This window comes from Paenibacillus tabacirhizosphaerae, assembly GCF_040812395.1.
Lineage (GTDB): Bacteria > Bacillota > Bacilli > Paenibacillales > NBRC-103111 > Paenibacillus_E.
This window is the reverse complement of record NZ_JBFNXH010000027.1, coordinates 1-44,723: the sequence shown is the minus strand read 5'-3', so window position 1 is coordinate 44,723 and position 44,723 is coordinate 1. Positions and strand designations below refer to the sequence as shown.

The window sequence follows — 44,723 nt, the reverse complement described above, 5'->3', positions numbered from 1 at the left end:
GGAAATAAACTTCCCTTGGCTAAGTTTCAGATATTTATTCGGGTGAAGAGAAACATTCACTCCTCCCGCAATCGCCAGTTCGCATCCGCCCCGCTGGATATTTTGGCAAGCCAGATGAATGGCTGTTAATGAGGAGGAGCACATCGTTTCCACAGCCATGCTCGGTCCATGGAAATTAAAGAAGTAGGATACCCTGTTAGCAATTGATGCTAAGGTTCCTCCCGCCGTTACCGGTCTTCCCACAGTCTGTTCCTGGACTCCGAAAAGCTGATAGTCTTCATACATGACCCCGACATAAACCCCGACGTTTCCTTCCAGACCCAACTCGCGGTACGAACCTAATGTTTCGCGAGTATATCCCGCATCCTCCATAGCTTCATACACACACTCCAAAAATAAGCGTTCCTGAGGATCCATCAGTTCCGCTTCGCGTGGAGAAATATGGAAGAAAAGCGGATCGAATTGATCCACCCCCTCCAAAAATCCACCCCACTTGGAATACATTTTTCCGGGTTTCGTTTTATCTTCGTCAAAGTATAGGCTGGAGTCCCAGCGCTCTTTAGGAATTTCAACGATGCTATCTCGTCCGTCCCGCAAATTGTTCCAAAATTCCTGCAAATTTCTCGCCCCGGGGTACCTTCCTGAAATCCCAATGACAGCAATGTCGGATACTTCGTTCCCTTTCTCTGCGGGAACTCCCTTAAGTGAGGCAAACCTTTGGCGTCTATGGCTTTTAGGCGCAATCGTCACACGATCAACCCCAATGTCTTGATCCTGGGCAATCGTTGCTGCTTTTTCTGCAATCCCCCATATTTTCTGCAGCTGCTCCCGGTGTGCCTCAAGAAAATACCCGGCCAATTCCTGAATAGTTTGGTATTCAAAAAATAATGTTTTAGATAATGAACCGAATTCTTTTTCTAATTGATTCGTTAATTGCATAACCATGATCGAATCGATTCCGTATGTTTCTAACTCGGCGTCCGCTTCAATTCGATTCACGGGCAGCTTGATGACAGAAGATAGTGTCCTCTTTACATAATTTACGACTTTTTCAAGAAGCGCTTCCTCTCCGGCTGCTGCTGCGCTTGTATCTTCTCCTGAGGAAGAAGTTATGTGCAAATTGTCAATTCGATATCTATTGTTGAGTATTTTGCCGTATGTTTCGATCAAGTAATTAGTAATACGATGAAGCGTTGAATGGTCAAATAATTGGGAAGCAGAAACCTCAAACGCGTATTTTTCATTGAGTTTATTAGCTAGCTCAGCCACATGGAACGGTTCAAATCCATATTCAGTCAACACTACGGTTGCATCGATATTCGCAGGATTTACCTTAAGTAATTCAGCTGCGATTTGGACCAAATCCTGTTGCACTAGATCATGCAAGCTGTTACCAGCAGTTTCCAACTTTGTCGATCGTACGGAAACAGGATTGATTTCCAACAACATCTGCCTCATTTTAGCGATTTGGCCTTCCATCACCATAATCTGGCCTTCACCGGACGCTATACCCCGATATAAAGCTCGGATGCCGCTTTCGGTCTGCATAGCCGTCATACCGGTATTCTGGATCATCATCGCTTCGCGTTCTTTATCAACACTCATTCCGCCGTCCTGCCACAACGGCCAATTGACCGATAGTGTTTTCCCATGGCGTTGGTTGTTTTCAACTAATCGGTTACGGTAATTGGCATAAGCATCCATAAAGGCGTTCGCGGTTGCGTAATCGACCTGTCCAACATTACCAATCGTTCCGGCGATTGCCGAGAACAGAATAAAAAAGTCCAGGTTCACATCTTTACTGGCTTGATCCAGATTCAACAACCCTGTTACCTTGGGCGCTAACACTTCCATGAATTCATCTTTTGTCTTTTTAATGATGAAATTGTCCCTGATGACTCCAGCGCCATGGATAATACCACTAAGACCCCCGAAGCATTCCCGGATGTTTTGAAATAATTCAATAACCGCTTCGCGGTCGGACACATCGACCTGTCTGTATGCTATTCGAGTATCCGTGCTGCTGAATTCTTTTAATTTAGCTAGTTTTTCCTCGCTGAGTGGAGATCTGCCTGTTAAAATCAAAATTGCGTTCTTGATTCGCTTCGTGATTTCTTTAGCAAAAATGAGTCCTAACCCGCCTAGCCCCCCCGTGATGAGATAAATCCCCCCATCTTTCCAAGGAATCTTATCTTCTTCCTGCATCGTTTCACATTCATTCCAACCATGAATCAGACGTTGATCAGCGTGATATCGAATCCAATGTTCAGAAGGAGTTTGGCTATTCTCCAATAATTTCGTTACAATTCCTTCAGCGTTTTCTTCGGATTCTACCTCAATGAGCTGCCCGATTAAACTTGGATTCTCCAATTGAGCGGTTCGTAGAAGTCCCGCAAGTCCCGAAAAAATTTGCCGTTCTTCGCAATTGGAGGTTACGATCTGGATGAAGATGCTGCCTTTTGGTTTTTCTTTAAAGAGACGATAGATCTCCTCAAATAACTGGGTGGCATACGCAGTAAATCTCATGTCCAGATCTTGGTACGGGGACTGCATAATCTGGAAGCGGATTCCAGGCATTACGCTCTGCATACGAGTCTCGATTCTTTCCTGGACATCTTTACTTAGCTCACAAAGAACTACATGATGATGGACATAATTATGAATTTTCGGTCTTTCTGCTGAAGAAGAGATAGCTTGCTTTTTCCAGGTTGGGGTAAGCAATAAAGTCCCGAACGTATCCATGGAGTCTGCTGCTCCCAATTCACCCTCGAGAACTCTGCTTGTCAGCGCTTTTATTCGTACTCTAACTCTTCCCGCTTCATCACAGATATCAACATCAAGCTTCTCAAGCCTATCCACGAATGAACTGTTTTTACTACGCCGGATGAACGCCCACATATTGGATGTGCATGCATCAAAAATCTCAATTTCTTGCAATGCAAATGGGAGAGTCAGTTTAATGGAATTATTGTTCCCCATTTCTTCTCTAGTTAACTTTAAACCTACTGATGCTTGTAAGGCTGAATCCATGATACTTGGGTGCAAAACATATTGTTCTTCAGTATGAGATAAAGACGTTGGCAAAGAGAGCTTCGCTAGTACTTGTCCTGTTCCGACATATACCTTCTCGATCCCCTTATGTCCTATTCCATACTCAATTCCCATTCTTTGATAAGCATCATAACATTGATCCTGCGTAAGAATAGTTTGGCTGCATTCGGATTGCAATGCCTTAAGATCCAAAATGAATGCTTCTGCCGCAGGCTTCAATATCGCAATACCCTGGTTATGCACGATCGGTTCGTTATCCGCCCCTTTGGCATCGCTATAAACCTCATAGGCAATCTCTCCATGATCGTTAGGGTTTAGTCCAATATGCAGCGGGTAGGATTCACTCTCTACAACTACGGGGCGGGCCCAAATGATGTTTTTAAGACATACGGTGGTTTTGTTTGATTCCTCCATCGCCTGCTCTATAGCTGCTCTGGCCAACTCCAGGTAAGCTACTCCTGGCAAAACTCGCTGCCCTTTTACGACATGGTCGCTCAAAAAAAACTCCCTGCCGGTAAATGTCGATGTAAATCGCTGTTCAAAAAAGCTGGAAGTATTTTGGTGTAATAACGGATGTATGGTCGCATTAGCAGGTAAGGCTGTTGTAGAATTCGTTTGTAAAATATTTTCCGGCAGCCAGTAACGTTCTCTGGCGAATGGATAAGTAGGCATGCTGATCCTACTGGGTTTGTCATGGGTACGATACAGTGGATTCCAGTCAAAATTTGAACCTTTTACCCACGATTCCAATATTGTCAAATAATCCGATGTTTGAACGGAATGATGCAGTATTGTTTTTGCATCTTCATCTGCGGCCAATGACCCTGCCTCATCTTTGCTCTTTTTAACCTGGTTGAAGCTTACATTTCCCGATGCATGGTCTGCAATAAAACTATCCAATGCCTGTAATAAATCCTCCCTCGAATTCGCTAAGACCGCTAGCCGAAAATCCATAGCCAACCGCCCAACTTGTAAGGTGTAAGCCACGTCGACTAAGTTTACAGTTGCATTCGATTCAACAAAATCCTTAATGGATTGGGCATAGCTTTTTAATTGCTCTTTGCTTCCGGCAGAGAGTACAAACAGAAGCGGTTGATCCGGCTTTTCTCTGCTCGGAGCTGTAAAAGATTTGTTCTCCTGCAGATATTCCTCAATAACAATATGGGCATTGGTTCCACTGAATCCAAAAGAACTAACACTGGCACATCGGGGCATTCCCCCTGGTACTTCCCATGGTTTTAGTTCTGTATTTATGTAAAATGGGCTATTTTCGAGAGTAATATGTTCATTTAACGTATGAAAATGGATCGTTGGCGGCAGCATACGGTGCCGCATTGCCAATAAAACCTTAATTACACCAGCAATTCCGGCCGCTTTAATCAGATGCCCAATATTACTTTTAACCGATCCTAAAGCACAATAATTCTTCTTATCTGTAAACGATTGGAACGATTCAGTTAGAGCCTCTACTTCAATGGGATCTCCCAGCTTGGTTCCCGTGCCATGTGCTTCTACCATAGAAATTGTTTCCGGATTAATACCAAAACGCTCGTAAACCTCTTTTTCTAAAAGAATCTGTGAATTCACGCTAGGAGCGGTAATTCCATTCGTTTTTCCGTCTTGATTGACGCCCCATCCCCGAATCACTCCATGAATCGGGTCACCGTCGCGAACCGCATCCTCTAGCCGTTTCAATAAAATAACTCCGACACCTTCACCTGGAACATAACCGTTCGCACGCGTATCAAAGCTAAAACAACGTCCATCTTGGGATAGCATTCCCGATTTACTGTTGGTGATGAAACCCGCCGGACTTAAAAATAAATGGACTCCGCCTGCCAAGGCCAGATCACAAGTTTTCAAAATCAAATTATTGCAAGCTTCCGCAATAGCTACCAATGAGGAGGAACAAGCGGTGTCGACCGCTAAACTAGGGCCTTTCAAATTAAGGAAGTACGCAATCCGTGCCGATAGAATAGCCATTGAACTTCCCATATAACCTTGAGCTGATAGTTCTTCTTCGGGAGTATGCTGTCTGTAGTCACCGGGGCCGCAGCCTACAAAAACGCCACAGCGGCTCTCAGATAAACTGGCAGGATTCAAGCCCGCATCTTCAATACAATGCCAAGCATTCTCCAAAAACAAACGCTGCTGGGGATCCATCAACTCTGCTTCGCTGGGTGAAGTCCTAAAAAATAGAGGATCAAATACATCTACATCCTCTAATGCGCCTAGCCATTTGCAATTGGTCTTTCCAGGAGTTTTCAAATCAGGATCATAATAATCATCGATCGACCATCGAGTTGAAGGAATTTCCGAAATACAGTCCTTACCCTGACTCACATTTTCCCAAAACTCAGCTACCGTTTTTGCCTTTGGAAATTGTCCTGACATACCAATGATGGCTATCGCTGGGCTTTCATGATCCGATGGTTTGTTCCGTATATAGTCACAAGCATTCATCATTAGTAATTCAGCCATTTTATCAACGTGGCGATTTCTCCAATGTTCATACGGTGTCCCTTTAACCCACTGGTTAAAAGCTCCCAACGCCGGACCGCATGGTATGAGGAAATTATCTTTCTCAGATTCAGCGCCAACCCGGGTAACCTGACTACAATGAGCAAAATACCATTTAAAGATTAAAACCATTTTATATCGCGGATTCTCTTCGGCTTCTTTTATTTGATCAGATTTTCTTCCTCTTTTATATTCGCAAACCTCAGTCCATACTTCGGAGAAGGTCTTTTTAAAATATAGGGTTTCAATCTGTTTCTTGATTGACGGCGGAATATCCTCAAGTGAGTGATAATTCATATATAATTTGTATAAATGATTTGCTCGTGCATGAAACTGCGTGTTTTTTTTAACAACTTGTGCTTTCGCGCCAATTTCAAACATATCTCCTGCAATCGTAATCGCAGTATCATGGATTGAAATTGTATGTAACAGATCTTTCACAACATCGTGAGCGCCGCTTTCTACCGTACATTGATTGATTGAACCTGTAAAAATGAAATCAGCGCCTAATGTAAATGCAGCAGCAACCGCCTCAGGCGTTCCGATGCCGCCACCGCAACCGATTAAGATCTCTTCTTGGTATTGATATTGGCGCTGCAGGTTTTCTTTTGTAGAAATAATGGACGGGATTAATGAGAAGGAAACCCCTTGGTCAGTATGTCCTCCGGAATCCGCTTCTACAGCCAGATCATCTGCCATAGGGATATATTGCGACAACCTGGCTTCTTCCCCGCTAATCAAACCTGAAGTTAATAAATCTTGAATCATATGGATCGGAGGCGGTGACAAAAATAGACGGGCCACTTCTAGCCGAGAACATTTGCCAATGATCCGTCGCGGAATCACAATGTTGTCCCCATGTTGAACGAGACCTTTAACTCGATAATAGACTAATGGCAAAGATAATTGAGCATAAGCCGATGCCTCTACGACAGGAATTTGATACTTTAGAAATAATTCAACGCGCTCTCTTTCCTCCTCGATCTGATCCAAGTTGGAAATTAAACACATGCCGAATGGCTTGTCCTGTCCAAGCTGAGTTTGCAAACTTACAATATGTGCCTCTAACTCCCTTACACCTAACCCAGCGCTCCCAAAAAAACTTAATAGATTCGCTTTGCCCATTGCAACGACTAATGCTTCCGAGGCTATTCCCCGGCCCATCGAGCCTGCAAAATAGTTCCATTTGCAACCATATCGTTTCTGAAAAATGGGATTGCCCAGAAACTCGGGCTTTACGCCGACTGATTGGAATTTATTAAAAAAAACGCCTTTTGGGGCGTTAATTGGATTGGTTATGCTTTTTAACGGATCCTCGTTCTCACCATTCATTCTCGCTTGCAGGTCCAAGCTGTCCATCCATTGATTGAAGGAATCTTGGTCAGGTGTTGTTGGCAGCGATCTCAATAACTCCTTCTCGGCATCTTCAGGATTCATCGTCCCTACTTGCAATGCTTTGAATATTTCCTCTGGACTCATGTTTACCACCTCTAACTTCTTTCAGCATGATTAAAAAACTGAATGGCTTGTTCCGCGCCAAGTTTCCCCTGATGAACCTGTTGGATCAGCAATTGCAAAGAAATAGGTGAAGATTTTTGTGCAGGTGTTTCCGTCAGTTTCCGTTTCTGTTCGTTCAATTCTTTTTCTAAGAATCCCCTCAATCCTCGAATGGTGGGGTAATCATAGATTTTCGTGGTTCTGATGGAAAGTCCGAACTGGTTGTTAATTTCCTGAATCCACTCAACGCCGGTAACCGAATCCAATCCCAAATCCACAAACATGGTATCTGGATCGAAAGCATTGGAATTAATGCCTAACATATTCGCCAAGCTGATGATTAAGGTTTCCTCTAATAGTTTCCCTGATACTGGTTCCTGATGATGAGTCGCAAAATCCGTCTCCAACGAACTTCCTTGTTGAGGCAACAGCCCCTCCATCTTCACGGGTTGCTTTGATGTTTCAGAAGATTGAATCCATCCATCCTGCATGGGCTTCAAAGTAATCCCTTTGGGCTTTTCGATATGTGAATGCGAGTCATCAGAAGCAATTACAGATGAGTGAGTGAAGACTTGTGGCAGTACGGATTTTTGTGTACTCAGTTCTTTTTCAAAGAGTTTGACTAATTCCCTAATTGTTGGGTAATCATAGATTTTCGTGGTTTTGACAGAAAGTCCGAATCTGTCATTGATCTCTCGAATCCACTCAACACCAGTAATCGAATCCAATCCCATATCCACAAACTTTGTATCTATATCCAGGAATTTGGATGGAACACCCAGAGTATTCGCTAGGCTGGTTATTAAAGTATCCAATAAAGATTGTTCCTGTACAGATTGGGGATGAACTGTACTTGGTTGCAATTCCGCCTGACTTTCCAGTAATTGTAATGTCCGATCAGCTGTTGGTGAAACGTTAAACGCTTGCGGTTGAATAAAAGATGGAGCTTGAGAAGCATGTTTATCCGTAATCGATTGTGACGAAATCCTGTTTTGAATAGCGGAAGGAATTGGGGAGTCCTTCTGTTCGGGGATCCAAAAACTTCTTCCGCTAAACGGATATGCAGGCAGAGGAATCTTATTATTTTTCTCATTGATAAATAAATGAATCCAATTCGGGAAATATCCTTGAATATAAAGATATAGCAGCACTGATAATTTTTCTTTAAAAGCTTCAGGAGATAAGTCGCTAGATTCCCCTAAATCTTCTAATAAATCTTCGCCATATTCTTTTAATTCTTTTAACACCGGCTCCCGTTTGAGAGAAGGATGGGGATCATTGCTAAAGTAATCAGCGGTTGTCCCCTCTTGGGTAATTTCCAAAAGCTTTTGTTTTAATTCAGCAGCATCCCTGGCAATAAAAGCGCATCGGAACGGGAAGTTACTGCGACCAACAAGCAATGTGTAGGCAATATCTTCAACTAGATAGTTTTCAGCTTCCTTATCCAACCATTTGCTCAGATCCAATAGCTTTTGATGCAGGGCAGTTTTGGTCTTGGCAGAGAAGACGAACGGATAATACGGCTTCTTGTTCATATTGTCCCTGCTCTCTTGAACAGGCGGCTCTTCAATAATAAGGTGGCAGTTCGTTCCGCTAAACCCAAACGAGCTGACCCCCGCCCTTAAAGGAGTCCCCTCCTTGTGCTTCCATTCCAGCAATTCAGTATTTAAGAAAAAAGGGCTGTTTTCAAAATCGACATGTTCATTAACCTTTGTAAAATGAATGGTTGGCGGAATTTTCCGGTATTTCATCGCCATTAAAATTTTAAAAACACCGGCAATGCCGGCTGCCATAATCGAATGTCCAAAATTCGGTTTATGGGACCCAATGGCACAAAATTGATCTTTATCCGTAAACGACTGAAATGCTTCGGTTAATGCTTTGATTTCAATGGGATCCCCTAATTTTGTTCCCGTACCATGGGCTTCCATGTAACTAATTGTTTCAGGACTAATCATCGCTTTTTCATATGCCTCAACAATCAAGGCTTTTTGGGAAAGTGAGCTAGGAGCTGTAATGCTTTGCGTTCTGCCATCCTGATTAATGGCGGAACCCTTGATGACTCCATAAATATGATCTCTATCTTGAAGTGCGGCATCCAACCGTTTTAATATAAGCACCCCGACCCCTTCGCCAACGACAATACCATTCGCAGCGTTATCAAAGGTTTTACATTTGCCGTCAGGGGATAACATTTCCGTTTTAGATGCCATAATCATAAATTCCGGTGAGTTGATGACGAAGACCCCGCCGCCTAAAGCAACTTCAGACTCGCCTCTACGAATACTTTCACATGCGTAATGGATGGCTACGAGGGATGATGAGCACGCTGTATCAATCGCTAGACTCGGCCCTTTAAAATCCAAAAAGTAAGAAATCCTAGAAGCCAAAATGGACATATCAGTTCCCAAAAATGTAAGCGCATTAATATCGTTTGCTAGTAACGTTTTATCTTTATAATCGGAGCTCCGCCCTCCTACAAAAACTCCTACCTTTCTTCCCGCCATCTGTTCAATGGAATAACCGCTATCTTCAATAGCTTTAAATGACTCTTCCAAGAACAGCCTTTGTTGAGGGTCCATTCTTTCTGCTTCACGGGGCGTAATATTAAAAAATTCAGTGTCAAATTTATCGATATCTTTAATCAATCCGCCCCATTTACTAATCGATTTATTTTTCCGGGCAGCATTATGATCATAATAATCGGCTTCTTCCCAACCTCTACGGTCAATTTCCGTTACACAGCAATCTCCGTTTTGCAAGTGCTCCCAAAATTGTTCAACGGTTTCAGAACCGGCAAACCTGCCCGAAATACCTATTATGGCTATATCTGAATCCCGCTTGATCTCATCAGAAAAGTGAACCTCGCTATCTGCCTTTGGCGGGTCTTCCGCTTTTTTTCTCTCCGTCCTCATTTTTTGCTTTTTATTGGCCGGCTGGATTTTTTGGCGCGAAGGAACATCCTGACCATGCACTTTTCCGTACTTAGTGTGAATATATTGGGCTAATTCCTTGACCCCGCGATAATCAAAAACAATTTCAACTCCTAAATCGATCCCCAACTTTAGGTTAATTGCTTCTATTAAGTCTACCGATAATACCGAATTCATGCCTAATTCTAAAAAGCTTTTCTCAAAATCCAGAGAATCCCTTGTAATCTCAAACAAATCGGTGATAATGGCTATCAAACATAGTTCGATATCTTCCTGAGAATCCAACTGCATTCGCTACTGCTCCTCTCTACAATGGTTTTTCCCCAACAGCCATGTACAGTTGACGGACAAGGGCATGATCATTACTTTTAATCATGTTTCTCCACTCGATCGATATTTCGCCTAACGTCTTACTAGATAGGAATCCATCTTGAACTAATTTCGTTGGAATGCCGATCCCTTCTGATTTAAAGAAAATCTCTTCCCCCAAAATTTCACTATGAGCACAAATAATTTCCAAATCGATCTTCGAAAATCCCCCTTTTTTCAAAAGCATCGGTAATTCCCTGCCAATTCGTGGGTTCCCTCCCTCGGAGTATCGTGATTTGCAATAAGCATCATAGAGTTCTCTTAACTGTAAAATTTGAGGATATGTAATAATATGCATTTCAAAATCATTATCAACGAATACAGCCTTCCCGCCAGGCTTCAAAATTCGAAGAATTTCACGAACCGCATCGATCGGATCCGGTAAATGCTCTACCACTAATCTGATTATTGCAAAATCAAAGGTATTTTCAGGAAATCCAGTCTCCGTAATCGACCCTTGAGTTATTTCAAATCGCGTATAGTTTTTCTGTGCCAAATAACTCTTGGAATAGTTCACCAATAAAGGATCAATCTCCATCATTGTGATATGCACACTGCCGAAATTTTCTAAAATTTTTTCAGACACAAATCCGGGGCCTGAACCGATTTCCACCACTGACATGCCGTCATTCAAGCCAAACTCTTTATAATGCTTTAGCTCCTTATCCCAAAATAAATCAACCTGTGCTTTTAAACGTTCAAGTTCTTTTTCAACATTACTCGCAATGGTGCTGATTTGATAGGAACCTTGTTGACTCATTGACTTTTCCTCCTTGATTTAAGTCGCCAACTTATGCAAAAAAGGAACGATCTGATCGGCAACGGCGCGCCAATTTGGATCTAACATCATATCGTGACAAATATCGTTAAAGATAATCGGTTCCGTTTGATAGCTCTTCCCAATTTTGATCACCGTCTTTTCCGGAAAAAACCAATCCTGCTTTGACCCTAAAACTAACAGGGGGACGTTGATAGATACTGATTTAGGAACAATCCGTCTCATTAATTCATGCTGAGCTTTGGTTGATTCCGGTTTTAATAACCCTAAATATTCTTCACGTTTTTGGGCCGGTAAGTCTGGAGATAAGAAAGCTCGAGACGGCATATGAGGACTTCTCCCCTGATCGAATAACCGGATTTGATAAAGTTCTTTGAACCGGGTAAACAACAAGCGCCGAATATCTCTGGACATGCCATTTGGGGGTATCGAAGCCATTAGAACTGCCGCTTCAATCTGATCTGGATGCGAGCACAATATTTTTTGAACGATCGCTCCTCCTAATGAATGCCCGATAATAACCGGCTTCTTCTTTATAAGCTGCACAACCTCAAGTACATCATCCATATAATCATTTAATGAAAATGAATGAATATGTTCATTCCCTTCACTTTCCCCATGTCCCCGAAGACTTACCGCATAAGAAGGAAACCCCTTGGATGAAAAATACGGAAGGAAGTGCTCCTTCCAGCACCATGCACCATGACTTCCGCCATGGATGAAAAGAAGCGGAGTTTCACTCGAGTTTATATCAGGCAAATACGTTAAAGTTTCCAGTTTCATCCTTTATACCTCACATTGGAATAAAATTAATAAACACCAGCAAGAGCTTTCATTCTGTTATTCAGTAATTTGGCCGCTTCCGTCATTAACTTTTCACCGATTTCATCAACATGCCGGTTTCGCCAATTTTCCATTACCGTACCTTTAACCCATTGGTTAAACGCCCCAAGTGCCGGACCGCATTGTATTTGAAAGTCAACTCTGTGCTCCTCATTGCCGCTAAGCGCCCACTGCGTGCTATGACCAAAATACCATTTAAAAATCATAGCCATTTTGTATTTGGGATTGCGTTCTGCCTTCTCAATCTCTTGTGGAGGATGAAATGATTTGCAATCTTCATACACCTGATCAAAACTTCGCTTAAAATACTTATCTTGAATATGATCTTTCGTTTTCCTGTCAATTTCATCGATGGAATTATAGTGAAAATACAAATCATATAATTTATTAGCCCTGGCGGGAAAAAATACGCCTTTTTTTAGGACTTGCACCTTGGAGCCTAACTCGAACATATCTCCAGCCGGCGCATATTCCGTATCTTGAATATTGATTTGCTGTAACAAATCTTTTGCTGCGTTACTTGTACTCGCTTCCGCCGTACATTGATTAATGGAACCGGTCAAAATGAAATCAGCCCCTAAAATAAAAGCGGCTGCAACAGCATCAGGAGTTCCAATACCTCCAGCTGCACCAACATTGATGTTTCTTGGATATTTATATTTTTGCATCATTTCATCCCGAATTTTCATCATAGCGGGTATCATCGCATAGGCAACCCCGCCATCCGTATGTCCACCGGAGTCCGCTTCAACGCAAATATCATCAGCAACAGGAATTTTCTTGAGTAACTCAGCTTCTTCCGCTGTTATCTTTTTATCAGCTAAGAGTTTATAAACAATTCTTTCCGGAGCCGGACTCAGGAACATTTCCGCTACTTCGGGGCGAGATACTTTTGCAATAATTTTGTTGAGTGAAGTTACATTTCCCGATTGATCCCGTGTTAACCCTTTGGCACGATATTTCACTATAGCCGGAGTAATACTAATAAAAGCAGAAGCTTCAACATGTTTGATGCTATATCTCAAATAGAGATCGACGGTCTTTTCTTCAATTTCGGGCGAATTCAAATTCATGATTAAATTCATCCCGTAGGCTTGCCCTTGGGTAAGCTCCTTTTGGATATATTGAATGGCCTCTTCAATTTGAGACAGCTTCAGACCGCCGCTTCCAAAGAAGCCCAGCATCCCTGCTTTTCCTACTTTTACTACCATTTCTTTTGAAGCAATCCCCCGATACATGCCTCCGGTTACATAGGCGTATCGCAAATCATAATCTTTTTTAAACGCACTGCTCCCTAAAGATAACGGTGAAATATCTTCATCGAAACCGTTTCCCCGGTGAGCTTGGGCAGAAACCGACAACAACTCATTAACAGCCTGACTTTCAACTTGTTCTGGTTCAATTACTAATGGCTCGGCTTCTCTTCGAATTCGTTGTATTAATCCAGTTAATACGTTCCCCGTTCCAATCTCCTCAAACTCTATCTCGCCTAAGCCCATCAAATATCGGATACTCTCGGTCCATTTGACAGTATGGGTAATCTGGTCAACCAGATTCTGTTTAATCTCAGATTGCTTATAGGGTCTGGCAAGAACATTGGATATGACCGGTATTTGTATATTGGAAAATGTAAGCGAATTCAAAAATACTTCAAATTCTTTTCTTGCCTCTTCCATATACCGGGAATGGAAAGCTCCGCTTGTTTTTAGTTGAGTAAACATGATCACTTCAGGTATGGATTCAAAAATTGGTTTTGAAAAATCAATATCCGATTTCGGCCCTGAAATAACAATTTGAAAAGGTGAATTCAAATTTGCAATATCTATATTTTGTAAATTATTCCTCCTTATTATGTCTCTTACCTGATCTTCACTTATTCCAATCACCGCTGCCATACCACCACCGGCGGCGCGACTCATGAGTTCCCCCCTTTTTTTGACCAATTTCAATCCTGTTTCAAAATCAAAAGCCCCTGCTGCAAATAAGGCATTATATTCTCCTAAACTATGACCGGCGACAAAATCTGGTTTTCTTACCGTTTCTCTGATTTTTTTCAGGTAACTTAACGCATTGACTATGTATAAAGCCGGCTGGGTATATTGGGTTAAATTCAAGTTCAAATGGGGGTCTTCCATACAAAGTTCTTTCATAGAGAAGCCTAAAATCTGGTCTGCTTGTAACGTCAATTCCTTGAACTCATCAAATAGTGTTCCGCCCATTCCTTTTCTTTGTGAGCCTTGACCGGGGAAAATAAAAGCAACCATTTTCTTATTAGTCTCCTTTGCTAACTAAGCTTAACTACGACTGGACGAAGCAAATAAAAAAGCCTGCCTCCTAAGAGCGCAGAACTTCCCCCTTTCATGTAACTAAACAAGTTACACTACACGTAATGTTACAATATGTATCATTAATCAGAAGCAAACGTGCCGAAACAGCGATTTGCTTTAATTAAAGATTGTGATGGACGGAAATTAAACACAATACTTTCTTGAGTCTATTATACTGAGAGAAAAAAAATAAAGTCAATTCTATTAAAGTCATGGTTCTTTTATACTATATATGGATATTGCATTCAACACACATTAATTCCGTTATATGGAAATATTTCTTGATTTTTCTTTATTCATCAGATAAGATTTATTTAATATTTTGCTTCTCCTCTATGAAATTTTCTCGAATTGATAACATTGTCGAGGTGATGTCTTTGGCTTGGTATGTTATTTTTGTTAAAAGCGGAAAGGAATTTATTGTAAAGAATTATATCAATAAGTATTTTGATTCTAGTAAGGTACAATGCATTATCCCAAGAAGAAAAGTGCCCGAAAAAACAATGGGTGAGACTCACAATGTAATTAAAATCCTTTATCCAGGATACGTTTTTATCCAAGCGTCCATTACGTTTTCAATGTATTATCAATTGTGCAAAGCTCCCTTTACATACAAGTTTTTAAATTACTTAAATTCTCGAGACAAGCAGTTTTCTGATCTCAGCCACGTGCAACAAATAAAGAGGGACACCACCGACTTACCCATCTTGCGGTTCGACGAACATACAGATGAGGATCTTTATTTTCAACAAGTTTCGGACGAAGAGATGTCAACCATTTTAAATTTATTAAACCAAGAAGGTGTAATTGATTATTCGAAAATTTACATGGAAGGTACTAAAATTCACGTTGTTTCTGGTCCACTAACAGGCAAAGAAGGAATTATCAAAAAGATTGATAAGCATAAAAAACGTGCGAAAATATTACTTAATCTGATCAATAGTACAGTTCTGGTCGATGTGGGTATTGAATTAATCAATTCTTTATAACCTTTCAGTTAAATTGTGCGTTATTACTCTTTCATAGATTAACCCTGAAATAATCTTAGGAGCACAGGTGAATTGGAAGCGTTCTCACCGGACGAATCTAGGTCACACGGCACTCTCCTGATGTCAGGGCAACCTTCGCTCGATCACTTTTACAACGACAGGAACGGATACCCCTCAGATAGTATACTTTCTCCTATGGTAAAAAAGAGGCTTTCGCCTCTTTTTTACCGCTTCGCCTTATAAAACCCATGATAAAGCTTCATGAAAGCCCGCTTCTCACGTGAAACATACGACCGCCAGATCCCAAGCTCCTTCGCAATCTCCCGCTGCGTCCGCTCTTCCCCGCCGAGCTCCAATGGAGATCAACTCCTCCAGATCTTCCCCTATCTCTCTATCCATTTGATTCCATTATTTAATTCTAATACTCATTGAAGCGCACTGATGCCGGAAAGTGCCAATTTGTGAAACATCTGATCCATTTCTGCTGCAGAATAAGGCATATTCTTTTCCATCCACCAGGTTAAAATGGACCAAAATGTATTTACAACAAATTCGATCGCGACATCTTGTGGGATTTTTGAAGATGTGGAGCTTGGCAGAAGTGCTGCGATTTCTTCATGCGCTATTTCAGTAAGCATACGTTTCATGTGATATAGGACAAGAACCCCGCTTTGTTTACCAGCTACTGCTCTATATATAAGTTTATGACTTTGTACGTGCTGCAGCATGGCTAAGCTGAAAGCAAATCGATATCCACTTGATTCTGAAGATGTAGAAAGCAAGACTCTTTGCTGCTTAAGGAATTCTCTCAGTTGGTCGAGACTGCCCAATAATAGCTGTTCTTTATCCATGAAATGGGAATAAAAGGTGGATCGACCTATGTTTGCACGATCAATAATGTCTTGTATCGTTATAGCGTCGTACCCCTTTTCCACCATAAGATCCATCAATGCGTCAAACAGCATGCTTCGCGTACGCTGCACTCGCCTGTCTTCCTTCTTGGCTGTCATTGTTGCCCCCTTTTCTGAACATTTTGAAGTGTTTTGTTTCATTTCGAACAATCTAAAGAACATTGGTTATTGTTACCATTTATTTATGAACATTATAATCGAAATGAAACAACGTGTTCAATAACTAAAAATAGATAGTAGGAGGTTGCACATATGAGCCAACAAAAAATCATGCGAGAAAATTTTAACGAGAAATCATCGCAAAGTGGCCCAATCATTTCAGTAAATCGGGTCTCAAAAAGGTATGATACGCCCTCTGGTTCCTTTATTGCCTTAAGAGAAGTTAGCCTGGAGGTTCGGAAAGGTGAATTTGTCGCTGTTGTCGGCAAGTCAGGCAGTGGGAAATCGACTTTAATCAATTTGATTACCGGAATCGATACGCCCTCTTCCGGAGAAGTAAATGTGGCCTCTAAGGCTGTACACGCTCTGAATCAGGAGCAACTAGCAATTTGGCGAGGAGCAAATGTCGGTGTCATTTTCCAATTCTTTCAATTGCTCCCGACTCTGACAGTCGCGGAAAATATAATGCTGCCAATGGATTTTTGCAAAACATATCCGGCACGTGAACGGCGTGAAAGAGCTATTTCCTTATTGGGAAAAGTTGGCATTTCTGAACAAGCGGATAAACTTCCTGCAGATTTGTCAGGAGGCCAACAACAACGTGCAGCAATCGCTCGGGCTCTTGCTAACGATCCTCCTATACTTGTAGCCGACGAGCCTACTGGCAATCTTGATTCCCAAACATCAGATGACGTCATGCAATTATTCGCAGATCTAGCGATGGAAGGAAAGACGGTTGTCATGGTGACGCATGAGCGCGATTTAAGCCGATATTTTACGAGAACGGTCATTTTAGCTGATGGGGCTGTCGTCACCGAAATGCCAATGAAAACGGAGGTGAGTATTTCATGATTAGCCCGCGTTGGATGAAATTGCTGCGCGATCTTCGGACGGCGAAGGGCCGCATGACGATGATGGTACTCGCAATTGCTGTCGGAATATTAGGCGTTGGAGCCATATTGAGCGCATATACCATCCTCACACGTGAGATTAGCCGGAATTATCTAGATACAAATCCAGCTTCCGCTTTGTTGGAATTGGACACGGTTAGTGATTCATTGGTTAATGCCGTTCGACTTCGTCCTGAAATCGCAGATGCGGAAGCAAGTTCTACGCTTGTAGCGAGAATCGAGGTCAAACCAAACGAGTGGATGCCGCTTCTGCTTTTCGTCGTGAAAGATTTTAATGCGATACACATGAATAAGTTCCGGCCTGAATCTGGCGCCTGGCCACCGCCGGATGGTTCCATTTTATTGGAACGGGAAGCACTGCCGCTTGTGAATGCCAAAGTAGGTGAAACACTGAGCGTTCAAACACCTAATGGTCCAAAAAGTAAAGTGACCCTATCTGGACTTGTCCACGATCCGGGCTTAGCCCCTGCTGGGCAGGAACAGACCGTGTATGGATATATTACCCCTTCAACGTTAGTCTTGTTAGGTGAAAGCGGGACATTGAACATCCTAAAAATCATTGTGAAGGATCAACCGCACAATGTGAGAGCGATCGAACAAACAGTTAGCGAATTATCCGGTTGGTTGAAACAGCAAGGACATACAGTTAAAGAGGTGCGCATACCACCCCCAGGCAAACATCCGCATCAGAATCAAATGAATTCAATTCTGGTCATGATGCTGATCTTTAGCTTACTAACACTCATGCTAAGTGCCATTCTGACTGCAACAATGATCGGTGGTTTATTGGCGCAGCAGGTTCGTCAAATCGGCGTGATGAAAGCGATTGGTGCACGATCGTTCCAAATAGCCGGCCTATATCTTGCTTTGATTGCACTAATTGGTATCGTGGCAGTTATGATCGGCTTACCGCCAAGTATCGCAGCGGGACGCTTTTTTGCAAGATTGGTGGCTCAACTGCTGAATTTCACTTTATATAGTGAGACTATTCCTGTCTGGGTTTACATCGTACAGTTTTTCATTGGGATTCTCGTGCCATTCTTCGTTGCCCTCATTCCGATCTTAAAATCCTCACGGACCACTGTTCGTGAAGCTATCAATGATTTTGGCATAAGCAAGAAAAATTTCGGCTCTCGTCGGTTAGATGCGTGGCTTGGGAAAATACGAGGGTTGGACCGCACCCTGATATTGGCTTTACGCAACACGTTCCGGCGCCGAGGTCGCTTGCTGCTCACGCTTAGCTTACTAGCTGCCGCCGGCGGAATGTTCATGACAAGCTTAAATATAAAAACAGCTTGGGAACAAAATCTTGCCGATGCAGCGTCTGACCGGCATTACGATCTCGAAATTCGTCTGAATCGTCCGGAAGCAGAAGACAAAGTCTTGCCAATCGTAGGGAGTGTTCCTGGCGTTCAACAAGTAGAGACATGGAATATAGTGCCTGCCGCAGCAAATCGTTCAGATGGTTTGGAAATCGTAAGAACTTATCCTGATGGGGGACATGGCAGCTTTACCATTCGTTCAGTTCCTGCGGAAAGCAAAATGGTCCAGTTAACACAGCAAAGTGGACGGTGGCTTCAGCCGGGCGATATCGATGCTGTGGTACTTAATCATACGGCGCATGCGTTGTTTCCAAATATTAAGGTTGGCGATCCCATCAATTTGACCGTAAATGGAAGTCCTGTCATTTTGCATGTCGTTGGCATAGCGCGGGAAATCATAACGCCGGCATCAGCCTACGTATCTCCGGATGCATTTGCCAAAATAATGGGTAAATCGGGACAAACAAATGCCCTGCGCATCATTATGGAAAATCACGACCCGAACACAATCAGTTCTATAACTAAAGAAATTGAACGAGCATTAGAGAAGGAACACGTACGCATGAAAGTCGACATCTCTGAAACGAGGCTGGACTCAGCGCTTGATGGACATGTTTACATTCTCATCTTCGCACTGATTACTATGGCAGTGCTGATGGCTGTTGTTGGTGGTCTTGGCCTCATGTCTACCATGGCTATCAATGTAGTGGAGCGCACTCGAGAATTCGGCATTATGCGCACCATCGGCGGTAAATCAGGTACGGTATTACGTAACGTTATAAGCGAAGGGGTCTTCATTGGTCTTTTGAGTTGGACTATCTCTATTGTGCTTTCGCTCCCGCTGTCCTTCTACGTCGGTAGACTGATCGGCAATTTATCATTTAAGTTACCGCTTCCCTTGGTTTTGTCGCCCATGGCCGCAGCTATATGGCTAACGATTATCATCCTCGGATCCATTGCAGCAAGTGCGTATCCAGCTTGGCAGGCCACACGGCTGACCATTCGGGAAACACTCGCTCATATATAAAGTGGTTACTATTTTACAAGGGAGTTTTGTATATGAAAAAAGCAATTAAAATTACTCTGATTGTAATTATTGTTCTAATGGCTGTAGGTGTTACACTTCATACGCTTGATCCATTTGGTATCCGTCAATAGATAAAATGATTGTGTGGAGGTATATGTATGAATAAAATGATTATCACTGTAGTTATCACTGCAATTATAGTCGTTATCGTGGGTTTAATTGTTGCTGCTAATAATCTCGATCTTGTTGGCATTTTGAAAAGATTGCATGGTGGCTGATTCATTTTTTTCTAACTAAAAAAAGAGGGTGTCCCAAGAGTCATATAAATGACTGAGGGGCACCCTCTTCTTCACTGACATCTAAACAAGTGATGCAGGCAGGGCATCCAAATTCCTTTGAATCTGTGCCAAGTGTATATTTACATGTCGGATAAAGCCCTGAAATAAATCTGTTACGGAAACTTCCTTACCGTTGTTTAATCCTTTTTGTTCCCATTGTTCCTGCGTCAATCGATCGTAGTAAAGCGCGTTGTACGCAAGAATGGCATCGAAAGCAAGCAAAATATGTTCAAATGATGATTCATTAGCTCGTGAGGTGGCTACCCAAGCATCCTGATCGTACACGATAAACTCTTTCGCGTTCTCCGCAACAATTTTACGAATGCGAACAGCATGCACGAAGCTAGAATCTACAAGGTGAGCCACAACCTCTTTCACACTCCATTTCTCAGGCGCTGGCTTCCACTCCAACTGTTTTTGCGTCAATCCAACCACGATTTGTTTAATTAAATTAGAAGTTGCTCGATAATTGTCAATGTTTTGCAGTGTTGTTTCACTCATGTTTTATACTCCCCATTCGTCGAATAATTCAGCTGTGTGTTCACCTTTTAAAGGAGGCTGGCGATAAATTTGAAAATGATAACCGGACAACTTCACGGGATATCCCACCGTCGTTGTACTTGTTTGATTGGGCAGCTGAAGCTCGTGTAAGAGCCCGCTCTCTGCTACGGCTTTGTCATTCAGAATGTCCTCGAACGTATTGATCGGCGCACAAGGAACACCTCTTCGATCGAATATGTCCAACCATTCTCCAGCCGTTTTCAAGCTAAATACTTCTTGCAAGAGAAGGGCCAACTCCTTCTGATGACGGGCGCGTAACGTTTGATTCGCAAACCGTGGATCATCAGCTAGCGTTGGCAGTTCCACCGCATCACAAACTTCTCGCCACAGCTTATCGTTCCCAGCTGCAATGACGAAAGGCTTGTCAATACCGTGATAGCCCTGGTATGGCGCATTGCGCGGATGAGCGCTGCCCAGTCGTTTGGGAGCAGTTCCATTGCCATAATACTCACTGGTTTGGAGGGCCGAAATACCAAGAACGCTACCTAACATTGAGCAATCGATATAGCTCCCTTTTCCGCTTTGTGATGCTTGATGAACAGCAGCAACAACCGAATAAGCGCCATACAGACCCGCTACGAAATCAGCCACAGGAACACCACATTTGACGGGTTCTCCTTGCTCTTCTCCTGTCACACTCATCAAACCGCTAATTGCTTGTATCGTCACATCGAAAGCGCCTTTTTGAGAATAGACACCTTCTTGTCCATAACCGGAAATTGAACAATAGACAAGCTTTGGGTTCGATTTTACTAACGTCTCGTATCCGAGACCAAATTTTTTCAGCACACCTGGCCTATAGTTTTCAACGATGACATCGGCTTTTGCGCAAAGCTCTTGCAGACGAGTCAACTGCTCCGGCGATTTAAAATCGACCGCAATACTTCGTTTATTTCGGTTCAATGAACTGAAATTCGAGCTGTAGCCTTCCCCTTCTTCATTGCTGAAAAATGGTGGCCATTCTCGCATGCTGTCCCCAACATCCGGTCGCTCTACTTTCACCACATCCGCTCCTAAGTCAGCGAATAATAAGCCCGCGAAAGGACCCGCTGCAATCTGGCCAAATTCCAATACTTTAATGCCTGCAAGAGGTCCCTGATTTAAGTGTGGCATGGTCTCTTTGCTCCTCTTTGTTAGGTAGTTAGGATGGATACAAGTTAGCTATAAATCGGTAATTGATTGTCATGCTTGGTCACGACATCTCTTTGATTGCCAGTAGCCACATCATGAATATGCCTAGGCTGCTTGCCTATATCGGTACCATAGATATGAACGGTTATGGCAATCTCGTCAAACGGATTGGCTACACCGTGTATATCGTAATCCGGGGGATATACGAATGAAATATCACCTTTTGTCGCTGTTACTTCCGATACCTCTCTAATACTATAGCGTGGTTCGACAGACTCGCCGTGATCGTCGCGACGATATCTTTTTTCAACAACAGATCCGCGGTATAAACCCACTAATCCCCAAACCAGATGATCGTGAACCGGGGCCACTTGTCCAGCTCCCCAAATAAATGCTATAACCGAGAAAGCCTCGCTTTCTGGCTTGTACAGCAAATATTGAGCGTATTTATTAGGTAGCGGCGCCTGATATTCTTCAGGAATTAAATGTTCATTCGTTAAAAGTTTCTGAAGAAGCGGCTTGACATGATCAATGATGGCACGATAATCGGTATGTTGATCCAATACGGCCAAGATGTCGGTTTCTAGCTGCTTGAGTTCGTAGGTTTCGCTCAACTTCAATCCCTCTTTCTATGAATTGGCATGTAACAATGAATGGTTCGTCAGAAACTCACCAAAGGTTTGTTTCGCAAATACGGGATAAATCGGTAGCAAGCCCACGCTAACGATGCTGCGAAGCGTATCCAGCTCCAGCTCCGTTGGCGCTTCCAAGACGGGTACTTGACTACCCGATTGCTCATCAATACCCAGATCAAAACCTGTTCTGGCCTGAACATCGGCAGGCAGAACCCCTGGTACCGTTGCAGCCAATTGAAGGCGATGATTCGGCCCTGTCGGTTTCAATACGCCAAGGGGCGTAAACACCCCCACTAACTCGCTATTCCGGTAAACACCTGGCTCCGACGTAGAGACCGAAGTAACGAAGTCGAGTTGCTCCGGAAATCCTTTCACACCGTGATCCGTTTTGAACAGTACAATACGTTTGCACATGAAGTAAACAACACCTGAACCTGCCCCGCCGGGAAGTCTCACTTTTGGAACCGCATAATCACCAATGACATGCAAATTGATATGGCCATAGCTGTCGATCTGTGCACCGCTCAAAAAAAATACATCGATACCCCCTCGCTGCATCAAATCAAAGAACTCTTTCGTACCCTCAAATGGCCAGTCCGGCTGACCCAAAATGTAGACAGAAGCGTTCTTAGCATGGAGCGATTTTGCAAGTAAAGCTGCGGCAGCAGGAATCGGTGAATGATTTCCGACACCAATGACCTCATCATCACGAAGTTGTCTAGCCAACTGACAAATAAGAGCTTCGACCGAGGAATAACTCACCCTATCTCCTCCCCCTGCCGTTCAAAAACGAACTTCCGCAAGTACTCATTGAATGTAGCTTCCAATTTGGATGCTTCCATATAAATAGAAATATGTTCTCCATCAATATCGTATCGACCGGGACAAGAAGTCGGAGATGCGCCTAGAGGGGCGTGAACGACACCGCTGAGGTACATCGCAGGAATGTAAGTTCCTGTTTCGCGTCGCAGCTCCTCAGGCGTTACGATTTCTTCAACAGAAGCAATCGTAACTCGTGCAGCTTGTGCCAACAGGCGGTTGTTTTGTAACGGATCCGCGATAACATTTCCGAGCGTATCCGCCTTGTACCCATGAAATATAGCAACATCAGGCCGGATCGCGGGTACAATGGCAATTTGCTCCTTTTTATCATAAGGATTCGTGATCGTTTGGAAATCAGGTCTAATTCTCATATAATCGGTACCCACCAGCCCACGAACAGGGATAAAGGGAATCCCCATCGCTCCCGCTTGAATCGCTGCGGTCAACGTAGGACAAGCATGCTCCAGACCCGTAATCGAGCCTTTCTCGAAATGTCGGCGAAAGTTAAGACCAAAGCCATATTCACCCATCGTAATTTGTGAAAATTCCACCGTTGACACGGCTCGCGCACCGATGAGAAGATCAGCATTCACAGCCGCTGCGCCAACGCAAATCAAATATAGATTGCGCTTCTGAGCACGGATGATCTCACGAATCAAAGCCATAGGAGACATATCCATGTTCCCGCTAATCGCAAGCTTCGAACCGTCCGGTATGAGGGCGACCGCCTCCTGCAGAGTTAACAGCCTGGATGGCACAACTGACACTCCCTTTATAAGTATGATGAATGCTTAACTTTAGTTAGTTGGCTGTCTTTGGCGTAGCGGTTCTCAGGTATCCTAAGCCCGAAGTGATCGCGTAGCGTTTGACCGGTATAATCCTGGCGGAATACGCCTCTGTTCTGTAATTCAGGAATGACGAGGTTAAAGATGTCATCCAGACCATTGGACATATAAGGCGCCATGAGGTTGAAGCCATCGCAGGCTTCCTCCTTGAACCAGGTCTCTAACCGGTCTGCAATCGAATGAGGGGTCCCAACGATCACGTTATGGGAGCGGCTTTGAATATACCATCGGGCTACTTGCGCCAGCGTCAATCCCTCTTCCTTCGCCTTACGGAAAACGAATTGAAAACGTCCGCGACTCCCTCTAATTTCACTTTCAATATCGGGAAAAGGTTCATCCAGCGCATGCTTGGAGAGATCATAATTCATACTGCCAGACATGAAGGCAAGTCCTGTCTCTGTATGAATGAGCGAATGTAAATACTGTTCTTTCTCCTTCGCTTCTTGCTCCGTTTGACCAACTATCAGCATCGTTCCCGGTAAAATTTTCACAGCATCGCGTGATCGTCCATAGTTCACAACTCGCGATTTCAAATTTTTATAGAAATTTTGTGCTGATTCGATATTCGGTTGAGCCGTGAAAATCAGTTCTGCATGCTGGGCCGCTAATTCGCGGAACGTTTCGGAGGAACCCGCTTGAATGAGTACGGGTTGTCCCTGCGGGGAACGCTGGATATTCAAAGGGCCTTTCACATCAAACCATTTGCCCTGGTGATTGGCATAATGAACTTTATCTTTATCGGCGAAAACACCCCGCGTTTTATCAACTAATAGCGCTTCATCCTCCCAGCTATCCCACAGTTTTTTCACAACTTCAACGAATTCACTCGCTCTATCGTAGCGCGTAGCGTGGTCCAAATGCTCTCGCTTGCTAAAATTGCGAGCCTCGGCGTCACTTGTCGAGGTGACAACATTCCAAGCAACACGACCCTTACTGAGATGGTCGAGCGTTGCGAACATCCGGGCAATATGATAGGGCTCATTGTAAGTCGTAGAGGACGTTGCAGCCAAACCGATCCGCTGCGTAGCCACACTGAGCGCAGAAATCAGCGTCAACGGCTCAGCTGACAAAGCAGGCCGATATGTTACGGTTGAATCAAAGCTGCCGCCGTAGTTATCATCAATCGCCAACTTATCAGCGATGAATATCATATCCAGCTTGGCTCGCTCCGCCTTCTGCGCTATGTCTTTGTAGAAATCAAAATCTAGCGGATTGCCTGCTTCGGCATCAGGATGACGCCACCCGCCCGCATGATGCCCATTGGCTGCTAGAAAGAGTCCCAAATGCATCGTTTTACTCATATTTCATCTCCTATAGGGGATAGTGACAAGCTGCATAATGTCCTGGACCGATTAAGGCTAGCTCCGGAACAACCTCTTTACAAAGTGCAGTTGCCGCAGGGCAGCGTGTGTGGAAGCGGCAGCCTGACGGCGGTCTCGCCGGAGAAGGCATCTCACCTTCCAGCGGAACAAAGGTACGCTTGCGTTTTGGGTCTGGTACAGGAATGGCTGAAAGAAGCGCATTCGTATAGTGATGGGCTGGATGCTTGAAAAGCTCTTCCGTTGGCGCAATTTCTACGAGCTTGCCCAGATACATAACCCCGATACGATCAGATATATAACGGACAATATGAAGTCCATGCGCGATGAACAAGTAAGTGAGATTCATTCGTTGCTGTAAATCTTGCATTAAATTGACGACCTGCGACTGTACCGAAACGTCCAAGGCCGAAACCGCCTCATCTGCCAAAACAAACTTAGGATTCAGTGCAATCGCCCTGGCAATTCCAATACGTTGACGCTGTCCTCCTGAAAACTCATGTGGAAACCGATCGTACCAAGATGGATTCAAACCTACTAAATCCATGACAGCTTCCACTTTCTCCCTTTTTGCTGCACCACGTAAAGATTCATGAACCCAAAACGGTTCTCCAATAATATCTCCCACTTTCCAGCGGGGGTTAATGGAACCATATGGATCCTGAAAGACGACCTGCATGTCTCTTCGTGTTTCCTTCCATTCTTTTGAACCAGCATTCAATAAATCTCTTCCTTCAAAATGGATACTGCCCTCTGTCGCCTTTTCAAGCTGTAACAATACACGTCCGAGTGTCGATTTACCACAACCCGATTCTCCAACAAGCCCAAACGTTTCACCTTTGTGAATGTCAAAGGAGACATCATCTACAGCACGGATATAACTTTTTCCACGTTGAAACAAGCCTTTGTGGATCGGGAAATATTTCTTCACCTGTTTAACTTCAAGCAGGGGTTGTTCCGTGAACGGGGGCAATGAGGAAGCTCTTTCTAGGCTAGGCTTCGTCAGTGATATCGGTGATGTTTCCATCGCATCCCCGAAAAATTCAGCAGACAGGTGATCAATTCGCTCTGCATTCCAGCAAGCGACTTCACGTCCGTGAAGCTGCTGAAGCGGCGGATCCTCGCTCAAACATCTATCCGTCGCATAGGGACAGCGGGGATGAAAGCGGCAGCCCGTTGGAAGCGTAGATAGACTGGGAATAGTGCCTTTAATGGTATATAGTTTCAAACCGCGAACATTATCGAGAGTGACGATCGAATGCAGCAGCCCTTGCGTATACGGATGTGCGGGATCATCGAATAATTGATGAACGTTTGCCTGCTCGACAACCTTTCCCGCATACATCACAACAACACGATCTGCCATTTCAGCAGCAATACCGAGATCATGCGTAATGAGTAAAATCGACATGTTCAGCTCATCTTTAAGCTCACGCAGCAAGCTTAGAATCTGTGCCTGAATCGTTACATCCAGCGCTGTCGTTGGCTCATCGGCAATCAGCAGTTCAGGTCCACAGGCCAGAGCCATGGCAATCATGGCCCTTTGGCGCATACCGCCGGATAGCTCATACGGGTACTGATTCATCCGAATTTCCGGTTCAGGAATGCCTACCCGCTTCAACAATGAAATCGCTTTTTCTCTTGCTTTTATTTTTGAAATCTTTTCATGGCGAATAAGCACTTCAATAATTTGGCTGCCGATGCTGAAGATCGGATCGAGTGCGGTCATGGGCTCTTGGAAAATCATCGCGATTTTCTTGCCTCGCAGATCACTGATCTCCTTCTGGGATAGCCCTGCTAAACTCTGTCCATCCAGCTTAATGTCTCCATGTGAAATAAACCCGTTGTCATAGTTAATCAAACGCATAATGGATAGAGAAGTAATGGTCTTCCCGCTTCCTGACTCGCCGACCAAGCACACAATTTCTCCGGTACCAATTTGTAAGTTCACTTTGTTGATCGCATTCAGCGATCCATTCGATGTTTGGAAATCCACCGATAATTGTTCGATATCGAGCAATGGTTTCATAACTTAAGCCCTCAATTTCTTAGGATCCATGCGATCACGAATTTCATCACCAATGAGATTAACTACAATTACTAATAGCGTAATCGCCAGCCCCGGAAACGTAGCCACCCACCAGGCAACGGTCATATAACTTCGGCCTTGTGAAAGCATATAACCCCAATCTGGTATTTCTTTCACGACTCCCAGTCCCAGGAAGCTAAGACCCGTTCCAACCAGAATGGAGCTTCCAACTCCAATTGTCATCATGACAAGTAAAGGCGAGAAGCAGTTCGGTAATATATGGCGAACCATAATCTCCAGATGTGAAGTACCCACAGCGCGCGCTGCATCAATAAAAGGCCGATTACGTATAGAAATAACTTGGCTTCGAACAACCCTTGCCTTCCCTGGAATCGTAGCCACACTAATCGCTAAGATGACATTGAAAAAGCTGGGACCGAGTGCGACAGAGATGGCAATTGCTAATAAAATGCCAGGTATCGTCATCAGGATATCGTTAAAACGCATGAACAGCGAATCCACAATACCACCCCAATAACCCGCTAACAGTCCAAATAATGTGCCGATAAATCCACCAATAACAACCGACACAACCCCCATAACGAGCGATTGTTGGCTGCCATAAATAACGAGCGTCCATACATCACGGCCAAACTGATCCGTTCCCAGCGGATGCTTTAAGCTAGGTGCTTTCAGCAATTGATCAGTCATCATATCCGTCGGAGAATAAGGCGCAATCCATGAAGGCACAATGGCACACAGCACAAGAAAAGCCAGAATGAACAATGAAAGCCCCAGAAGAACCTTGGATAAGGACCACTTTTTCAATCTAAAAGCAAACGTAGACCGCTCCAATCTCTTAGGTAAAATCGTTTCCGTTGTAACTGAATTGAAAAGCATGTGAGCAACCTCCTTAACACCGTTATGTCACCGTTAACCAGACTTGCGAACACGTGGATCGACATAGGAATAGGAAACATCCACCATCAAATTCACAAGAATATTGAATAGACCCGTAATGAGAATCGCCGCCTGGATCACCGGAATATCTTTCTGATTAATGGCATCTACAACTAACTTTCCTAATCCTTGTCTTGAAAAGACCGTCTCTGTAACCACAGCACCAGAGAGCATTTCCCCAACAAGCAGACCTAGAATTGTAACGGCAGGCAGCAAGGCATTTCTCAAAACATGCTTGTATAAAACCACACGCTCCGAAAGTCCTTTCGCTCGTAACGTCAGAACAAACTGTTCATGAATGACTTCAAGCACGCTATTGCGAACCATACGCGTGAGCATACCGGCACCCGTCACGCCTAAAGCGAACGAGGGCAAAATCAATTGTTTAAAGCTCCCATTCCCGATTGCGGGGAGAAGTTGAAAATGAACCGAAAACACGAGAATGAGCAGGATACCTAGCCAAAATTTCGGCATAGATACCCCTAACAAGCTAATGATTCGAACGATATAATCCAATACACGATTCTGATAGACTGCTGACAATACACCTAAGATAAAACCTACAAGAATAGCAAATATTGTACTCATTAACGCAAGTGAAAGCGTTGCAGGCAGTTGATCGATTAAACGATCAAGCACAGGCTGGCTATTCGCGAACGAATGCCCGAAATCACCTTGCACACTATCCCATAAATAAGCTAAATATTGCTGCCACAATGGGCGATCGAGCCCAAACTGCTTCCTTAGGAATTCAACACGGTCTGGTGCTGCATCATCCCCTGCAATCATCTGGGCCGGATCTCCGGGAAGCCAGTGAATGATCAAGAAAACAAGTGTCAGCGAACCCAGAATAACTGGAATGGAGACGAAGAGCCTGTTTAGTATATACTTCACCATAGATGGCTTCCCCTCATATCCTTATTTTTTGATCCAGGCATCGTAGAAGACCGGCCATGCTGGCGAGTCAAACGTAATTCCTTTTACTTCTTTACCAGAAGCTACAGAATAATTGAACACGTAAGTTGGAATGGTGTATACATTATCAATAATGTACTCTTGTACTTCTTTATAGATGGCTTTACGTTTTTCAGGATCTGTTTCCAGATAACCTTGTTCCAGAAGATCGTCTAATTTCGGATCATTTGTTTTGGCAATATTATTTTGTTTCGATGGCCCTTTGGTCGAGTACAATTGACGAAGCACATCCGGATCGCCTGAGAATTGACTCGCAGCAATCAAATCATATTCACCTTTATTGCGTCGCTCTGTGTACGTGCCTGTCGGCAAGGAAATCACCTTCAGCTCTATCCCCGCTTGCTTCAACTGCTGCGTGAAAATAGCAATCAGATCGAGACGTTTCTCACGATTTCCTTGCGTGTCGATAACCTCGATGGTCAGGCGTTTTCCGTCCTTGACTCGGTAACCGTCCGCACCTTTTACCCAGCCTAGCTCATCCAGTGTTTGGTTAGATTTCGCAAGGTCTAATTTGTACGCATTCTCTCGCGATGAGGAATAAGCAAATTGCTGAGTTGACAGAGGTGACCACCCTTGCTTCGAAGTTCCCAAATAAATGGTCTTAACCGCGGAATCGATATCCAAAGCTGATCTGACCGCTTGTCTTACCTTGAGATCGTTCCATGGCGCTTTCTGAATGTTCAAATATAAAGTGAAATTGGCTTGCAGCAGCTCCGTTTCCTGAACATTGAAATTACTATCCGATTTCAGTGCAACTAAGTTTTGGGGAGGGATAATATCCGCAACCTGTACTTGTTTACTTTGCAGCACACTTACACGCGTCGCTTCTTCTTCCACATATTTCACCGTTAACTTATCCAAATAAGCTGGTCCTTGATGCTTGGCATTTGCTGGACCCCAGTTGTAATCCGGATTTTTCTCAAACTCTACTTGTGTGCTAGGTGTAATCTTCTTTAGTTTAAATGGACCTGTACCCACCGGATTCTGTGGGAAGGCCTCCCCATATTTTTTTACCGCCGCAGGTGAAACAAAGCCTAAATCAACTTTGGCTGCATTGCTCAGAAATGGCGCAAACGGTGATCCGAAATTAACTTTGACGGTGAACTCATCAATCACCTCTGTCGATTCGTAAGATCCAAGCTCATTCAATGAACTGGATGCTTTCGTAGCGGGATCTTTGATCCGATCGAAGTTAAATTTCACCGCTTCTGCGTTAAAAGGAGTTCCGTCATGGAACTTCACATCTTTGCGTAGGTGAAACGTATAGCTTTTCTTATCTGACGAAAGCTCCCACGAAGTAGCTAGCCAAGGCTTGATTGTATGATCAGGCAGTTCCACGACCAAGCTGTCATAGATGGAACGCATAACCCGCGTTGTCGGAGCAAAGCCCGCTTTGTGTGCATCCAAGCTGTCTGTAGTAACTGTACCCGCTAAGGCCCATATGAGCTCACCGCCTGGAGTCACAGCTCCTGCATCCTGTTCGGCAGCATTTTTCCCTTCTCCGCCTTTATTTGAGGCGTCGGAGCAGCCTGCCAAGACTAATGACGCTGCCAAGATTACACCTGCGAATTTTCCGATTATCTTTTTCATAACTCATCCCCATCTATCTGTTTTATCTTTATGATTCAAGAGAAGCCAACTTACGCCTGAGCCGCTCGCTCTTTTGTATATCGGTTTACTGGGATTTCCAGCCCTAAGTTACCACGTAAAGTATCACTCTCATATTCTTCTCGATAGATGCCGCGTTCCTGAAGGATAGGAACAACCAATTCCACAAAATCTTTGAGACCGCCAGGAGTCCCCGTATGGATAATGAATCCATCTGCTGCTCCTTCTTCAAACCATTGCTGAACAATATCGGCTACTTTCTCCGGCGTACCTACGAAACTGCTTCTTGGTGTTGCAAAGCGCAGCGCAGCTTGACGAAGGGTTAGCTTCTCCTCTTTTGCAATTCGCTTAATACGATCAGTGGAGCTGCGATAGCTATTACTGCCAAGATCGCCTAGATCCGGGAATGGCTCATCAAGCGGATATTGGGTGAAATCATGGTACGTGAATGGACGTCCCAGTTGATCGAGCGCATCCTCCAAAGTGACGAGGCCAGCAATATCCTGATATTTGCGTTCTGCTTCTTCTTCCGTTCTCCCGATAATCGGGCTAATACCCGGGAAGATCAAAATTTCCTCCGAAGCTTTGCCATAAGAAGCTGCTCTTTGCTTGATATCTTGATAGAAAGCTTTTGCTTCTTCGATTGTTTCGTGTCCGGTGAAAATGGCATTGGCACTCTTTGCCGCCAAATTACGGCCATCGTCTGAACCACCTGCCTGGAAGATGACCGGCTGTCCCTGTTTGGAACGAGCAATATTCAGCGGTCCTTGTACCGAGAAATGCTTCCCTTTATGATTCAGCGTGTGCAGCTTGCTTGGATCAAAAAATACACCTGTCTTTTGATCCCGAACAAAAGCATCATCCTCCCAAGAATCCCACAGACCGCGAACGACTTCCAAATGCTCTTCCGCAATGCGGTAGCGCTCCTCGTGCGAGTAATGTTCGTCTTTGCTGTAATTGCGAGCAGCTCCTTCAAGGCCTGTCGTTACAACATTCCAACCCGCTCGACCATAACTGATATGATCAAGTGATGCGAATTGTCTAGCCACCGTAAAGGGCTGAGTAAAGGAAGCTGTTAACGTACCTACAAGACCAATTTTCGACGTGACTGCCCCCAATGCAGATAGGACTGTCAGAGGTTCAAGTCGATTTAAGTAATGAGGAGCGGATTTCTCCGTAATATACGTACTATCGACGATAAAAACAAAATCAAATTTGCCTTGTTCAGCCTTTAACGCTTGCTCTGCATAATAATCGAAATCAACGCTAGCATCCCCAGGAATTTCTGGATTTCGCCACGTATGCTTCGAAGTACCAACACCAGTGATCGTTGCTCCAAGCTTTAATTTTCTTTGTTTGGACATTTGAAATCCCCCCTTATCAGTTCAGTACTTTGGCTTTGCTATTACGGTTTACAGGAACTTCCAAACCTAAGTGACCACGCAGTGTTTCATGTTCGTATTCTTCACGATAAAGTCCACGCTCTTGTAAAATTGGAACTACCAATTCTACGAAATCCTGCAAGGCTCCAGGTATGCCCACACCAATAATGAATCCGTCGGATGCTCCTTCTTCTATCCAGCGTTGAATGTTATCAGCAATTTTCTCAGGCGTTCCTACGAAACTGCCTCTTGGCGTTGCGAATCGTAGAGCGACCTGACGCAGTGTTAAGTTATGTTCTTTCGCTAATTTTTTGATCTTTTCCGAGCCGCCCTGCTGGCTGTTCGCACCCAAATCACCAAGATCCGGGAATGGCTCATCCAGCGGATATGGACTGAAATCAAAATCGTTGAAAGGACGACCAAGTGCGATAATGGCTTTCTCAATGGAGACAAGATTGACTGTTTCCTGATATTTACGTTCTGCTTCTTCTTCCGTGCGGCCAATAATTGGTTGAATACCTGGAAGAATGGAAACATCGTCTGCTGAGCGGCCGAAGGACACAACTCTCCTCTTGATATCTGCATAATAAGCTTTCGCTTCATCTATGTTTTCGTGGCCAACGAAGATCGCATCCGCATTTTTCGCAGCAAAGTTTCTGCCATCTTCCGAAGTTCCAGCTTGGAAAATGACCGGCTGCCCCTGTCTGGAACGTGCAATATTTAGCGGTCCCTGTATAGAGAAAAACTCCCCTTTATGGTTCAACGTATGCAGCTTGCTTGGATCAAAAAATACCCCGGCTTCTTTGTCACGTATGAAGGCATCATCTTCCCATGAATCCCATAGCCCTTTTACGACATCGACATGCTCTTGAGCAATTCGGTAACGCTTTTCATGCGGGGGATGCTCCTCCTTACTATAGTTGTTCGCACTTCCTGACAACCACGAGGTAACGACATTCCAACCCGCTCTTCCTTTACTAATATGATCGAGAGAGGCGAATTGTCTAGCCACAGTGAACGGTTCACTGTAACTTACGGTTAACGTACCGACAAGTCCAATCCGTTTGGTTACGGCAGCAAGGGCAGATAAAATGGTAATCGGTTCAAATCGATTCAAATAGTGAGGACTTGATTTCTCAGTGATATGTACACTATCCGCAATGAAAGCAAAGTCGAATTTGCCAGCTTCCGCGGTCTGGGCTTGACGTTTATAGAATTGAAAATTTGTACTGGCATCCGTAATTGCATCTGGATGTTTCCAATCTTCCCAGCCCCCACCAACACCGTGAATCATTGCACCGAGTTTAATTTTTTTCTTATTTGCCATTGTCTCCGCCTCCATAGATTTAATTTGTATTATTCCGATAAAATTACTATGTTATAAACTAATCATAAACGCTATTCATTCTTTTGTAAAATGAAAAAAAATGAATAGTCAATTCACCTATCATGAATTTACTCTGTAAATATGGACCCACATTCCATATAATCGAGTAAACCACTTGGATTAATATGCTATTATGGTATTATATAAGTACAATTTTGTAAAAACGAAATATCTGAATTCATAATTCAGCATTTTTGAACTTACCTTTTTAGGAAGGAGCCATGTTCTATGGATATTCGAACCATCAAAACGTTTCAGACCATCATTAAACTTGGTAGCTTCCAACGTGCGGCGGAAGAACTTCAGTACGGTCAATCTACCGTGACGATGCATATTCAAAAGTTGGAAGGAGATCTCGGTGTAAAGCTGTTGGAAAGAGGAAAGACGCTGAAGCTGACGGAAGCAGGAAGATTGTTTCACCAGAATGCCGATATGCTGCTCAAAAACTATGACTTCTTACATACATCTATGACTGAATTAATACAAGGCGAAGCCGGTATCGTTCGAATAGGTGTTATGGAACCAACGGCTAGCTATCGTCTACCGCAAATTTTAGGCCCGTTTCTTCAACAACACCCCAAAGTTAAAGTAAGTATCCAAATTGGCAATACAACGATTCTTGGACAAATGCTTAATGAGGGAAGCATCGATCTCGCCATTTGCTCAACGCCAGATACGGGGCTAGAGAACACCTTTGAACCCCTGTTCAACGAACAGCTGGCTCTCCTTGTCCCAGATACACATCCGCTTGCATCGAAGGAAGCCATTTTCCTTCGCGACCTACAAAATGAAAATATTCTTATTACGAATACCCTTTGCCCTTATCGCCAAAAGCTTGAAAGCTCCTTACTTGAGAAAGGCGGCAGCCCCTATACGGGGATGGAGATCGGCAACATGGCCGCACTCAAATTTTATGTACAAGCAAATTTCGGCATCGCCGTCGTTCCTGTAATTACAGCCATACCTAATCCTGGGGGGACTGTTCTCAAGGAAATCAATGATCTGGATTCCGGATTAGTCACTGGCATGCTTCGCAAACAGAGTGGAAGCTCATTTAGTTCAGCAGCCGAAAAACTTATTGCCATTTTACGAAATGAGCTGCAAACGATTCACAAATAATGAGCAGAATTTCTCTAACTTAGTTCCTCTCCGTCGATTTATACTTTCAATAACCCGTTAGCGAAGTAATGAGCTGCCTTGTGGGCAGCCCATTGATTTACTCATCTCGTTTTTACTATTTCGAGTTCGTTGCAAGATGATCTGGAACCGTTGCAAAAGAATATCCTTTTTGCTTTAAATAAGAAATAATTTGTGGAAGTGCCTCTACTGTATTATTGAGATTTCCTTTCTTACCTCCTGCAAAGTGCTGTAAAATGATAGATCCGGGGCGAACTTCTTTTCTAACGTTGCTTAAAATTTGTGAGACACTTTTCCCATCCCAATCTAAAGTATCAACAGACCAACCGATCAATTGATGGCCGGAGCTGGCAGCCTCTTTGGCAACCTGTGGAGATATCGCACCATAAGGCGCCCGGAACAAAGTAGGAGCTTTCCCGGTGATTTGTTTAATCAGATCGTCTGTAGATCCAATTTCACTCTGAATTTTATCCGTCGTCTCTTTCGAAAGATTAGGATGATCCCATGTATGGTTTCCGATTACGTGCCCCTCATTGACAATTCTTTTAATCATTTGCGGATGTTGTTTCGCTTGCTCTCCTATTACAAAAAAAGTTGCCTGAACTTGCTCCTTCTTCAAAATATCCAAGATCCGAGGTGTATATTTATCATCGGGTCCGTCATCAAAAGTTAAAGCCACAAAAAGACCGTCTTTTTTCACATTATTAATAACCGCTGCCGCGGGATTTATTGGATCAGCAGCGGTAGCGGAAATACTGCTTTTCGGCGTGTCTTGCAGAGGAGAAAGCGGATGAACTGATGAAGAATTTTCTGAATTTATTCTAGCAATATTGCTACTTGATTGTACTTCTTTGCTGCACCCTGTTACGCACATAATTGCAATGAGAATAACCGCCTTTAGAACAGGCTTCATGCTAATGCCACTTCTTTCTTGTTAGACTACTTTGACTCCATGCTTGAATTCTCCTTCTGACATGTGGTCTTCCAAGAGGATGGCCGTCATCAGCTTTGATAAACCAGCAGGATAAGCTTGTTCATCTTTGTTTTTTTGATAGAGAACTTCACCTGTTGAACTATCTAGACAACACCTGTCCCGCTATGAATCACAGGCGGGTTTTCACTTCCATGCACACTCCCCATTTGGACTAAAAAAATTGTAATAATCAGGATGAATAATGCTATCTTTTTCATTCCAATCCTCCATTTTTCAGGAATCGCATTTATTATAAACCCCATAGATTAATGCCACATTAGAAATGGATCAAATTATTTTATTACATAATGAGTACTTGATATTGAGTTAAACTAAAAAAGCCGCCCGTTATTGGACGACTCTATCGCATGAATCGCTTACTAGCGACCGTCTCATGAAAGCTGCCAGATCTTTAGTCGTAAAAGGGCTGGGCTTTTGTATAATGGTACTACTGACTCGAAGACCGTACAAGATCATCGCAAACAGCTCTGCGGTTTTGCCACTTTCGATTTCGGCTGGAATGACGCCATGCTGCTTCCCAATATCAATCCATTTTGTACAGGTCTGCATCGTATAGCCATAGACTTCCTGAACGATTTCCATAACTTTCGGATTGTCCATCTGTCCTAGCAGATAAATAAAGATCAAGTTCGTCACGTTCTGATGACTGGATGAACGAACCATACCCTCGGCAATGAGCTCAAGAGGATCGCCCAGTCCCGACATCTGAGGGTTATTGACAATCTCCGTGAAGCGTTCATTTATCCGTTCTACACGCGATTTCAAGATGAGTCCCAACAATTCGTCCTTGCTCGATACATAATGGTAGATAGCGCCCTTGGACAAACCGGTCTCCCGAATAATGTCTTGAAGCGTTGTTTGCCGGCAACCTTTCTCCTGAATAAGTCTCTCAGTAGTGTCCATGATTGTATGAAAAGTTGTTTTTCCTGATGTCATAATCTTTCACCCTTATCCATATTACACATATTTGTGGTCCATTTTTGTACCCCTCAATCTAACATACCGACTCCTCGTTTGCAAAAACCGGCAATGTCCCTATTTCTGGGGCAATGCGTTAATCAATCTTACTGGCTAGGATTCTGTCTTGCCGATAATTTGTTTCAATTTCTTTTGAGAATGCCGTCTATACAAGAAAGTCCAAAGGATAGCAACGCCGATAAAGCCATACATGACAAAGTTGGAAACCGCAAGAAATTGGGTAACCGTGAGCTGATAGACGAGAATCGTGCGCACGATCGCTTCGCCTAGTAATGCGATTCCTCACACAGATGTCATGAGCCGCAAGACAAAACGAAAATATGGGTATTTCCAATTGGCGGAAAAGGCAGCGGTTCGCTCGGGGTCATTGCCCACTGTAAATCGCATAGCAAAATAGAATATCAACGGCCGCGGAAACAAAAGTGAAATTAGAAAAATAAGTCCCATAATCGCGGTAACAAGTGATTCCCGCACTAAAAGAAGCTGCTCATTTCCCCCTAAAGTGACCATGAGCAAACCGAGAGCGAAGCTGATTAACATGAACACGGCGAACACATCCAGCTTCCGTCGCTTCATGAGGCTGTAAAGATTATCGAGCAGCGGGATAACCGTTGCTATGGACAATGCACTGATGCTGGTCATATGTGAACGTAAAAGTTCGTAGACAAGAAGAGGTAAAGCTCCATTAATCAATAGCGTAATCAGGATGCCACGCAGAATATCTTTTCTATTCACCGAGCTTACCTGTGTCGTTGGGTTCATGAGAGTTTAAGTCCTCCATTCATCGTTTACATTTTTTTTTCGTAGCATTGATAAGGTTCTTTGCGAAGCGGATACCGGATTAGCCCAACTTTCGAGTAGCCGGCTCGCTCATACATTTGGAGAGCTGTCGGATTTGCGGTATAGGCGTCCAACCGGATGCTAGTGCAACCTCGAGCCCTTGCCTGCTCTTCGGCAAAGATCAAAAGCTTCTTGCCGATTCCTTACCCCTGGTACTCCGGATGCACGGCCAGCCGATGAATAACGCCAGGACGCCCGTTGGTATCCTGCCAAGGAAGGCTTGCGTACTGTTCACTCTGTTCTTCATTTATAGCGACAGCCCCCACACATAATTGATTTTGAAGCACGATATACATCATCTCGTTCTTGACATCTTTAGAGACGACCCACCGATTTGGATAAAAAAAGTCCCATTGGAAGATCCCTGTCTTCCTTAAGTGGCGGGTAACTGACCGGAGCAACCTCATAATTAAATGCACCTGATGTTTCGATGCGAAAACAATATCCATTTTTCATAACGCTCCTTTGAAATCAAGATGGGTACAGCTCTTCCGTAAACATACCGTGGAAACCAAACGGAATATGATCAGGCACGATTGCTCTTCCGACCTCCGCCATCGTTTGAGCATCGAGCACGAGAAGGAATGAATTTCCTTGCTTGCCATTTATGAATAATAGCCAGGCCGTCAAACCAGTAGGTGTGACACCCAGACTCGGTATTGAACTTGGCTGGGCCATTGCAGAATAAAGCACCGCTTAGCTATGAAGGGATGATCCCTTCCGCCGTGATTCTCAACTGCTGGAATGAAAAGTTAGGTGAAATCCAGTTCGACAATGCGCCTGCGGTATTTCCAGACCTGTTAACGGAAGTAAACGGGTATCTCGAAGAAGGAATGCGTACCGCCTATGGGTTGGAAGACACCTGAGGCTACGGTTGGGCGTTTGATTTGTGCCTGATCCGCAGCAACCAATGGGTAAAATCCATCAATCCGGCGTTCTCTAGCGCCAAGCGCAAAAGCTTCGCCACTGTTCATAAAAGCGATAGCTGGGACGCCGAATGCGTAGCGCGTGTGCTGCGCGACGACCTCTCTCGTCTGCCCGACTTCAAGCCAGACGAGCATTATTGGGTCATGCGCCAACTGTCTACAAGGCGCAGAGGCATTAGCAAAAACTTGTCCGCTGCTGTCCGGGAATTGCACGTTCAGCTCAGCTACACGTACCCGAGCTACCGCCGATATTTCAGCGAAATTGACGGCAAAACGGCGCTGGCGTTCTGGCGCACGTTCCCTTCTACGCGTCATCTGGAGAAGATTACAGCAGATCGGCTTGCGTTGTTTCTGCGCAAGCACAGCAACAACGCTTGCTCGACGAAGAAAGCGGAGAAAATCTTATGCTGCATCGAAACAGACGGCGAAGCGAGCGTTCATTATGTGGAGGAGAAAGAACTCGTTATCCGTAGCTTGGTGAAGCAAGTCCGCTATTATCTGAAAGAAATCGCGGAATTTGACGCGAAGCTGCGTGACATGCTGGAGCAGATCGGCTGCCAACTGCACACGATCACGGGTGTAGATGTGGTCACATCGGCCGAACTTGTAGCTGAGATTGGCGACATTTCGCGGTTCGCAAATGCCGATAAACTTGCTCGGTATGCGGGTATTGCTCCGATCTTCGCCGGATCGGGCGGCAAAGGCAAGTACTACAAAAGTAAGCAAGGCGACCGCAATTTGCACAGCATCTTTATGTCGATGGCGATCCGGCAGCTTGCGGTGCATCGGAACACGAAAACGCCGAGGAATCCGCTGTTTCATGAGTACTTCCACCGCAAGCTTGCAGAGGGCAAGACGAAAAAACAAGCATTCATCTGCGTGATGAGGCGGCTTGTGAACATCGTATTTGGGATATTAAAAAGTAAAACCGTGTATCGCTTGCCAGAACCGTTGAAACAAGCAAAATGATAGAGTTGAGCCGTCTTTAAAAAAAGTTGAGGACGAAGCTCAAGCGAAGGCGCGGGAGAAATCTTGGTTTTAATGGGCCGGAGCTTTCCTGTAACTGGCGGGTTGGATGGAAAGCCCCACTTGAAACCAAAAATGTGCTGTTAAACAACTGAAAATGAGTACCAAAAACCGTAAAGAAGTGCTATTTTATGGATAGGACTTCTCTGTCTTTAGAGGCTGAGCTTTATAGCATAAGATAGCTATGAGGGGCAGATCAACAACCCACTTACTTTAAACCTGTATACATATGCAGGCAACAATCCTTTGATTTATACTGATCCGAGTGGTCATGTATGGAAATGGGTTGGCGATGCGTGGACTACTGTAACAGGTTTTGCGGGTTGGTATGTTAGCAGCTATGGGGAAACGCTTAATGATATTGGCGCACCTGAGATGATTGATAATTTAAATGCCTTTGGTCCGGCAGGTGCTGAACTTGGTATGGGCCTAAAAAGTGCTGGTTATGCCTTGGAGTATGCGGGTGGAGCTATTAAAGCATATAACTCAGCCAGAGCCATTAAGACCTCCATTCAGGTGGTCGAATCAAGCGAGAACGTTTGGGCATTAGGATGGTCGTCCAGGGGTTTGAAAATCGACGAATTACTTGGAAACAATTTAGGCAGAACATTTCCAACGATAGATAAATTAGAAAACAGAGTCATTACAAGCGTTAAAAGTTATGATATTGCTAACAGCTATAAAAAAGCAGGCTCGTGGCTCAGTCAATTAAAGTCAGACATCAACAAATTAAACAGATTTACAGAGGCATCGGGTACAGCAGCAGATGGCAGTTGGCAAACGATCGATGCTTCCATGTACGACTCAAAAGCTTTAAATGTTGCTATTCCAGATGTACAATTAACCAGTAATCAGATCAGCGAATTGCAGAAAGCAATCGATTATGCGAAGACATTAGGCATTCAAATTAATACGACGATTATTAAATGATAGTAGAATGAGATGGTGAATAACAATGAATTTTACATTGTGTGCGTACAAAAATGCTGGCGGTACTGTAGTTTTAAATCCATTAGCTTTAAATGCAATTGGTGCAGGTTCTTCAACCAATCAATTGATACTTTTGGAACCACGACATGATTACAAAGTAGTTGGTGAAAGACTGACAGAAGCTTTTGAGTTTTGTGAGAAAGAACCACATTTAAACGAGCGTATTTCAGGAAATTTGCCTACTCTACTTGGATTTAAGAACCGTGGTAAATTTGTGAAGGAATATTTGCACGTAATTGTCAGTATGAGAAATGACCTGGGAACTATTATATTTACTCCTATGAAAAGAGAAGGAAGTGGCTATGTTAACAACGGTCAAATCAAAGTAGAGTTGGCTTTGAATGCGACTCCTGAACAATTAGGGTCAGCCCTCCTCCAAGCATTTGAATCTTGCAAATAAACACTAGCGACTCATGAAATAACCTCGATAACGATGATGTCTTATCGAGGTTATTTTTCTATCGACATTATGTGGAGAGGAGTGTCCCATGTATTGGTTAATACTGATAGCGGTATATATTATACTGACCTTAATTTCTAGGAAAAAGCAACTGAAGATAGAATCTGAGTCAGTAGCCGCGAGTAACGCAAATAACACATCTGGAAATAAATCCCCCAATTTTCCAATCTTCTTTGGATATAAAAGTAGTTGGCTTGCGGTGAGAACGAATGATACGCAGGCGCTTTTATCTGAATTGAATTTAATCGATGTAAGACAAGCAGAATGGGAAACAGGATTAGAATGTGCAAACCAAAAGGAAATATTTGTTACATCTCCTATAGGCGAATGGACACTTGTAATAGGTACTAGATTGCTGGAGGCGGACAACCAAGCTATAACCGAAAGGATTACTCCACTACTCCTCCGCTTAAGCAGGCAGTTTGGAGAAGCGTGTTACTTCGGCAATCAGCGCATCGTAGGTTACTATGCTTGGGCAAAAGCCGTGAACGGGGAACTGATTCGAGCATACGCTTATTTAGGAGAAAGCGGAGAAACCCTCTGGAATGAGGGCATACAAACAGTTGAAGAGACTGAGCTTGGGTTCCATTTTTTCGACTCCAAGAGTATTGATGCGCAAAACCCAACTTACTGGGAACGAGAGGACTTGTCTTTCCCAGATGAGGAATCGGTTCTGGCAATCGCAAGCCGATGGAGCATTGATACGTCTGCCCTAGGAGATGAGAGAAATCCTTCTGGTTTAGGTGTACTAGGGCAACTTCAATAAACTTTTTAATCGAATACAGTCATTGTTTTAAAGCTTGGCAGAGCAAAAAGGATCAAACCCTATGCCTCCGGCAGTCTCCACAGCCTCACTGTGCCTTATGCAGGGATAAACAGCTTGCCCCAAGTTGATTCCTTGCAGGGATGGCTTGCAGTCTTTCAAACCCTTGTCGGACAGGCTCCGCTGTTAGGTTCGGTTTGAAAGGCGCAAGCTCCCTGCTCGGTGAATCAACAGCGGCAAGCCGTTTATGCGCAAAAGGCTCAGATTGAGGCGTTCCGATTGCCGTCGGCAGCGGCTTTGATCCTTCATTGTTTTGCTGTGCTTTAAGACTGGAAAACGCAGCAATGATATTTTTTTACGCTTGCGACGTTACCGCGGCTCAAAAAGAAAGACCCTTGCGAGATTGGTCGCAGGGGGACGGAATTCATTTATCATTTGTTTTCTTCAACGAGGATTAGATTAAGCAACCTCTACGATTACTATTTCCCGAAATGCAACCGAAAGCAACGGAGTTGAATGGTCATAGGTGAAAATTTGAATACTTTTAAAATCAACCAAGTTTTCGTCTTTAATAAATTCATTGTTGGTTCCTTCAGCAAATCGAACAATTGTATACCAACTATCGGGATGTATCTCACTTTTAGGTAAATTAGCCAACATCTTATTTGCTTGAAAATCTGCCCTTATTACATCTTTAAAAATCAGTTTTAGCAACCTAGTAGTCTCTTTGCCCTCTTGAATATCCCAATAATAATCTACTGTTATAGCCAAATCGAAAAAATTATTTTCCCATTTAATTTCTGAAATGATGCTATCTGTAAAATCGAATTCATCAAAAATATCTGACAACCCTTCAGCTAAGACCATTGTTGCTCACCTCTTATTGTCCAAAATAAAAGTGCGTTAAATCTCTTAATTCTTGTTTGGTAGCGTTACTTGGGAATGTTCCTGATGCATCAAGATAGCCACCACCTCTGTTTTGGACTCTAAAATAAGGGTTTCCCTCACCAGGTAAAGCATGGATTCTTACTTTTGTTCCTGAACTAGGATCAAGGAAAATAGTTGGGGCCGTGAGGGCGTGGAGGTTGTCGGAGACAAAGGCTTTGGTCTTGTTGGTTTATTGTGCTTATAGGCCTGCAACGCACACAGAGCCCTTTGTAAAAAAGAAGCCACAACGAGATTGTCCCGTTGCGGCAAGTAAAACCTTACTTAGAATACTTTTCCATTCGGTCGTCCTTAATTTTTTCCAGAAATACTTCTTTAATCGTACCATACTGCTTAAAGTTCTCCTGCGCTTCAGTGAGAGGCATATGATTCGCAGAACTGTATTTCGTTGAGTCTACGCTACCGTCATCCTCCCAATAACATACAGTGCAAATCTCATACTCGCCACGTGATGTCAGCGTCTTGTATTGACAACATGGACAAGGAAGTAATTCTTCCTGTAAGCCTTCCACGTTACAGTCACGTTTTAAAATTTTTGATACAGCTGTAGCTAAGTACTCATTTCGTACTCCTAAAAATTTCTTTTTTAACGCTTCGTTGATTAATGGTTCGTATCTTGCGCTCATGGCATCATGGACTGGTTCCTCTGAGCCAAGTATTTCATTTTGCAAGTCTTGAGGCAATGTAGCAAACTCAGGATCGCTTTGATCAATACTCCACCAGTCTAAAAGAAAACCTTCTCGTACTTCCTTGGATAAGCTTTGCAATTCGTTAGATACGATATGTCCTATTGCTTCTTCACGATTGATAGTAATCCCCACTTTCTTACCGCGATAGGTCTTGGGCAAGTTGTCTTGCTGCCGCAAATGGATCAGCATCTCGATCATCTGCTCTATAAAAAGTTCTAATTTCTCGGCTCTTGGCGTGCCCGACTAGCATACGCCTTGTACCAGGATCATATTTAATCAAGAAGTTTCCTACAGTGTCAGTTTGGAATGAAGAACTTTCCTCTGCTCCAAATGCCTTTGCCATGCTTAAATAATCATTTTGTGAAATGTCTCCAAATTCCACACCATGTTTCTCGAAATGAGTGCTGAGCTGTCCTTTGCTAAATCCTTTCCAATTAATAGAACAATTGTGCACCCAGATCCCTAAGTTAGATACAAAATACGAATGGAATTCATCTACTTCAAAATTATAAACGATCGTGTTTCGCTTTTCGATTTCAATTTTTTTGATAGCCAATTTTTCGCCAGTACTGCTGAGAAGTAGGTCTCCGACCTTCAAATCTTCTACTAAAGTCCACCCATTATCTGCCAGCCAAAAAGGATGCTTACCTGTAACCTCGATAATTTCATTACCGATGTACAAATGATAGATTTCATCCGCTTGCTTTTGAAAAAGTCCTGTGACTTCTTTATACGCTTGCTCACCTGTTTCATCATCTTTGGCGAGAACTTTATCCCCTACTTTAACTTCCTCAATTGGCTTTTCGCCATCCTCTGTCAGAACCTTGGTCCCTGCAGTGAAACACTGACACAGCCCCATTGCCAGAGCTACTTTCGGTGAATTTTTAATCATACCTACAATAGCTTTGGCACTTGCTGTTGCTCCAAGTGCCATATTCTCAATTTGACCTACCGAATATCCAAATTGATATGCTTCATCTGCACTAGGGTCACCATTCAAAACATTATCCATGTGGTCTGAAGCGTATTGTATAGGCTCCATTGCACTATTTCCAATAGCTATAGCCACATCTCCAACTGATATGTTTCCACTTGATAATCCGTTTAGAAGCCCATATACACCTGTATATGTTTCTTTATGTAGCAGAGCTGTGTATCCACTACCAAAACCAGCGATTTCTCCTTTGGTAATATTCCATCCTGCAGCCCAACTCATATTTCCTGTTGGATCAACATGAGTCAACGGATTGTTCTGAACGTAGGTGTAAAGGTTCAACGAAAGAGGATTATCAATCTGTCCCTCATAGCTATCTTACGCTATAAAGCTCAGCCTCTAAAGACAGAGA

Annotated in this window: 35 protein-coding genes and 3 pseudogenes; 8 read left to right on the top strand and 30 right to left on the bottom strand. The window is 43.7% G+C overall.

Annotated elements, in window-relative coordinates; all coding sequences use genetic code 11:
- The 5 genes from ABRS97_RS26670 to fabD form a co-directional block, all read right to left on the bottom strand.
- Positions 1-7,050 (bottom strand): PfaD family polyunsaturated fatty acid/polyketide biosynthesis protein (locus ABRS97_RS26670; RefSeq protein ID WP_367819056.1); only part of this gene is annotated, 7,050 nt, incomplete at its 3' end.
- An 11-nt stretch (positions 7,051-7,061) separates the two neighbouring features.
- Complete coding sequence (locus ABRS97_RS26665; protein WP_367819055.1) at positions 7,062-10,292, bottom strand: beta-ketoacyl synthase N-terminal-like domain-containing protein; 3,231 nt, start codon at positions 10,290-10,292, stop codon at positions 7,062-7,064.
- Between the two features lie 16 nt (positions 10,293-10,308).
- Positions 10,309-11,130: a class I SAM-dependent methyltransferase gene (locus ABRS97_RS26660; protein ID WP_367819053.1), complete on the bottom strand. Its 822-nt coding sequence runs from the start codon at positions 11,128-11,130 to the stop codon at positions 10,309-10,311.
- Between the two features lie 18 nt (positions 11,131-11,148).
- Positions 11,149-11,931: an alpha/beta hydrolase gene (locus ABRS97_RS26655; protein WP_367819051.1), complete on the bottom strand. Its 783-nt coding sequence runs from the start codon at positions 11,929-11,931 to the stop codon at positions 11,149-11,151.
- Positions 11,932-11,957: 26 nt separating this feature from the next.
- A complete protein-coding gene (gene fabD, locus ABRS97_RS26650) occupies positions 11,958-14,255 on the bottom strand; it encodes an ACP S-malonyltransferase (protein ID WP_367819049.1) in 2,298 nt (765 codons plus the stop codon).
- Between the two features lie 440 nt (positions 14,256-14,695).
- On the opposite strand from fabD, the gene loaP reads away from it, so the two are divergent.
- Positions 14,696-15,307: an antiterminator LoaP gene (gene loaP, locus ABRS97_RS26645; RefSeq protein WP_367819047.1), complete on the top strand. Its 612-nt coding sequence runs from the start codon at positions 14,696-14,698 to the stop codon at positions 15,305-15,307.
- Positions 15,308-15,531: 224 nt separating this feature from the next.
- Here the strand turns inward: loaP and ABRS97_RS26640 are convergent.
- Both ABRS97_RS26640 and ABRS97_RS26635 read right to left on the bottom strand, forming a co-directional pair.
- A pseudogene (locus tag ABRS97_RS26640) lies at positions 15,532-15,663 on the bottom strand (sigma factor-like helix-turn-helix DNA-binding protein); the annotation flags it as partial.
- A 69-nt stretch (positions 15,664-15,732) separates the two neighbouring features.
- Entirely contained in the window at positions 15,733-16,317 is a 585-nt protein-coding gene (locus ABRS97_RS26635; RefSeq protein ID WP_367819046.1) for a TetR/AcrR family transcriptional regulator, read from the bottom strand.
- Positions 16,318-16,470: 153 nt separating this feature from the next.
- On the opposite strand from ABRS97_RS26635, the gene ABRS97_RS26630 reads away from it, so the two are divergent.
- Both ABRS97_RS26630 and ABRS97_RS26625 read left to right on the top strand, forming a co-directional pair.
- Positions 16,471-17,229, top strand: a complete 759-nt coding sequence (locus ABRS97_RS26630; RefSeq protein ID WP_367819044.1) for an ABC transporter ATP-binding protein — start codon at positions 16,471-16,473, stop codon at positions 17,227-17,229.
- Positions 17,226-19,637, top strand: a complete 2,412-nt coding sequence (locus tag ABRS97_RS26625) for an ABC transporter permease (RefSeq protein WP_367819042.1) — start codon at positions 17,226-17,228, stop codon at positions 19,635-19,637. The genes ABRS97_RS26630 and ABRS97_RS26625 overlap by 4 nt, the downstream gene beginning before the upstream one ends.
- Positions 19,638-19,996: 359 nt before the next feature.
- Here the strand turns inward: ABRS97_RS26625 and ABRS97_RS26620 are convergent, their stop codons facing one another.
- Genes ABRS97_RS26620 through ABRS97_RS26565 form a run of 12 tightly spaced genes read right to left on the bottom strand, consistent with a single transcriptional unit; the run spans position 19,997 to position 33,569 of the window.
- Entirely contained in the window at positions 19,997-20,476 is a 480-nt protein-coding gene (locus tag ABRS97_RS26620; protein ID WP_367819040.1) for a DinB family protein, read from the bottom strand.
- A 3-nt stretch (positions 20,477-20,479) separates the two neighbouring features.
- On the bottom strand, positions 20,480-21,649 hold the full coding sequence (locus ABRS97_RS26615; protein WP_367819038.1) for a CaiB/BaiF CoA transferase family protein: 1,170 nt from the start codon (positions 21,647-21,649) through the stop codon (positions 20,480-20,482).
- A gap of 44 nt (positions 21,650-21,693) precedes the next feature.
- A complete protein-coding gene (locus ABRS97_RS26610; RefSeq protein ID WP_367819036.1) occupies positions 21,694-22,281 on the bottom strand; it encodes a cysteine dioxygenase family protein in 588 nt (195 codons plus the stop codon).
- A 15-nt stretch (positions 22,282-22,296) separates the two neighbouring features.
- Complete coding sequence (locus tag ABRS97_RS26605; protein ID WP_367819034.1) at positions 22,297-23,064, bottom strand: CoA-transferase; 768 nt, start codon at positions 23,062-23,064, stop codon at positions 22,297-22,299.
- The gene (locus ABRS97_RS26600; RefSeq protein WP_367819032.1) at positions 23,061-23,882 is read right to left on the bottom strand and encodes a CoA transferase subunit A; all 822 of its coding nucleotides are present in this window, start codon (positions 23,880-23,882) and stop codon (positions 23,061-23,063) included. The genes ABRS97_RS26605 and ABRS97_RS26600 overlap by 4 nt, the downstream gene beginning before the upstream one ends.
- Positions 23,883-23,896: 14 nt before the next feature.
- A complete protein-coding gene (locus tag ABRS97_RS26595; RefSeq protein WP_367819030.1) occupies positions 23,897-25,270 on the bottom strand; it encodes an LLM class flavin-dependent oxidoreductase in 1,374 nt (457 codons plus the stop codon).
- Between the two features lie 10 nt (positions 25,271-25,280).
- Complete coding sequence (locus tag ABRS97_RS26590; RefSeq protein WP_367819028.1) at positions 25,281-27,317, bottom strand: ABC transporter ATP-binding protein; 2,037 nt, start codon at positions 27,315-27,317, stop codon at positions 25,281-25,283.
- Positions 27,318-27,320: 3 nt separating this feature from the next.
- The gene (locus tag ABRS97_RS26585) at positions 27,321-28,217 is read right to left on the bottom strand and encodes an ABC transporter permease (RefSeq protein WP_367819026.1); all 897 of its coding nucleotides are present in this window, start codon (positions 28,215-28,217) and stop codon (positions 27,321-27,323) included.
- 33 nt (positions 28,218-28,250) lie between these two features.
- Positions 28,251-29,174 carry an ABC transporter permease gene (locus ABRS97_RS26580; protein WP_367819024.1) on the bottom strand — a complete coding sequence of 308 codons (924 nt, stop codon included), beginning with the start codon at positions 29,172-29,174 and terminating at the stop codon, positions 28,251-28,253.
- 21 nt (positions 29,175-29,195) lie between these two features.
- Complete coding sequence (locus tag ABRS97_RS26575; RefSeq protein ID WP_367819023.1) at positions 29,196-30,842, bottom strand: ABC transporter substrate-binding protein; 1,647 nt, start codon at positions 30,840-30,842, stop codon at positions 29,196-29,198.
- Between the two features lie 50 nt (positions 30,843-30,892).
- On the bottom strand, positions 30,893-32,224 hold the full coding sequence (locus ABRS97_RS26570) for an LLM class flavin-dependent oxidoreductase (protein ID WP_367819021.1): 1,332 nt from the start codon (positions 32,222-32,224) through the stop codon (positions 30,893-30,895).
- Positions 32,225-32,240: 16 nt separating this feature from the next.
- Positions 32,241-33,569, bottom strand: a complete 1,329-nt coding sequence (locus tag ABRS97_RS26565) for an LLM class flavin-dependent oxidoreductase (protein WP_367819019.1) — start codon at positions 33,567-33,569, stop codon at positions 32,241-32,243.
- Positions 33,570-33,857: 288 nt separating this feature from the next.
- Here ABRS97_RS26565 and ABRS97_RS26560 point away from each other — a divergent pair, with 288 nt between their 5' ends.
- Complete coding sequence (locus ABRS97_RS26560; RefSeq protein WP_367819017.1) at positions 33,858-34,748, top strand: LysR family transcriptional regulator; 891 nt, start codon at positions 33,858-33,860, stop codon at positions 34,746-34,748.
- A gap of 115 nt (positions 34,749-34,863) precedes the next feature.
- On the opposite strand, the gene ABRS97_RS26555 is transcribed toward ABRS97_RS26560, so the two are convergent.
- From ABRS97_RS26555 to ABRS97_RS26520, 8 genes and pseudogenes are all read right to left on the bottom strand, one after another.
- Positions 34,864-35,679 carry a polysaccharide deacetylase family protein gene (locus ABRS97_RS26555; protein WP_367819015.1) on the bottom strand — a complete coding sequence of 272 codons (816 nt, stop codon included), beginning with the start codon at positions 35,677-35,679 and terminating at the stop codon, positions 34,864-34,866.
- Between the two features lie 21 nt (positions 35,680-35,700).
- Positions 35,701-35,787: pseudogene (locus tag ABRS97_RS26550) on the bottom strand (hypothetical protein); the annotation flags it as partial.
- Between the two features lie 300 nt (positions 35,788-36,087).
- The gene (locus ABRS97_RS26545) at positions 36,088-36,696 is read right to left on the bottom strand and encodes a TetR/AcrR family transcriptional regulator (RefSeq protein ID WP_367819013.1); all 609 of its coding nucleotides are present in this window, start codon (positions 36,694-36,696) and stop codon (positions 36,088-36,090) included.
- Positions 36,697-36,831: 135 nt separating this feature from the next.
- Positions 36,832-36,993 (bottom strand): hypothetical protein, encoded by a 162-nt coding sequence (locus ABRS97_RS26540; RefSeq protein ID WP_367819012.1) that lies wholly within the window; start codon positions 36,991-36,993, stop codon positions 36,832-36,834.
- Between the two features lie 27 nt (positions 36,994-37,020).
- The gene (locus ABRS97_RS26535; RefSeq protein ID WP_367819010.1) at positions 37,021-37,500 is read right to left on the bottom strand and encodes a VC0807 family protein; all 480 of its coding nucleotides are present in this window, start codon (positions 37,498-37,500) and stop codon (positions 37,021-37,023) included.
- A gap of 26 nt (positions 37,501-37,526) precedes the next feature.
- Complete coding sequence (locus tag ABRS97_RS26530) at positions 37,527-37,718, bottom strand: GNAT family N-acetyltransferase (protein WP_367819058.1); 192 nt, start codon at positions 37,716-37,718, stop codon at positions 37,527-37,529.
- A 3-nt stretch (positions 37,719-37,721) separates the two neighbouring features.
- Complete coding sequence (locus ABRS97_RS26525; RefSeq protein ID WP_367819008.1) at positions 37,722-38,027, bottom strand: hypothetical protein; 306 nt, start codon at positions 38,025-38,027, stop codon at positions 37,722-37,724.
- A 22-nt stretch (positions 38,028-38,049) separates the two neighbouring features.
- Positions 38,050-38,256 (bottom strand): carotenoid oxygenase family protein, encoded by a 207-nt coding sequence (locus ABRS97_RS26520; RefSeq protein WP_367819006.1) that lies wholly within the window; start codon positions 38,254-38,256, stop codon positions 38,050-38,052.
- Between the two features lie 32 nt (positions 38,257-38,288).
- Between ABRS97_RS26520 and ABRS97_RS26510 the strand changes: the two are divergent.
- The 4 genes and pseudogenes from ABRS97_RS26510 to ABRS97_RS26495 all read left to right on the top strand — a co-directional run bounded on the left by ABRS97_RS26510 (position 38,289) and on the right by ABRS97_RS26495 (position 41,746).
- A pseudogene (locus tag ABRS97_RS26510) lies at positions 38,289-39,473 on the top strand (IS110 family RNA-guided transposase).
- 303 nt (positions 39,474-39,776) lie between these two features.
- Positions 39,777-40,460, top strand: a complete 684-nt coding sequence (locus ABRS97_RS26505) for an endonuclease toxin domain-containing protein (RefSeq protein ID WP_367819000.1) — start codon at positions 39,777-39,779, stop codon at positions 40,458-40,460.
- 25 nt (positions 40,461-40,485) lie between these two features.
- Complete coding sequence (locus tag ABRS97_RS26500) at positions 40,486-40,920, top strand: hypothetical protein (RefSeq protein WP_367818999.1); 435 nt, start codon at positions 40,486-40,488, stop codon at positions 40,918-40,920.
- An 88-nt stretch (positions 40,921-41,008) separates the two neighbouring features.
- A complete protein-coding gene (locus ABRS97_RS26495; RefSeq protein WP_367818997.1) occupies positions 41,009-41,746 on the top strand; it encodes a hypothetical protein in 738 nt (245 codons plus the stop codon).
- A gap of 456 nt (positions 41,747-42,202) precedes the next feature.
- On the opposite strand, the gene ABRS97_RS26490 is transcribed toward ABRS97_RS26495, so the two are convergent.
- The 3 genes from ABRS97_RS26490 to ABRS97_RS26480 form a co-directional block, all read right to left on the bottom strand.
- The gene (locus ABRS97_RS26490) at positions 42,203-42,610 is read right to left on the bottom strand and encodes a hypothetical protein (RefSeq protein WP_367818995.1); all 408 of its coding nucleotides are present in this window, start codon (positions 42,608-42,610) and stop codon (positions 42,203-42,205) included.
- Positions 42,611-42,948: 338 nt separating this feature from the next.
- Positions 42,949-43,566, bottom strand: a complete 618-nt coding sequence (locus ABRS97_RS26485) for a CPCC family cysteine-rich protein (RefSeq protein WP_367818993.1) — start codon at positions 43,564-43,566, stop codon at positions 42,949-42,951.
- Positions 43,514-44,593 (bottom strand): polymorphic toxin-type HINT domain-containing protein, encoded by a 1,080-nt coding sequence (locus ABRS97_RS26480; protein ID WP_367818991.1) that lies wholly within the window; start codon positions 44,591-44,593, stop codon positions 43,514-43,516. The genes ABRS97_RS26485 and ABRS97_RS26480 overlap by 53 nt, the downstream gene beginning before the upstream one ends.
- Positions 44,594-44,723: the final 130 nt, after the last annotated feature.

Bases quoted from the DNA above. Each gene is read 5' to 3' on its own strand.
- ABRS97_RS26665 (WP_367819055.1), bottom strand. From the start codon at position 10,292: ATGCAGTTGGATTCTCAGGAAGATATCGAACTATGTTTGATAGCCATT.
- ABRS97_RS26660 (WP_367819053.1), bottom strand. From the start codon at position 11,130: ATGAGTCAACAAGGTTCCTATCAAATCAGCACCATTGCGAGTAATGTT.
- ABRS97_RS26655 (WP_367819051.1), bottom strand. From the start codon at position 11,931: ATGAAACTGGAAACTTTAACGTATTTGCCTGATATAAACTCGAGTGAA.
- fabD (WP_367819049.1), bottom strand. From the start codon at position 14,255: ATGGTTGCTTTTATTTTCCCCGGTCAAGGCTCACAAAGAAAAGGAATG.
- ABRS97_RS26635 (WP_367819046.1), bottom strand. From the start codon at position 16,317: ATGACAGCCAAGAAGGAAGACAGGCGAGTGCAGCGTACGCGAAGCATG.
- ABRS97_RS26630 (WP_367819044.1), top strand. From the start codon at position 16,471: ATGAGCCAACAAAAAATCATGCGAGAAAATTTTAACGAGAAATCATCG.
- ABRS97_RS26625 (WP_367819042.1), top strand. From the start codon at position 17,226: ATGATTAGCCCGCGTTGGATGAAATTGCTGCGCGATCTTCGGACGGCG.
- ABRS97_RS26620 (WP_367819040.1), bottom strand. From the start codon at position 20,476: ATGAGTGAAACAACACTGCAAAACATTGACAATTATCGAGCAACTTCT.
- ABRS97_RS26615 (WP_367819038.1), bottom strand. From the start codon at position 21,649: ATGCCACACTTAAATCAGGGACCTCTTGCAGGCATTAAAGTATTGGAA.
- ABRS97_RS26595 (WP_367819030.1), bottom strand. From the start codon at position 25,270: ATGAGTAAAACGATGCATTTGGGACTCTTTCTAGCAGCCAATGGGCAT.
- ABRS97_RS26590 (WP_367819028.1), bottom strand. From the start codon at position 27,317: ATGAAACCATTGCTCGATATCGAACAATTATCGGTGGATTTCCAAACA.
- ABRS97_RS26585 (WP_367819026.1), bottom strand. From the start codon at position 28,217: ATGCTTTTCAATTCAGTTACAACGGAAACGATTTTACCTAAGAGATTG.
- ABRS97_RS26580 (WP_367819024.1), bottom strand. From the start codon at position 29,174: ATGGTGAAGTATATACTAAACAGGCTCTTCGTCTCCATTCCAGTTATT.
- ABRS97_RS26575 (WP_367819023.1), bottom strand. From the start codon at position 30,842: ATGAAAAAGATAATCGGAAAATTCGCAGGTGTAATCTTGGCAGCGTCA.
- ABRS97_RS26570 (WP_367819021.1), bottom strand. From the start codon at position 32,224: ATGTCCAAACAAAGAAAATTAAAGCTTGGAGCAACGATCACTGGTGTT.
- ABRS97_RS26565 (WP_367819019.1), bottom strand. From the start codon at position 33,569: ATGGCAAATAAGAAAAAAATTAAACTCGGTGCAATGATTCACGGTGTT.
- ABRS97_RS26560 (WP_367819017.1), top strand. From the start codon at position 33,858: ATGGATATTCGAACCATCAAAACGTTTCAGACCATCATTAAACTTGGT.
- ABRS97_RS26555 (WP_367819015.1), bottom strand. From the start codon at position 35,679: ATGAAGCCTGTTCTAAAGGCGGTTATTCTCATTGCAATTATGTGCGTA.
- ABRS97_RS26545 (WP_367819013.1), bottom strand. From the start codon at position 36,696: ATGACATCAGGAAAAACAACTTTTCATACAATCATGGACACTACTGAG.
- ABRS97_RS26535 (WP_367819010.1), bottom strand. From the start codon at position 37,500: ATGAACCCAACGACACAGGTAAGCTCGGTGAATAGAAAAGATATTCTG.
- ABRS97_RS26525 (WP_367819008.1), bottom strand. From the start codon at position 38,027: ATGGATATTGTTTTCGCATCGAAACATCAGGTGCATTTAATTATGAGG.
- ABRS97_RS26520 (WP_367819006.1), bottom strand. From the start codon at position 38,256: ATGGCCCAGCCAAGTTCAATACCGAGTCTGGGTGTCACACCTACTGGT.
- ABRS97_RS26500 (WP_367818999.1), top strand. From the start codon at position 40,486: ATGAATTTTACATTGTGTGCGTACAAAAATGCTGGCGGTACTGTAGTT.
- ABRS97_RS26495 (WP_367818997.1), top strand. From the start codon at position 41,009: ATGTATTGGTTAATACTGATAGCGGTATATATTATACTGACCTTAATT.
- ABRS97_RS26490 (WP_367818995.1), bottom strand. From the start codon at position 42,610: ATGGTCTTAGCTGAAGGGTTGTCAGATATTTTTGATGAATTCGATTTT.
- ABRS97_RS26485 (WP_367818993.1), bottom strand. From the start codon at position 43,566: ATGCTGATCCATTTGCGGCAGCAAGACAACTTGCCCAAGACCTATCGC.
- ABRS97_RS26480 (WP_367818991.1), bottom strand. From the start codon at position 44,593: ATGAGTTGGGCTGCAGGATGGAATATTACCAAAGGAGAAATCGCTGGT.